The sequence below is a fragment of the Roseovarius sp. THAF8 genome (assembly GCF_009363735.1).
Classification (GTDB): Bacteria; Pseudomonadota; Alphaproteobacteria; order Rhodobacterales; family Rhodobacteraceae; genus Roseovarius.
Window position 1 is genome coordinate 113,159 of the sequence record NZ_CP045410.1, and the last position, 54,838, is coordinate 167,996.

General features: G+C 63.4%; 57 protein-coding genes and 2 tRNA genes (2 of these 59 cut by a window edge). 31 read left to right on the plus strand and 28 right to left on the minus strand.

What is annotated here, in order from left to right:
- On the minus strand, positions 1-310 hold the 5' portion of the coding sequence (locus tag FIU85_RS00575) for an iron-sulfur cluster assembly accessory protein (RefSeq protein ID WP_152492544.1). The gene continues 17 nt to the left of window position 1, outside the view; 310 of the gene's 327 nt are visible here — the first part of the coding sequence; it begins with the start codon at positions 308-310; the stop codon falls past the left edge of the window.
- A 77-nt stretch (positions 311-387) separates the two neighbouring features.
- On the opposite strand from FIU85_RS00575, the gene FIU85_RS00580 reads away from it, so the two are divergent.
- The 8 genes from FIU85_RS00580 to FIU85_RS00610 all read left to right on the plus strand — a co-directional run bounded on the left by FIU85_RS00580 (position 388) and on the right by FIU85_RS00610 (position 9,035).
- Positions 388-1,557: a deoxyguanosinetriphosphate triphosphohydrolase gene (locus tag FIU85_RS00580; RefSeq protein WP_152495474.1), complete on the plus strand. Its 1,170-nt coding sequence runs from the start codon at positions 388-390 to the stop codon at positions 1,555-1,557.
- 3 nt (positions 1,558-1,560) lie between these two features.
- On the plus strand, positions 1,561-3,393 hold the full coding sequence (locus tag FIU85_RS00585) for a sodium:proton antiporter (RefSeq protein ID WP_152495475.1): 1,833 nt from the start codon (positions 1,561-1,563) through the stop codon (positions 3,391-3,393).
- Between the two features lie 63 nt (positions 3,394-3,456).
- Entirely contained in the window at positions 3,457-5,202 is a 1,746-nt protein-coding gene (gene argS, locus FIU85_RS00590) for an arginine--tRNA ligase (protein ID WP_152495476.1), read from the plus strand.
- Between the two features lie 150 nt (positions 5,203-5,352).
- Positions 5,353-6,267 carry an SPOR domain-containing protein gene (locus tag FIU85_RS22235; protein WP_254702963.1) on the plus strand — a complete coding sequence of 305 codons (915 nt, stop codon included), beginning with the start codon at positions 5,353-5,355 and terminating at the stop codon, positions 6,265-6,267.
- Positions 6,268-6,293: 26 nt separating this feature from the next.
- Positions 6,294-7,271, plus strand: a complete 978-nt coding sequence (gene nagZ / locus FIU85_RS00595) for a beta-N-acetylhexosaminidase (RefSeq protein WP_254702964.1) — start codon at positions 6,294-6,296, stop codon at positions 7,269-7,271.
- The gene (locus FIU85_RS00600) at positions 7,264-8,052 is read left to right on the plus strand and encodes a ScpA family protein (RefSeq protein WP_152495478.1); all 789 of its coding nucleotides are present in this window, start codon (positions 7,264-7,266) and stop codon (positions 8,050-8,052) included. The genes nagZ and FIU85_RS00600 overlap by 8 nt, the downstream gene beginning before the upstream one ends.
- Before the next feature lie 3 nt (positions 8,053-8,055).
- Complete coding sequence (scpB, locus tag FIU85_RS00605) at positions 8,056-8,727, plus strand: SMC-Scp complex subunit ScpB (RefSeq protein WP_152492538.1); 672 nt, start codon at positions 8,056-8,058, stop codon at positions 8,725-8,727.
- Positions 8,728-8,810: 83 nt separating this feature from the next.
- Positions 8,811-9,035 carry a hypothetical protein gene (locus tag FIU85_RS00610; protein WP_152495479.1) on the plus strand — a complete coding sequence of 75 codons (225 nt, stop codon included), beginning with the start codon at positions 8,811-8,813 and terminating at the stop codon, positions 9,033-9,035.
- 45 nt (positions 9,036-9,080) lie between these two features.
- Here FIU85_RS00610 and FIU85_RS00615 read toward each other — a convergent pair whose 3' ends face one another.
- The 8 genes from FIU85_RS00615 to FIU85_RS00650 form a co-directional block, all read right to left on the minus strand.
- Entirely contained in the window at positions 9,081-10,157 is a 1,077-nt protein-coding gene (locus FIU85_RS00615; RefSeq protein ID WP_152492536.1) for a 2'-deoxycytidine 5'-triphosphate deaminase, read from the minus strand.
- Positions 10,158-10,239: 82 nt separating this feature from the next.
- Positions 10,240-10,316, minus strand: a tRNA-Pro gene (locus tag FIU85_RS00620).
- A gap of 62 nt (positions 10,317-10,378) precedes the next feature.
- Positions 10,379-11,428 (minus strand): MerR family transcriptional regulator, encoded by a 1,050-nt coding sequence (locus tag FIU85_RS22240; protein WP_254702965.1) that lies wholly within the window; start codon positions 11,426-11,428, stop codon positions 10,379-10,381.
- 10 nt (positions 11,429-11,438) lie between these two features.
- The gene (gene ihfA, locus FIU85_RS00630; RefSeq protein ID WP_152492535.1) at positions 11,439-11,741 is read right to left on the minus strand and encodes an integration host factor subunit alpha; all 303 of its coding nucleotides are present in this window, start codon (positions 11,739-11,741) and stop codon (positions 11,439-11,441) included.
- A 112-nt stretch (positions 11,742-11,853) separates the two neighbouring features.
- Entirely contained in the window at positions 11,854-12,828 is a 975-nt protein-coding gene (locus FIU85_RS00635) for a beta-ketoacyl-ACP synthase III (RefSeq protein WP_152495480.1), read from the minus strand.
- The gene (plsX, locus tag FIU85_RS00640; RefSeq protein WP_152492533.1) at positions 12,825-13,931 is read right to left on the minus strand and encodes a phosphate acyltransferase PlsX; all 1,107 of its coding nucleotides are present in this window, start codon (positions 13,929-13,931) and stop codon (positions 12,825-12,827) included. The genes FIU85_RS00635 and plsX overlap by 4 nt, the downstream gene beginning before the upstream one ends.
- A 23-nt stretch (positions 13,932-13,954) precedes the next feature.
- Positions 13,955-14,161 carry a 50S ribosomal protein L32 gene (gene rpmF, locus FIU85_RS00645; RefSeq protein WP_057789461.1) on the minus strand — a complete coding sequence of 69 codons (207 nt, stop codon included), beginning with the start codon at positions 14,159-14,161 and terminating at the stop codon, positions 13,955-13,957.
- A gap of 150 nt (positions 14,162-14,311) precedes the next feature.
- Complete coding sequence (locus FIU85_RS00650) at positions 14,312-14,866, minus strand: DUF177 domain-containing protein (protein WP_152495481.1); 555 nt, start codon at positions 14,864-14,866, stop codon at positions 14,312-14,314.
- 96 nt (positions 14,867-14,962) lie between these two features.
- Between FIU85_RS00650 and FIU85_RS00655 the strand changes: the two genes are divergently transcribed.
- The 3 genes from FIU85_RS00655 to FIU85_RS00665 all read left to right on the plus strand — a co-directional run bounded on the left by FIU85_RS00655 (position 14,963) and on the right by FIU85_RS00665 (position 18,103).
- Positions 14,963-15,409, plus strand: coding sequence for an outer membrane protein assembly factor BamE (locus FIU85_RS00655; RefSeq protein WP_152495482.1), 447 nt, complete (start codon positions 14,963-14,965; stop codon positions 15,407-15,409).
- Positions 15,410-15,497: 88 nt separating this feature from the next.
- A complete protein-coding gene (locus FIU85_RS00660; RefSeq protein ID WP_152494485.1) occupies positions 15,498-16,235 on the plus strand; it encodes a GNAT family N-acetyltransferase in 738 nt (245 codons plus the stop codon).
- 44 nt (positions 16,236-16,279) lie between these two features.
- Positions 16,280-18,103, plus strand: a complete 1,824-nt coding sequence (locus tag FIU85_RS00665; RefSeq protein ID WP_152492530.1) for an ABC-F family ATP-binding cassette domain-containing protein — start codon at positions 16,280-16,282, stop codon at positions 18,101-18,103.
- A gap of 12 nt (positions 18,104-18,115) precedes the next feature.
- Here FIU85_RS00665 and FIU85_RS00670 read toward each other — a convergent pair whose 3' ends face one another.
- The 3 genes from FIU85_RS00670 to FIU85_RS00680 all read right to left on the minus strand — a co-directional run bounded on the left by FIU85_RS00670 (position 18,116) and on the right by FIU85_RS00680 (position 21,501).
- The gene (locus tag FIU85_RS00670; RefSeq protein WP_152492529.1) at positions 18,116-19,996 is read right to left on the minus strand and encodes a nucleoside-diphosphate sugar epimerase/dehydratase; all 1,881 of its coding nucleotides are present in this window, start codon (positions 19,994-19,996) and stop codon (positions 18,116-18,118) included.
- A 192-nt stretch (positions 19,997-20,188) separates the two neighbouring features.
- A complete protein-coding gene (locus FIU85_RS00675) occupies positions 20,189-20,803 on the minus strand; it encodes a sugar transferase (RefSeq protein ID WP_152495483.1) in 615 nt (204 codons plus the stop codon).
- A complete protein-coding gene (locus FIU85_RS00680; protein ID WP_172978756.1) occupies positions 20,800-21,501 on the minus strand; it encodes an NAD(P)-dependent oxidoreductase in 702 nt (233 codons plus the stop codon). The genes FIU85_RS00675 and FIU85_RS00680 overlap by 4 nt, the downstream gene beginning before the upstream one ends.
- A 235-nt stretch (positions 21,502-21,736) precedes the next feature.
- Here FIU85_RS00680 and FIU85_RS00685 point away from each other — a divergent pair, with 235 nt between their 5' ends.
- Positions 21,737-22,855, plus strand: a complete 1,119-nt coding sequence (locus FIU85_RS00685; protein ID WP_368372972.1) for a polysaccharide biosynthesis/export family protein — start codon at positions 21,737-21,739, stop codon at positions 22,853-22,855.
- On the opposite strand, the gene FIU85_RS00690 is transcribed toward FIU85_RS00685, so the two are convergent.
- The 3 genes from FIU85_RS00690 to gyrA form a co-directional block, all read right to left on the minus strand.
- A complete protein-coding gene (locus tag FIU85_RS00690; RefSeq protein ID WP_152494483.1) occupies positions 22,856-23,206 on the minus strand; it encodes a DUF6614 family protein in 351 nt (116 codons plus the stop codon). It lies immediately after the preceding gene.
- 83 nt (positions 23,207-23,289) lie between these two features.
- A complete protein-coding gene (locus tag FIU85_RS00695) occupies positions 23,290-23,850 on the minus strand; it encodes a hypothetical protein (protein ID WP_152495485.1) in 561 nt (186 codons plus the stop codon).
- A gap of 189 nt (positions 23,851-24,039) precedes the next feature.
- Positions 24,040-26,802, minus strand: a complete 2,763-nt coding sequence (gene gyrA, locus FIU85_RS00700; protein WP_254702966.1) for a DNA gyrase subunit A — start codon at positions 26,800-26,802, stop codon at positions 24,040-24,042.
- Positions 26,803-26,993: 191 nt separating this feature from the next.
- Between gyrA and FIU85_RS00705 the strand changes: the two genes are divergently transcribed.
- Together FIU85_RS00705 and FIU85_RS00710 are read left to right on the plus strand one after the other, a co-directional pair.
- Entirely contained in the window at positions 26,994-27,275 is a 282-nt protein-coding gene (locus FIU85_RS00705) for an usg protein (protein WP_152492525.1), read from the plus strand.
- A gap of 170 nt (positions 27,276-27,445) precedes the next feature.
- Entirely contained in the window at positions 27,446-27,913 is a 468-nt protein-coding gene (locus tag FIU85_RS00710; protein ID WP_152492524.1) for a BrnA antitoxin family protein, read from the plus strand.
- Between the two features lie 21 nt (positions 27,914-27,934).
- Here the strand turns inward: FIU85_RS00710 and FIU85_RS00715 are convergent, their stop codons facing one another.
- From FIU85_RS00715 to hemB, 3 genes are all read right to left on the minus strand, one after another.
- Positions 27,935-28,390, minus strand: a complete 456-nt coding sequence (locus tag FIU85_RS00715) for a hypothetical protein (RefSeq protein WP_152495486.1) — start codon at positions 28,388-28,390, stop codon at positions 27,935-27,937.
- A gap of 96 nt (positions 28,391-28,486) precedes the next feature.
- Entirely contained in the window at positions 28,487-29,047 is a 561-nt protein-coding gene (locus tag FIU85_RS00720) for a YSC84-related protein (RefSeq protein WP_152492522.1), read from the minus strand.
- Positions 29,048-29,184: 137 nt separating this feature from the next.
- Positions 29,185-30,183 carry a porphobilinogen synthase gene (gene hemB / locus FIU85_RS00725; protein WP_152495487.1) on the minus strand — a complete coding sequence of 333 codons (999 nt, stop codon included), beginning with the start codon at positions 30,181-30,183 and terminating at the stop codon, positions 29,185-29,187.
- 140 nt (positions 30,184-30,323) lie between these two features.
- On the opposite strand from hemB, the gene FIU85_RS00730 reads away from it, so the two are divergent.
- Positions 30,324-30,851 carry a component of SufBCD complex gene (locus FIU85_RS00730; protein ID WP_152495488.1) on the plus strand — a complete coding sequence of 176 codons (528 nt, stop codon included), beginning with the start codon at positions 30,324-30,326 and terminating at the stop codon, positions 30,849-30,851.
- A 10-nt stretch (positions 30,852-30,861) separates the two neighbouring features.
- Positions 30,862-34,308, plus strand: a complete 3,447-nt coding sequence (mfd, locus tag FIU85_RS00735; protein ID WP_152495489.1) for a transcription-repair coupling factor — start codon at positions 30,862-30,864, stop codon at positions 34,306-34,308.
- 186 nt (positions 34,309-34,494) lie between these two features.
- Here the strand turns inward: mfd and FIU85_RS00740 are convergent, their stop codons facing one another.
- The 4 genes from FIU85_RS00740 to FIU85_RS00755 form a co-directional block, all read right to left on the minus strand.
- Entirely contained in the window at positions 34,495-35,670 is a 1,176-nt protein-coding gene (locus tag FIU85_RS00740; RefSeq protein WP_152495490.1) for a DUF2254 domain-containing protein, read from the minus strand.
- Positions 35,671-35,884: 214 nt separating this feature from the next.
- On the minus strand, positions 35,885-36,859 hold the full coding sequence (locus FIU85_RS00745) for a quinone oxidoreductase (protein WP_152495491.1): 975 nt from the start codon (positions 36,857-36,859) through the stop codon (positions 35,885-35,887).
- A 114-nt stretch (positions 36,860-36,973) separates the two neighbouring features.
- Complete coding sequence (locus tag FIU85_RS00750) at positions 36,974-37,237, minus strand: hypothetical protein (protein ID WP_152492516.1); 264 nt, start codon at positions 37,235-37,237, stop codon at positions 36,974-36,976.
- A gap of 6 nt (positions 37,238-37,243) precedes the next feature.
- Positions 37,244-37,897, minus strand: a complete 654-nt coding sequence (locus tag FIU85_RS00755; protein WP_057789434.1) for an alpha/beta hydrolase — start codon at positions 37,895-37,897, stop codon at positions 37,244-37,246.
- 181 nt (positions 37,898-38,078) lie between these two features.
- Between FIU85_RS00755 and FIU85_RS00760 the strand changes: the two genes are divergently transcribed.
- The 14 genes from FIU85_RS00760 (at position 38,079) to FIU85_RS00825 (ending at position 47,864) form a co-directional block, all read left to right on the plus strand.
- Positions 38,079-38,540: an Rrf2 family transcriptional regulator gene (locus FIU85_RS00760; RefSeq protein ID WP_057789432.1), complete on the plus strand. Its 462-nt coding sequence runs from the start codon at positions 38,079-38,081 to the stop codon at positions 38,538-38,540.
- A 130-nt stretch (positions 38,541-38,670) separates the two neighbouring features.
- Complete coding sequence (locus tag FIU85_RS00765; RefSeq protein WP_152495492.1) at positions 38,671-39,690, plus strand: cysteine desulfurase family protein; 1,020 nt, start codon at positions 38,671-38,673, stop codon at positions 39,688-39,690.
- A 25-nt stretch (positions 39,691-39,715) separates the two neighbouring features.
- Positions 39,716-41,236 (plus strand): Fe-S cluster assembly protein SufB, encoded by a 1,521-nt coding sequence (sufB, locus tag FIU85_RS00770; RefSeq protein WP_152495493.1) that lies wholly within the window; start codon positions 39,716-39,718, stop codon positions 41,234-41,236.
- Complete coding sequence (locus FIU85_RS00775) at positions 41,233-41,550, plus strand: hypothetical protein (protein ID WP_152495494.1); 318 nt, start codon at positions 41,233-41,235, stop codon at positions 41,548-41,550. Before sufB ends, FIU85_RS00775 begins: the two co-directional genes overlap by 4 nt.
- 102 nt (positions 41,551-41,652) lie before the next feature.
- Positions 41,653-42,003: a hypothetical protein gene (locus FIU85_RS00780; protein ID WP_152495495.1), complete on the plus strand. Its 351-nt coding sequence runs from the start codon at positions 41,653-41,655 to the stop codon at positions 42,001-42,003.
- A complete protein-coding gene (locus FIU85_RS00785; protein WP_152495496.1) occupies positions 42,000-42,314 on the plus strand; it encodes a heavy metal-binding domain-containing protein in 315 nt (104 codons plus the stop codon). The genes FIU85_RS00780 and FIU85_RS00785 overlap by 4 nt, the downstream gene beginning before the upstream one ends.
- A 1-nt stretch (position 42,315) precedes the next feature.
- The gene (locus tag FIU85_RS00790; protein ID WP_152495497.1) at positions 42,316-42,918 is read left to right on the plus strand and encodes a hypothetical protein; all 603 of its coding nucleotides are present in this window, start codon (positions 42,316-42,318) and stop codon (positions 42,916-42,918) included.
- A gap of 30 nt (positions 42,919-42,948) precedes the next feature.
- Positions 42,949-43,704 carry a Fe-S cluster assembly ATPase SufC gene (gene sufC / locus FIU85_RS00795; protein WP_152495498.1) on the plus strand — a complete coding sequence of 252 codons (756 nt, stop codon included), beginning with the start codon at positions 42,949-42,951 and terminating at the stop codon, positions 43,702-43,704.
- A complete protein-coding gene (gene sufD / locus FIU85_RS00800) occupies positions 43,704-44,990 on the plus strand; it encodes a Fe-S cluster assembly protein SufD (RefSeq protein WP_152495499.1) in 1,287 nt (428 codons plus the stop codon). Before sufC ends, sufD begins: the two co-directional genes overlap by 1 nt.
- On the plus strand, positions 44,990-45,475 hold the full coding sequence (locus FIU85_RS00805; RefSeq protein WP_152492506.1) for a YIP1 family protein: 486 nt from the start codon (positions 44,990-44,992) through the stop codon (positions 45,473-45,475). The genes sufD and FIU85_RS00805 overlap by 1 nt, the downstream gene beginning before the upstream one ends.
- Entirely contained in the window at positions 45,472-46,083 is a 612-nt protein-coding gene (locus tag FIU85_RS00810; RefSeq protein WP_172978757.1) for a Yip1 family protein, read from the plus strand. The genes FIU85_RS00805 and FIU85_RS00810 overlap by 4 nt, the downstream gene beginning before the upstream one ends.
- 1 nt (position 46,084) lies before the next feature.
- Complete coding sequence (locus tag FIU85_RS00815; RefSeq protein WP_152495501.1) at positions 46,085-47,305, plus strand: cysteine desulfurase; 1,221 nt, start codon at positions 46,085-46,087, stop codon at positions 47,303-47,305.
- A gap of 68 nt (positions 47,306-47,373) precedes the next feature.
- Positions 47,374-47,673: a hypothetical protein gene (locus FIU85_RS00820; RefSeq protein WP_152495502.1), complete on the plus strand. Its 300-nt coding sequence runs from the start codon at positions 47,374-47,376 to the stop codon at positions 47,671-47,673.
- Between the two features lie 114 nt (positions 47,674-47,787).
- Positions 47,788-47,864 (plus strand) — tRNA-Arg (locus FIU85_RS00825).
- A gap of 69 nt (positions 47,865-47,933) precedes the next feature.
- Here the strand turns inward: FIU85_RS00825 and FIU85_RS00830 are convergent.
- Positions 47,934-50,405 carry a TonB-dependent receptor gene (locus FIU85_RS00830; protein ID WP_152495503.1) on the minus strand — a complete coding sequence of 824 codons (2,472 nt, stop codon included), beginning with the start codon at positions 50,403-50,405 and terminating at the stop codon, positions 47,934-47,936.
- 142 nt (positions 50,406-50,547) lie between these two features.
- Complete coding sequence (locus FIU85_RS00835; protein ID WP_152495504.1) at positions 50,548-51,444, minus strand: ferric iron reductase; 897 nt, start codon at positions 51,442-51,444, stop codon at positions 50,548-50,550.
- Between the two features lie 152 nt (positions 51,445-51,596).
- On the opposite strand from FIU85_RS00835, the gene FIU85_RS21850 reads away from it, so the two are divergent.
- The gene (locus tag FIU85_RS21850; protein WP_172978758.1) at positions 51,597-51,743 is read left to right on the plus strand and encodes a hypothetical protein; all 147 of its coding nucleotides are present in this window, start codon (positions 51,597-51,599) and stop codon (positions 51,741-51,743) included.
- Between the two features lie 137 nt (positions 51,744-51,880).
- On the opposite strand, the gene FIU85_RS00845 is transcribed toward FIU85_RS21850, so the two are convergent.
- From FIU85_RS00845 to puuE, 4 genes are all read right to left on the minus strand, one after another.
- Positions 51,881-53,326 carry an NCS1 family nucleobase:cation symporter-1 gene (locus FIU85_RS00845; protein ID WP_152495505.1) on the minus strand — a complete coding sequence of 482 codons (1,446 nt, stop codon included), beginning with the start codon at positions 53,324-53,326 and terminating at the stop codon, positions 51,881-51,883.
- 84 nt (positions 53,327-53,410) lie between these two features.
- A complete protein-coding gene (locus FIU85_RS00850; protein ID WP_152495506.1) occupies positions 53,411-54,250 on the minus strand; it encodes a bifunctional allantoicase/(S)-ureidoglycine aminohydrolase in 840 nt (279 codons plus the stop codon).
- Complete coding sequence (locus tag FIU85_RS00855) at positions 54,247-54,747, minus strand: ureidoglycolate lyase (RefSeq protein ID WP_152495507.1); 501 nt, start codon at positions 54,745-54,747, stop codon at positions 54,247-54,249. The genes FIU85_RS00850 and FIU85_RS00855 overlap by 4 nt, the downstream gene beginning before the upstream one ends.
- Positions 54,744-54,838, minus strand: the end of a protein-coding gene (gene puuE, locus FIU85_RS00860) for an allantoinase PuuE (protein WP_152495508.1). The gene runs 1,156 nt beyond the window's last position; only the last 95 of its 1,251 coding nucleotides appear in the window; its start codon lies beyond the right edge, outside the window; it ends in the stop codon at positions 54,744-54,746. The genes FIU85_RS00855 and puuE overlap by 4 nt, the downstream gene beginning before the upstream one ends.

The window sequence follows — 54,838 nt, forward strand, 5'->3', positions numbered from 1 at the left end:
TGCCGCAGCCGCAGGCGCTCGTGACGTTCGGATTGTCGATCGTGAAGCGCGCACCGATCAGCTCTTCAGTGAAATCAATCGTCGCGCCCGCAAGGAAGGGTAGCGAGACGCTGTCCACGACCACCTTCTGACCTTCTGCGCCTTCCAGCACCAGGTCATCGCCCGTGGGCGCGTCCAGCTTGATGTCGTATTGAAAACCGGAGCAACCGCCGCCTTCGACGGCGACGCGCAAGGCCTGACCCTGCTCACCGGCACCGATTTCAGCAAGGCGTTCATAGGCGCGTTGCGTCACTTTGGGGGGCATCTGCATCTGGCGATCCTCGAGGTTTCTTTGCAGTTCATCATCGAATATACGAACGCTGGGACAGGACGACAAGGAAACAGGCGATGCATACCCCTTATGCCTCGGACCCGGCGTGCGCTCGGGCGCGGCTCTACCCAGAAGAAGAAAGCGCGTTTCGGTCGTGTTATCAGAGGGATAGGGATCGTATCATCCATTCCAGCGCCTTCCGCCGCCTCAAGCACAAAACTCAGGTTTTCGTCGAACATGAGGGCGATTATTTCCGCACGCGGCTGACACACTCGATCGAGGTTGCGCAGGTCGCGCGCACGATTGCGGGTGCGCTCGGGCTTAACGTGGAACTGACCGAAGCGGTGGCCTTGGCTCATGACCTGGGCCACACGCCATTCGGCCATACTGGCGAAGACGCGCTTGACAGGCTCATGTCGGATTATGGCGGCTTTGATCACAACGCGCAGGCGATCCGTATCGTCACGTCGCTGGAACGCCACTACGCCGAGTTCGATGGGCTCAATCTCACCTGGGATACGCTCGAGGGCATCGCCAAGCATAATGGTCCGGTGACGGGTGCGCTTCCATACGCGCTTGCGGACTATAACGCAAAGCACGACCTCGAACTGCACACCTATGCGAGCGCCGAGGCACAGGTGGCCGCACTGGCTGATGACGTGGCATACAACAATCATGACCTGCACGACGGCCTCCGTGCCAGGCTCTTCACCGAGCAGGAAATCGCCGAGCTGCCGGTTGTGGGCGCCTGTTACCGCGAGGTCGACACGAAATATCCCGGCCTTGATCCGTATCGCCGTCGCCACGAGGCGCTGCGGCGCGTCTTCGGTGTGATGGTGACAGACGTGATCGAGACCTCTCACGCCATCCTTCAACAGGCCGCGCCGCCAGACCCTCAGGCCGTCCGTGACCTCGGGCGTCCGGTCATCCGGTTTTCCGACCGGATGTGGGCCGACTTGCAGGTGATAAGGTCGTTCCTTTTCAGGCGGATGTACCGGGCTTCTAAAGTGGTGGAGATGCGCAGCCGTGTTACAAAAGTGGTCGAGGACCTCTTTGCGTTCTACATGTCGCATCCCGACTTTCTTCCGAAGCGCTGGCGCCAGGACGTGGCTGATGCCCCGGACCGGACGGCACTGGCGCGGCTGGTCAGTGACTACATCGCGGGAATGACGGACCGTTTCGCGCTCGAGGCTCATGCGCGGTTGTTGGGCGGAGACGCCGGTATGACTGAAAGAAAAGGAATATAGCGCATGGCGACAGGTGGCACGGAGGGCGCGCTCGATCCGGTCATGGCGGTGGCGATGGTCGGGGCGCTCGGCGTCGGAGCGCAATGGATCGCTTGGCGCTTGCGGATGCCCGCAATTGTCCTAATGCTGGCTGCGGGACTGCTGGCCGGTCCTGTGTTCGGCGTTTTCGACCCGTCGCGCGATATCGGCACGCTCATGGGCCCCATGATTTCCATCGCGGTGGCGATCATCCTGTTCGAAGGCGGCCTGACGCTTGATTTCCACTCGCTTCGCGGGGCAGAGCAGGGGGTCAAACGGCTAGTATTCCTCGGCGCTCCGGTAGGCTGGATCGGCAGCGCCCTGGCGCTGCATTACGTCGGGGGGCTCAGTTGGGAAAGTTCCGCTGTCTTCGGTGGCATCATGATCGTGACGGGACCGACGGTGATTGCGCCACTATTGCGTCAGGCGCGACTGAACCGCCGCCCGGCCCAATTGCTGCAGTGGGAAGCCATCGTGAACGACCCGATCGGCGCACTGGCGGCTGTACTGGCCTTCGAGGTGATCGTCGTGTCCGCAAGCGCAGGCAGTTTCGGCCTTGCCGCATGGCAGATCCTGCGCGGAATCGTGGTGGCGGGCGTTCTCGGATGGGCAGGCGGCTGGATCCTGAGCGAGGCGTTTCGGCGGGGTAAGGTGCCGGAATACATGAAGGTGCCGGTGCTCTTCAGCATCCTGTTGGGTATTTTCGCGCTGACCGACTACATCCTTCACGAAAGCGGGCTGCTGGCGGTGACGGTGATGGGCGTGGTGATCGCGAACGCAAACCTTCCAAGCTACACAGAGCTGCGCCGTTTCAAGGAACATGCGACGATCCTGCTGGTCTCGGGGGTGTTCGTTCTGCTCGCCGCCAACATGGATATGGAAACCCTGCGCCTCATCAACTGGAATGCCGTTGCGATGGTGGCAGTGGTCATCCTCCTGGTACGCCCGATGACGGTCTTGTTTTCTCTGGCCTTCACCAACATCCCTTTCCGGGAACGCCTTCTGGTGGGTCTGACCGGACCACGCGGGGTGGTTCTCGTGGCCGTTGCGGGCCTTTTCGGAGAGCGCCTGGTGGCGGAAGGCGTCGAGGATGCCGCGTTCCTCACGCCCTTCGCATTTGCGCTGGTGGCTGCCACGGTGGTTCTGCACGGGTTCACGCTCGCTCCGCTGGCGCGATGGCTGGGGCTTGCCGGAAAGGGCCAGCCCGGCGTTCTTTTGTCCGGGGGCTCTCAGTTCGCCACCTCCTTAGCGAAGACACTGCAAGAGCTCGAGGTGCCCATCCTGATCACCGACACCAACCGAGCGCGCCTGAGAAGTGCGCGCGAGGCCGGATTGCCGGTCTTTTTCGGCGACGTGTTGTCCGAAGCTGCCGAGCATAGTGCCGAGATCATGAAATACGGCGTCGTGCTCGCGATCAGTGACAACGATGCCTACAACACGCTCGTTGCCACCGACTTGGCACCCGAATTTGGTCGAGAAAACGTCTATCAACTGGGCCGTGCCAAGCAGGACAGCAAGCGGCACGAACTTCCCGCATCGCTGGGCGGCCGGATCGTTGCACAAGGTCGCGGCTATACCGAACTTGCAGGCAAGATGGTCCAGGGTTGGGAAGTCCGGGCGACCAACCTGACCGAGGACTACACCTTCGAAGACTGGCAGTCGCAGAATGACGGAGGCATTCCGCTGGCGACCCACAGCCAAACCGCCGGACTGCGCATTCTGTCGGAAACCTCCAAGGTCGAGAGCGAGGGCGAGTTCAAACTCATCTGGCTTGGCCCGGCGCGAGAGGAAAGGGCCGCCGCGTCGGCGTCTGCATAGACCCGCGCGGATTGACGTGGCCGGTTCTGGTGATAAACCGGCGCGGAAACGAAGGATTATCCGATGAACCTGTTTACCGAGATCCGCGCCAGCGTCCTTGCCGCCCTTGATACGATGCAGAGCAGGGGCGAATTGCCGGATGACCTGGACATGGCGAATGTGACCGTCGAGCCGCCTCGGGATGCCGCGCATGGCGACATGGCGACCAACGCGGCCATGGTTCTTGCCAAGCCGTCAGGTCAAAAACCGCGCGATATCGCTGAGAAACTCGCGACTTTGCTGGCGGCCGACGACCGTATTGAATCTGCCGAGGTCGCCGGTCCGGGATTTTTGAACCTGCGTCTGGCCAACTCGCTCTGGCAGGACGTTGTGCGCGCCGCGCTTCAGGGCGGAGAGGCCTACGGGCGCTCGGAACTGGGCAAGGGCAAGCGCGTCAACGTCGAGTACGTGTCGGCCAACCCCACAGGCCCCCTGCACGTTGGCCACACGCGTGGCGCCGTCTTTGGCGATGCCCTGGCCAGCCTGCTAGATTATGTCGGCTACGAGGTCACCCGCGAGTATTACATCAATGACGGTGGCGCCCAGGTGGATGTCCTCGCCCGCTCCGTTTACCTGCGCTACCTCGAAGCGCACGGGCAAGAGATCGCCTTCGAGGACGGCACTTATCCGGGTGACTACCTCGTGCCTGTGGGCGAGGCGCTGAAGGAAAAGGTCGGCGACGACTACGTGGGCCAGCCCGAGGACGTGTGGTTGGCCGACGTGCGCGATTTCGCCACTGACGCCATGATGGCGCTGATCCGCGAGGACCTAGACGCACTCGGCGTGCGCATGGATGTGTTCTACAGCGAAAAATCCCTCTACGGCACCGGCCGGATCGAGCAGGCGCTCGATGCTCTGCACTCCAAGGGCTTGATCTACGAAGGCGTGTTGGAGCCACCCAAGAGCAAGAAGCCCGAAGATTGGGAGCCGCGAGAACAGACGCTGTTCAAGTCCACCGCGCATGGCGATGACGTGGATCGCCCGGTCAAGAAGTCCGACGGGGACTGGACCTATTTTGCGCCGGACATTGCCTATCACTACGATAAGGTCGAACGCGGGTTCGATGCGCTGATCGACGTGTTCGGCGCCGATCACGGCGGTTATGTCAAGCGGATGAAAGCCGCGGTGAGCGCGCTGACGGACGGGCGGGTGCCGCTCGACATCAAGCTGACCCAGCTGGTCAAGCTCTACAAGGACGGCCAGCCGTTCAAGATGTCGAAACGGGCAGGGACCTTCGTGACCCTGCGCGATGTGGTCGATCAGGTAGGCGCGGATGTGACCCGCTTCGTGATGCTGACCCGCAAGAACGACGCCCCGCTCGACTTCGACTTCGACAAGGTTCTGGAGCAATCCAAGGAAAACCCGGTCTTCTATGTCCAGTACGCCTATGCCAGGATCTCATCGGTGATGCGCAAGGCGCGCGAGGCCGGTATCGAGGTCGACGACGCGACGCTCGCCGCGGCGGATCTTTCGGTGCTGCGCGACACGGCACAGCTTGCCGTGGCCAAGAAGCTGGCCGAGTGGCCGCGTCTTGTTGAAATCGCCGGACGCACGAACGAGCCGCACCGTGTGGCCTTTTATCTCTACGATCTTGCCAGCGACCTGCACAGCCTTTGGAACCGCGGCAACGACGTGCCAGAGCTGCGTTTCCTCGAAGAGGCCGATACAGCCGGGTCTCAGGCGAAAATCGCCCTGGCACGAGCCGTAACCGTTGTTATTTCCGCCGGTCTTGGTATCTTGGGTGTAACCCCGGTCGAAGAAATGCGGTAGAAAAACCGCGCCCGCACCGGGGATCAGGCAGTAATCCAAGCCGGCGGCCAAGTATCGCCGGAGGTAGCGAGGCGAGCAATGGCACAGATGCAGGGTACCCCCGGCGATATGGGGGGCAATCGGCGGATATCATTCCAGAAACTCACCAATATGGCAGGGGCTGCTATCTCTTTGGCTCTCGTGGTCGGTATCGGGGTCTGGGGCTACAAGATTCTTGTGCGCGATGTCAGCGGCGTACCTGTCGTTCGCGCCGCCGAAGGACCGATGCGCATTCAGCCCAAGGACCCGGGCGGTGCGACCGCCGAACATCAGGGCCTTGCGGTGAACGGCGTGGCCGCGGACGGCTCTGCTGCCAAACCGGCCGACCGTCTCGTGCTGGCACCCGAACCGCTGACGCTAAGCCTTGAAGACACGCCGCAATCGGAATTGAGGGTCTCCGCTGCCGCCGACGCGCCTGCTGACGCCGCCGACGAGGTGTCACCCCGGGCAGAGGCCCAGGATGCAGTCGAGTCCGACGAAGACGCGGCGACGCTGGCGGCTCTGAACACGCTGGCCGATGAATTGTCCGAAGGCGTGGAGCCGATGACGCCCCTGGCGTCGACCGAAAGCTCCGACAACGACGCCGAAGCGTCAGCCGAACAGGAAGCCGAGCCTGAATCCGAGCGCACCGCGGCTCTGTCCTCCGGGGGCCTTGGCCGCTCTCTTCGTCCCAAGGCACGCCCGGCCCAGATGGCAAGTGTCGAGGATGCCGTTGCTGCAAGTGTCGCGGCCCAAGCGGCAGCCGCACCGGAAGTGGATCCCGACAGCATTCCGGTCGGCACCCGCATGGCACAGCTTGGTGCGTTCGAAAGTGCCGCGGTCGCGGAACAGGAATGGGCCAAACTCTCCAAGCGGTTCTCGGAATACCTGGACGCCAAGCAGCGCGTGATTCAGAAAGCGCAAAGCGGAGGGCGGACTTTCTACCGCCTGCGGGCAATGGGCTTCACAGATCTCAGCGACGCACGGCGCTTTTGCTCGGCCTTGGTCGCGGAGAAGGCCGATTGCATCCCGGTGGTGACGCGTTGACTTCGCTTAGCGCCACGATCTTGGGCGTGGCCGGTACGGAACTGACAGCGGACGAGGCGGCGCTTTTCAAAGAGGCGCGGCCCTTCGGTTTCATTCTTTTTGCACGCAATATCGAGACCCCGGACCAAGTGCGCGCTCTGTGCGACAGCTTGCGCAAGGCGGCCGGCCACGAGGCCCCGATCCTGATTGACCAGGAAGGGGGACGCGTTCAGCGCCTGCGCGGTCCGGTCTGGCGCGAGTGGTTGCCACCGTTGGAACAGGTACAGCTTGCCGGTTCGCGTGCCGAGGACGCGATGTACGCTCGCTACCGGATCATCGCGCATGAACTGCTGGAATTGGGGGTAGACGCCAACTGTGCACCTCTTGTCGACATCGCGACACGGCAAACGCATCCATTCCTGAAAAACAGATGTTATGGACATAGTGCCGATACGGTGGCGAAGGTTGGCCGTGCGGTGGCGAATGGTCTTCTTGACGGTGGCGTATTGCCGATCGTCAAGCACATCCCCGGTCACGGCCGAGCCCAGGTTGACAGCCACCTTGACCTGCCTGTCGTCGAGACGGATTTCGAAACGCTTTCGGATACCGACTTTCGGCCGTTCGCAGCGTTGAATGACCTGCCCATGGGAATGACTGCACATCTTGTCTATACGGCCTGCGACACGCGTCCCGCCACGACCTCGCCCGAAATGATGCGCGTCATTCGCGACCGCATCGGCTTTGACGGGCTGATCATGACCGATGATATCTCGATGAAGGCGCTCAAGGGCGACCTGGCCGAACTTTCCCGACAGTCGCTCGCGGCCGGCTGTGACGTGGTCCTTCATTGCAACGGTGACTTTGATGAGATGACCGCTGTCGTCGGGGCCTCCGGGGCGCTTGAAGGCGACGCACGCCTTCGGGCCGATGCAGCGCTTGCCGCTCGAAAAGGCCCGGTCGAGGTTGACATTCCCGCGCTTGAGGCAAAGCTGACCGAACTGCTACACGGTCGGGGCAATGTCTGAAGACGCGTTCGAGGAAACAGATAGGATCGAGAGCGTAAGCGACCGCATGGCGGCCGAAGCGCTGATCGTGGACGTGGACGGCTACGAGGGGCCGCTTGACCTGCTGCTGACGCTCAGCCGCACGCAGAAGGTTGACCTGCGCAAGATATCCGTTCTGCAACTGGCCGAGCAATATTTGGCATTTGTCGAGCGCGCCAAGGCGCTGCGCCTGGAATTGGCCGCGGACTATCTGGTGATGGCGGCCTGGCTCGCGTTCCTCAAATCTCGGCTTCTTCTTCCACCCGATCCCGCTGAAGAAGGCCCGTCGGGCGAAGAGCTGGCCGCGCACCTGGCGTTCCAGCTGGAACGCCTGCAAGCTATGCGCGAGGCGTCAGCCAGGCTGATGGGGCGCGACCAGTTGGGACGCGACTTCTTTGCCCGTGGCCTGCCCGAGGACGTTACCCGCATTCGTCGCGTGCAATACACCGCCACGCTTCTCGACCTCATGCAAGGCTACGCGCGGATCCGCACCCGGGATGAGTTTCGGCCCTACGCGTTCGACCGCGAAGCGCTGTTCACCCTGGAACAGGCGCTTGACCGAATGCGGGGGCTGATCGGGTTCGCAGGCACATGGACCGATATCGCGTCCTACCTGCCGGAGGGTTTTACCTCCGATCCAGGACGCCGGCGCTCTGCCACGGCGTCGACCTTTGCCGCGGCCCTGGAGCTGACGAAGGAAGGCAAGGTAGAACTGCGCCAGTCCGAGGTTTTCGCTCCGCTGGAATTGCGGCGAAAGGGATAGCGCATGTCTGACGGGATCGAGAACGAAGCGCCGCAGAATGAAAGCCTTTTCGAGGCGCCGCCCATGGCGGAGCAGGAACGCATGTGCGAAGCGATCCTGTTTGCCACCGCCGAGCCGATTTCCGCAAAGGAGATCGAAGCCCGGATGCCCCACGGCTGCGATGCCGCCGAAGCCCTGGTGCACCTGCGCAAGCGCTACGAAGGGCGCGGCGTGCATCTGGTGAAGGTGGGCGATGCTTGGGCCATGCGTACCGCAGCCGACCTCGGCTTCCTGATGCAAAAGGAAACGGTCGAGACCCGGAAGCTCAGCCGCGCCGCGATCGAGACACTGGCCATCATCGCCTATCACCAACCTGTCACCCGCGCCGAGATCGAAGAAATCCGTGGTGTCAGCGTCAGTCGCGGCACGGTCGACCAGCTGCTGGAAATGGAGTGGATCCGGTTCGGGCGTCGCAAGATGACACCGGGCCGACCCGTGACCTTCGTCGTGACCCAGCATTTCCTTGATCACTTCGGCCTGGAAAACGCGCGCGACCTGCCCGGGCTGAAGGAACTGCGCGCCGCGGGCCTTCTGGAAAACCGGCCACCGCCCGGCGAGATGCCCCAAATGGGGGAAGGCGACGAGGACCTGTCGGAAGAGACTGAAGAAGGTCAAAGCGAACTTTTCGAGGACTGACCCGGCTAAATTTCCGGATTTGCCCTGAAAACTTCATTATCGCGTGTTATATCTCAATCAAGCAGGTACTTGAGGAGCGCGCAATGAACGCCAACCGCATCATCAACATGGTCATTCGGATGGTCATGAACCGCCTGATCCGCGGCGGGGTCAATGCCGGGATCAACAGATTTTCGCAGCGGAATGCCAAGAACGCTTCGTCCAAAGGGCAGGGCACGTCGAACGGCCAGCAGAAACAGCAGACGGCAGAGACGCAGAAGCGCATGAGACAGTCCATGCGCGTGGCCCGCAAGATCGGCCGTTTCTAAATCGTTTCGCCATTTACCTGAGCCATCAGCGAAGGGCGAAACGCTTTAGGCGGCGCGGAAGTGCTTTGACAGCTTGAGGCCCTGTCCCTGGTAGTTCGAGGCTATTCCAGCGCCATAAAGTTGCTGTGGCACTTCGTCCATCTGCTCGTAGACCAGCCGACCCACGATCTGCCCGTGCTCCAGCACGAAAGGGGCCTCGTGACAGCGTACTTCCAGAACGCCGCGTGAACCGGCACCTCCCGCCGCGTCATGTCCGAATCCGGGATCGAAAAAACCGGCGTAATGCACCCGGAATTCACCCACCATGGCAAGGTAGGGGGCCATTTCGGCGGCATAGGATGGCGGGATGTGCACCGCTTCACGGCTGACGAGTATGTAGAACGCACCGGGATCCAGGATGATCCGCCCCGTATTGCTGTGGACTTCTTCCCAATAGTCGGCGGGCGCGTAGCCGGCGATATTGTCAAGATCGATGACCCCGGTGTGGGGCTTGGCACGGTACCCGACCAGGGTGCCTTCCGCCGGCTTCAGGTCCACCGAAAAGCCCAGCCCGTCGCTGATCACCGGCGGACCGTCGACCAAGGGGCTTTGGGCATGAAGGGCACTCAGGGCCGCATCGTTCAGCACGGCCTGTCCCGCCCTGAACCGGATCTGGTTCAAGCGCATCCCCGGACGGACAAGCACCGAGAACGAGCGCGGACATATCTCGGCATAGAGCGGGCCGGAATAGCCGGCAGTGACCCGGTCGAATTCCTCGCCGCCATCGGTGATGGTCCGGGTCAGCAGGTCAAGTCGTCCGGTCGAAGACTTTGCATTCGCCACGGCGTGAATATCCGAGGGCAAATCCAGGCTTTCCATCAGGGGCACGACATAGACACAGCCTTTTTCGAGGACCGCGCCATCGGTCAGGTCGATCCGGTGCATTTCGAATTCCTGCAACCTGTCTGCGACCTTGGCGCCGGCGCCTGCCAGGAACGAGGCGCGCACCCGGTACGCGACCGATCCAAGGCGCAAATCCAGCGAGGCGGGCTGTATCTGATCGGACAGGACCGCGGGCTGCGCCGCAAGGCTCCCGTCCTGGATCATCGTTTCGAGTTGCTGGCTGGCCAGAACGCCGGTCATTCCTGCCTCCCTGCGTGCCGCACCACGATACGTTCCGTACCGACGCAAAGCGCGGAAAAAGGACCAGTGGTGCGCGAAGAATTGGTCGGGCTAGCAGGACTCGAACCTGCGACCTTCCGTCCCCCAGACGGACGCGCTACCAGGCTGCGCCATAGCCCGACGTCTGGCCGTTCATACTGGTTTTGGCGACAAGGACAAGGGGGAAATTCCAGATTCACGCGCTACTCTCTGGCAGCGGTGCCCGTCGTGGCCCGCAGTCGCGGAAGCAAGCCTTCAAGCCCGGCAATCGTGTCGGGTGAAAGAGGGCGCTCGATCCTCGAGAGCAAGGTCAGAACGCCTGCGTCTGCGGCAACCTCGTCTTCCGGATCGTCGGGCACATCCACGGCAAGCGAAGGCTTCGGTGTTTCAGGCGTATCGTCCGCCACTTGCGGATCCTGCGCTTGATCCTCGTTGCTCTGTGACGCCCCAGGAGGCGCCTCATCGCGTTGCAGAAAACTCGGCAATTGGGCGCCACCATCCGACACATCTTGCGTCTCGGCGGTCGGATCGGGCTCGACTTCGGGCATAGGCGCGGGCTCCGGCTTGTGCCGGCTGAACGTCAAAGCTGCGCTCTCGGTTTTTTCTTCCCGCTTCGGAGTGGGCGTGGGGGCACTATCTTTCGTCATCTCCGGGCGGGGGGGCAAATCGGATGCGACCGGAGGCGGCTCGGGAGCCGCACTCGGCGTTCGAGGTTCGGGGTCGGGCGTTGCCCCGGATGATGGCTGCTCCGGCGTCGTCCCGGCGTCTTCAGGTTCCACTTCAGCTGCAGAAGACACGTCAGAAGGCGCCGGAGTTTCGGCCTGGGGTGTCTGCGGAGGCATGGGCGTCCTCATCCCGGTATCCGATGGCTGCGGTTCGGATGCCGCAACGGCGGCACCGGCACCTGGAAGTTGCGACTCTGACGCTTCGGCAGGGGCCTCTTCGAGGTGATCTATGATCACGTCATCCGCGGCGTCGCCCAGGGGCTGAGAAAAATCCGATACGTGCCCGACACCCTGTTCGCGCAGCATCTTTTGCACGCCCTTGATCGTCATGCCGTCATCGTGGAGCAGTTTCTTGATACCGCCCAGCAGTTTCATGTCGGCGGGGCGATAGTACCGCCGTCCACCGGCGCGCTTCACCGGCTTTACCTGACTGAACTTGCTTTCCCAGAAACGCAGCACATGCGCCGGAGTCTCCAGCCAGTCGGCAACTTCGCTGATTGTACGAAAGGCGTCGGCGGATTTGGCCATGGCGTCTACCTCAGCCTTTGTTGCCCGCCGCGACCCGGTCCTTCATGAGGTGCGATGGGCGAAAGGTCAGAACCCGCCTGGGATTGATCGGAACCTCTTCGCCGGTTTTCGGATTCCGCCCCACGCGGGCCGACTTGTCGCGCACCGAAAACGTGCCGAAAGAAGAGATCTTGACCTGTTCACCGCGCACCAGTGCGTCCGACATATGCTCCAGAACACTTTCGACCAACTGGGCAGAGTCGTTGCGCGACAAGCCCACTTCGCGGAACACCGCCTCGCTCAGGTCCATCCTTGTCAGCGTGTTGTTTGTCATCACATCCCCTCTACCTTATGCAAAGGACTTTAGGGTCGAAGAATTTTCCGAGTCAATGTCAATGACTTGGCAGGCAGAGTTTAAGCGGAAAAATCGCGCTTTGTTCCGGCACTTACCAGCGCAGAACCACGGCGCCCCAGGCCAGGCCCCCGCCGATCGCTTCGGAAACGATCAGATCTCCGCGCTTGATCTTGCCTTCCGACACCCCGACCGACAAGGCCAGCGGAATGGACGCGGCCGAGGTGTTTCCGTGGTCCTGAACGGTGACAACCACCCGATCCATGGGAATGGCAAGTTTCTTGGCGGTGCCTTGAATGATGCGGATATTGGCCTGATGCGGCACGATCCAGTCAACGTCGTCATCCGTCAGTTGGGCCTTGCCCAAGGCCGCCTCGGCGGTCGTGGTCAGTTTTTCAACTGCCTGCCGGAACAACAGGTTGCCCTGCATCTTCAGCTTGCCCGAAGTGCCGGTCGAAGACACGCCGCCATCGACATAGAGCATATCCAGGTAGCGACCGTCCGAATTGAGGTCGGTAGACAGAATTCCGCGATCGGACGGAGCGCCCTCGGCCTCGGCCGCGCTCAGAACCACGGCGCCGGCACCATCCCCGAACAGAACGCAGGTCGACCGATCGGTCCAGTCCATGATCCTGCTGAAGGTCTCGGCCCCGATCACCAGCAGGCGCTTCGCCTGGCCCGACACGATCAGCGCATTGGCGTTGGCAAGCGCATAGACGAAACCCGCGCAGACGGCCTGCACATCAAAGCCGAAGCCGCGCGTCATCCCCAGTTCTTTCTGGATCATCGTGGCGACGGACGGAAAGGTAAGGTCGGGTGTCGATGTGGCGACAAGGATGCCGTCGATATCTTCCGGGCCCACGCCCGCGTTTTCCATTGCCGCGACAGCGGCGCGCGTGCCCAAGTCAGAGGTCGTCTGATCCTCGGCGGCGAAATGGCGCCGCTCAATCCCCGAGCGGGTTCTGATCCATTCGTCCGTTGTATCGAGAAAGGTCTCAAAATGTGAATTCGGCACCACTCGTTCAGGAAGGTAGTGACCGACACCGTCTACAACGGCGCGAATCGTCATGCCTGTTCACCGCTACTGTCGGGTTCGTTTTCGCCATCCTGTTCAAGCATGCTCGCAGATGCAACCCGTGCGGCCAGTTTTTCGGTAAAGCCGGTATCGGCCAGCTCGAAGGCCAGTTTCACTGCAGCGGAAATGCCCGTCGCGTCTGCCGAGCCGTGTGATTTCACCACCGTACCGTTGAGGCCGAGGAAGACACCGCCGTTGGCGCGGCTTGGATCGATCCGCTTGCCCATCCGGCGCAGCGATGTCAGCGCCAGGATAGATGCAAGACGCGACAGCGGCGTATGCGCAAAGGCCTCCTTGAGCAATTCTCGAATAAGCTTCGCCGTGCCTTCCCCGGTCTTGAGCGCCACATTGCCGGTAAATCCGTCCGTCACGATCACGTCGCACACCGTGCCGGGCAGGTCGCGTCCCTCGACAAACCCCACGAACTCGAAATCGCCGTTCCGCGCATTGCCCTCGATCAGGTCATAGGCCTCGCGCAGTTCGGAGCGGCCCTTGTGCTCTTCCGTGCCGACATTCAGCAGGCCCACACGGGGGCGGTCCAGCCCGAAACCGTTCCGCGCATAGGACGTTCCCATGAGCGCGTATTGCATGAGGTCCTTGGCGTCGGCGCGAATATCGGCGCCACCGTCCAGCATGATGTTGTGCCGCTGCGGGTTCTGCGAAGGCCACAACACCGCGATTGCGGGGCGGTAGATGCCGGGCAACTTGCGCAGCCGTATGACCGACATCAGCATCAGCGCGCCGGTGTTGCCGCAAGAGACGCAGACATTCGCCTCGCCGTTGCGCACGGATTCCAAGGCCGACCACATCGAGGTGCCCTTGCCTTGGCGCAACGCCTGGCTCGGCTTGTCCTCCATCTCCACCACGTCGCCGGCGTTCCGAATCTCGCATCGACCGGCCAGGTGCTTGCGCTTGGCAACGAGCGGCTTCAACACGTCCTCGGGGCCGTGAAGAATGAAACCGATCCGATTGTTCTTCTTCGCAGACGTGGAAATCCCGGCAACGACGGTTGCCGGGCCCAAATCGCCCCCCATGGCGTCTACAGAGATGAGGATGCGCCCGTCGGTCTTGCCGGTCTTGTCGGCCGATGCCGTCATTGGACGCGTCCCTTTGCTGCCGCTTAGGCTGCGTCTTCGTCCAGATCGACCTCGTCATCCAGCGCGATGACTTCGCGGTCCGCATAGTGACCGCAGGCGACACACACGTGATGCGGGCGCTTCAGTTCACCGCAGTTGGGGCACTCGTTCGGGTTGGCACCCTCAAGCGAGTCATGCGCCCGGCGATTGTTCCGGCGCGATTTCGATACTTTGTTCTGTTGGACAGCCATGTCACAACCTCAAATCTTGTGGGCCTCACGGCCCGGTTTCATACGCTGCCGCGGCTCCTATTCCTCGAGAGCCTGCCGTGCAACCCTAAATCCGGTGAGAGCGCGAAAATACAAGGAAATCGCTTGCTGTCCAGCGATTCTTTCGTGCCCTCAATCGCCGTCTTTCAACTGGCCTTTCAGTTTCGCGAGGGCGGCAAAAGGCTTGGCATCCGCGTCCGTCATCGGCGTGACGCCCGGGGGCGCATATTGGGCGTTCTCACTGGGTGTTTCCGTGCTGCGCGGGTAGGGCGGCAGCGCCAGCGCAATCGCCTCCTGCAGCACAGCCCGCAGGTCGATCTGGTCGCTCAGCGGGTCGATCGTCTCGTCCTCGGGCATCTCGATCTCTTCCATGTCGGTGTCGACGCCCGGCCAATCCTTGCGGAACTTGCGGACGATCTCTTCGTCGATGCGTGTCGTGACAGGGTCCAGCGTCACCACGCAGGACTGCACCACGGTCGCCCCGAGCCGTGCTTCGAGTTTCCAGTTTTCGCCGTCGTCAGGATGCATCGCGCCCTCGAGTCGCACTTTTTTCAGCGCGAGAATCCCGAGGTCTTCCGCCATGCGCGCCATGTCCGGAGCATCCGGCTCGATCTGAAATGGATGCGATCGGTTCATCGACATCTGTGCCAGATGCAGCACGGTCGGATTTTCTGTCTTTTCGCTCATAGACGTATCACCTATCCTTTCTTGAACCTGACCGCTACCTTGTTGTATCGGGTACTTGGGTGTTTGGGACCCGTTCAAGAGGCGAAGAGGGGTGGCATGAAAAATCGGTTTGCCAGGATTGGTGCCATTGTGTGCCTTGTGGGGGCGCTTGCCGCCTGTACCCCGACCTATCGCAATCACGGATACATGCCGCTTCAGGAGGATCTTCAGAACCTTGTCGTGGGTGTGGACACGCGCGACACTGTCAACGACGTGATAGGACCGCCGTCTTCGGCCGGCATGTTGGACCGCGGCGACTATTACTACGTGCGCAGCCGCGTCAAGGAAGTGGGCATGTACCGTCCAGAGGTGATCGAGCGGCAGGTGCTGGCCATCAGTTTCGCGCCGAACGATACCATCGCCAATATCGAGACCTTCTCCCTGGCCGACGGCAACATCGTCCCACTGACCCGCCGCGTGACCGACTCTTCGGTGGTGGGCAACGGCTTCCTGCGTCAGATCCTGGGCAACTTCGGCAACATCGATCCCGGCACTTTCTTCTAGCCGCGGGCGTCATTCGCCTGTCACATGCTTCATGTTAAGCGGTTCGCACATATATAAAGCGTAAGCGACCGCTATGGATGAGGCCGAGATGTTGAGCAAGGGACGCTACCGCACGCGCATCGCCGATGGCGACGCCGACATAGAGGCGGCGCAGCGCCTTCGGCAACTGGCCTTCAGGGGCGGCGATTCCCAGGATGACCTCGACCGGGATCAGTTCGACGGCATCTGTACGCATATCCTTGTCGAGGACGCCCAGGACAAGCGCCTGATCTGCTGCTTCAGAATGCTGCCACTTGATGGCGGCGACGAGATCGAGCGCAGCTATTCCGCGCAGTTCTACGAATTGTCCGCGCTGCGGGCATTTTCCGGCCGGATGGTCGAGATGGGCCGCTTCTGCATCCATCCCGAGGCGCGTGACCCCGACATCTTGCGCGTGGCGTGGGCAGAGATGACGCGCTACGTCGATGACAACGACGTGGAACTGCTGTTCGGATGCTCGTCTTTCAAGGGAACCGACGCCGACGACTACCTCGACGCCTTCGCGATGTTGAAGGAACGCCACCTTGCGCCGCGGCGATGGTTGCCGCGCGTCAAGGCGCCTTCGGTGTTTCGCTTCGCGCAAAAGCTGCGCCTGCGGCAACCCGATGCCAAGTTGGCCATGCTGCGAATGCCGCCACTGCTGCGCACATACCTGGTGATGGGCGGCTGGGTCAGCGATCACGCGGTGGTGGACCTGCAGATGAACACGCTTCACGTTTTCACCGGGCTCGAGATCAACGCGATCCCGCCAGCCCGCAAGCGCCTGCTTCGCGCCGTTGTGCAATAACGCGACCGCTTGACGCTCCCCCCGGCGCGGGATAGCGCTGCGCCATGGCGCGTGCACCCCTCATCCAGCTGTCGGACATTTCCCTTACCTTTGGCGGCGAACCTGTCTTCGACGATCTGTCGCTGGTGGTTCAGACAGGCGACCGCGTCGCGCTGGTCGGGCGCAACGGCTCTGGCAAATCCACCCTCATGAAGGTCATCGCCGGTCTGGTGGAACCCGATCGCGGCACCCGCGCCCTGCAGCCCGACGCTTCGGTCGGCTACATGGAACAGGAGCCTGACATGACCGGCTTCGACACGCTGGGTGCGTTCGCGGCCGACGGTCTGGACGAGGCAGAGCATTACCGTGTGGAAATGGCCGCCGAAGGGTTGAAGTTCGAACCTGGCCGGCCCGTCGCCACCGCGTCGGGCGGAGAGCGCCGCAGGGCCGCGCTGGCGAAACTGATGGCGCAGGCGCCGGATCTGATGCTGCTGGACGAACCCACGAACCACCTTGATATCGAGGCGATCGGCTGGCTGGAACAGCAGCTGAAGGAGACGCGGGCGGGCTACATCATCATATCGCACGACCGCGCCTTTCTGCGCGAGTTGACCCGTGCCACGCTCTGGATCGACCGCGGCATGACGAGGCGGCAGGAAAAGGGCTTCGAGCACTTCGAGGCATGGCGCGACAAGGTCTGGGAAGAAGAGGACCAGGCGCGTCACAAGCTCAACCGCAAGATCGCCGAAGAGGCCCGGTGGGCGGTCGAGGGCATCAGCGCCCGGCGCAAGCGCAACCAGGGGCGGGTTCGTGCGCTTCAGGATCTCCGCGCCGAACGGGCGTCCCAGATCAAACGGCAGGGCACCGCAGCCATGGCGCTGGCCAGCGGCCCGCAATCCGGCCGCAAGGTGATCGAGGCGTCACACATCTCCAAGAGTTTCGGGGAGGCCCCCGTTGTGCTCGATCTTTCCCTGACGATCCAGCGCAAGGACCGGGTCGCCTTCATCGGCCCGAACGGGGTGGGCAAGACAACGCTTCTGAAGCTGCTGATGAAATCGCTCGAACCCGACGAGGGAGAAGTGCGGCACGGTACGAATCTTGTGCCGGCCGTGTTCGATCAGGCGCGGGCAAAGCTGGCCCCCGACATGACGCTCTGGGACAGTCTGACCGGCGATCCGGACATGCGCGTCTCGGGGCAGGCCGATCAGGTCATGGTGCGCGGCGTGCCGCGTCACGTTGTCGGATACCTCAAGGATTTTCTGTTCGACGAGCGGCAGGTGCGCGCCCCCGTCCGGTCGCTCTCGGGCGGGGAAAAGGCGCGCCTGTTGCTGGCCAGGCTGATGGCGCGGGAAAGCAACCTGCTTGTGCTCGACGAACCGACCAACGATCTGGATATCGAAACGCTCGATCTGCTGCAGGAACTGCTGGACGACTATGACGGCACGGTTCTGCTGGTCAGCCACGACCGGGATTTCCTGGATCGGGTGGCGACCACCACCGTCGCAATGGAGGGGCGCGGCAGGCATACCGTCTATGCGGGGGGCTGGACCGATTATCAGGCGCAGCGTGTGGCGCCCGAGGTTACGCCTGAAAAAAAGCCGCAAAAGCCTACGCCGGCCGCGGGACAGCAGCGGTTAGCGGGCAACGCGAGCAAACAGAAACTCAGTTTCAAGGACAAGCACCGGCTTGACACTCTGCCCGATCAGATCGCCCGGCTGGAAGCCGAGATCGCGAAGCTGGAGGAATTGCTTGCCGACCCGGGGCTTTATACCCGGGACCCTTCGAAGTTCGCCAAGGCGACCGAAGGTTTGAACCAACGGCAGGCGGCACTGGGCGAGGCCGAAGAGGAATGGCTTCTTCTGGCGGAGAAGGCCGAGAACACCGGCTAGCCTTGGCCGGCGCTACTCGTTCACCGATTTGCCGCCTTTCCCCATTTCGCTCTTCTCGATCCACTGATGCAGCGTCGCTTCCATCTGTTCCGCATTCCGCGTGTCGATCGCTTGCCGCAAGGATTGCAGGGCGTTGGCCATTTCGATTTCTGAAAGGTGCTTTTCCTGTGCCCGCAGGATTTTCGGATGCGGCGTCGTCAGCATATCGGAGCCGATCAGCAGTTCCTCGTGCAATTTCTCGCCGGGGCGCAGGCCGGTGATTTTGATCTCGACGTCGCCGCCCGGGTTTTCAGCGTCGCGCACGGTGTGTCCGGCATTCTCGATCATTCTGCGTGCCAGCTCGTAGATCGGTACGGGTTTGCCCATGTCGAGCACGAACACGTCGCCGCCGCGGGCGAAGGAGCCGGTCAGCAGGACCAGCCGCACTGCTTCCGGGATGGTCATGAAATACCGGGTGACATCGGTATGGGTCAGCGTCACCGGACCGCCCCGAGAAATCTGTTCCTGGAATAGCGGGATGACCGACCCCGACGAGCCAAGAACGTTGCCGAACCGCACCATCGAAAACCGAGTGCCATTCGACCGCGTCGCCAGATCCTGCACCGTCAGTTCGGCAAACCGTTTCGAGGCGCCCATGATCGAGGACGGGCGCACCGCCTTGTCGGTGGAAATGAGGATGAAGCGTTCCACGCCCGTACGCATCGCCGCGCTGGCGACGGTCCTTGTTCCGAACACGTTGTTTCGGATTCCTTCCAGCGCATTGTGCTCGACCATGGGCACGTGCTTGTAGGCCGCGGCGTGCAGGACGATCTCGATCTGGTGTGTGCGCATGACGTCGGCAACCAGCGGCTCTTCGGTGACACTGCCCAGGACGGGGATGACCGTCGCCTCGGGCAGGATCGCATTCAGTTCGCGGTGGATCTCGAACAAGGCCAGCTCGCTGTGGTCCAGCAAGACGAGTTTGCCCGGTTCGCAGGACAGAATCTGGCGAGACAGTTCCGCGCCTATCGACCCGCCTGCGCCGGTCACCAGGATATTGCGGTTCCGGTACGTTTCGAAGACACCGGGCAGATCGTCGTCAAAGCCGGCACGGCCGAGCAGTGTATTGACGTCGACGGGCTTGGTTTCGGACAGGCTCGCGGACGATGTTGCAACCAGATCCGCGAAGGACGGCATCGAATGGACTTCGCAGGATGTGCTGGCCAGACGTTTGATGATACTGGACTGAACCGCCCGATTGGCGCTTGGCATGGCCAGGACGACGCGCTTGACCTGGTACCTCTGGATCAGGTCTTCGAGGTCGCCAGGCGAATAGGTGCGCAGCCCTCCAATGGTGATGCCCTGCAACCGCAAGTCATCATCCACGAAAGCGACGGGCTCTACCGCGTCGTCGACAGACAGCGCGGTCGCCAGTTGCTGCCCGGTCTGTCCCGCGCCGTAGATGATGATCGGCAATCTTGCATTGCCGCGCCGGTAGACGGACAGAAGTACTTGCCGCATCAGCAGCCGTGACGACACCGAGAGGATGAGAAAAAGCATTCCCATGACCACGAAAAGCGGCGCTGGAAAGGTCATCCCGAAGAACACCGCCGACATCAGCGCGCCGGTACCGATCATCACGGCCGCAACAAAGGCGGATTCGACCACGCCTTGCATCTGATAGGCGTTCAGCTTGATCCGGTGCAGTCCCAGCACGAAGATCAGAGCCAGGCCGACTCCTGTCACGCAGGTCACGCTCATCAGGAACGCATCGGCATGCGCCGTGACACCGTCCATGCCCAGCAACAGGAACCCGGCTACGATATGAGATACCGCGATCAGGACACCGTCGACTGCAAGCAGGATTTTCCGCTTTTGATGACGCGAAAGGGAAACCGCCAACTTGTAAAGCATCAAGCCCCGCCTCGTACGACCATGAGTTGAACCTTTATTGGCAAATACAACTTAAACAAATCACATCATCCCAACGAAACGCAACACGGTACATAGAATGGAAAATCTCCGCGTCACAAGTGAATTCTGCTGCGTATGCAATGCATGTGCGGATTCCAGTCTTAGCATGTATCTGTTATAGCTTCGTATAGGTTAGCCGCCTGAGGCGAAAACCCGCCTAACCGTCCTGACGATCAGTGCGGCGTCGAAACAGAGCGTCCTGTTTCTGGCCCAGATAAGGTCGATTTTCGCCTTGGCCGGCACACAACGACGCAGATAGACATCATCGGTTTCGGCCTGTGAATGGCATCTCGACAAGAGCTGTTCCTCCCGACGATGAAACACCAGCGTCGCCAGCCCCGTGACACCGGGGCGGTTTTCCAGAACCTCGGCATATACCAGAGGGCACAGACGGACGAAGCGGGGCAGGGGCGGTCGCGGGCCGACAAAGCTCATGTCGCCTTTCAGGATATTCCACAGCTGCGGCAGCTCATCCAGGCGTTTGCGACGCAGGAATCTTCCGGTCTTGGTGATGCGGCGCTGCTTGTACGCCCCGGACACGGACGCATCCCGGCCCGAATTCGTCATCGTTCGGAACTTCCACAGGATAAAGCTCTGTCCCGGCGCCTTCATGCGTTTCGACGGATAAAGGATCGGCCGGCCGTCGAGGACAAGAATGGCCGCGGCCACCAGCAGCGTCGGGATCAACAACACCACGACCAGCAACAGGGCCAATGCGATGTCCATGACCCGCTTGCCGGGACTCATCGGCGTACCTCCAGTCGGTTCAAATCTGCGATCATCTCGCCTGCGTCGGAGGTGAATCGATAGTCGGGCAGCAGGGCCTGCAGGCGCCCGACGTCCAGCGACACTTCCCTGATTGCGCTGTCGGGGGCAGGGCGCCACAGAACGTGCCGGCCCGCAGCCACCACCAAGTCTTCCATCGCCACCGGCCCGGGCGCGGCAATATTGAGCACGCGTGGCATCGGTTTTGTCTCCGTGTCGGAAAGGCGTTTCAACACCGCAAGCAGGTCGGTCGCCCCGATATAGCTGCGAATGGGGCCGCGTCCATCCGCAAACTGGTCCAGCGTGACCCCGCCACCCTTTGCCAGCGCTGGTGCCAGGCTGTCAGCGCCGACCACGTTGGTCAGGCGCAACACATGCTCTGACACGGCGCTGTCGCCTGAGGTCACCGTGCGCTCCATGTTCAGTTTCGCCTCCCCGTATGGGCCGATCGGGCGCAATGGTGCGTCCTCGGTCAGTTTTGCGCCGGGGCCGTAAACGGCGGCCGTGGAAATATGGAACAGCCGCCGCGCACCGCAATGCCGCGCTACGCGGCGCGACAGGCCCACAAGCGCGGTGTTCATCGCAAGGTCATCGCTCGTGCCGGCGGTCTTGCCCCACAGCGCAATCATCATGTCGCAGGCCGGCAGCCGGTCCAACGAGTCATCGGGTGTCCAACGCACGTCCCGGTCCGGTCCGCCGGACTGAAATATGAACTCGGCGTCACAACAGACGCCCGTAGTCCTTGCGGCATGCAGCAATCGACCAAGCCGTCCACCAGAGCCCGCTACAAGTATCCGCATCCCGACGTCCAGCCCGGGCAATCTCGCCGGATTGCCCTCTTTTTCCATTACCCCATTGTCTATCATCACGTGCATGGGATAGGAAACCAATGCATGCCCGCGGGGGGACACGACATTGTTGAAGACGATCCGGTTTCTATTTTTGGCCGTCGGCGTTGTTGCGCTTACAGGATGCGCGTTGCCGCGTGGCGCTGCCGTGCAGTCCGAAATATTGAAGGAACAACGCTCTGAGAAGCCGTCGTTTCAGTTGGTCGAGGTGACGCGCGAGCTGACGCCGCTGATCGCGAAATGGCCGCACAGCGGCGCGAGCGCCAAATTCCACTGGTTCGGGGCCGATCAAGGGCCTGATTCCTCGGCTATCCAGACCGGCGATACGGTCAATATCGTGGTCTGGGACAGCGAAGACAACTCTCTTCTGACCGGACTGAACGGAACCGCAGCCGAAATCCCCCCACAGGAGGTTTCCGCGGCAGGCCGCATCTTCCTGCCCTATGTCGGCGAGGTGTCGGTGCGGGGCCTAACCCCATCCTCGGCAAGAGCCCGGCTGCAATCGCAGTTCGAACAGATCCAGCCTTCGGCGCAGGTGCAACTGTCCGTGACGCCCGGACGCAACAATTCTGTCGACGTTGTCGGCGGGGTCGCGGCGCCGGGTCGCTATCCGCTCGACAGCCGGAACACCAAGATACTGGGCGTGGTGGCCCAGAGCGGCGGAGTGAATCCCGCCCTGCGCAACCCGATGATTCGCCTTCAACGCGGGGGCCGAACCTACGAGGCCCGCGTCTCGTCGCTGTTGGAAAACGCCAATCGCAACGTGCGTGTCGTCGGCGGTGACCAGATCGTGGTGGTCGAGGACGAACGCAGTTTCACGTCTCTCGGCGCGACCGGCGCACAGAAGGTGATCTATTTCGAGAAGGAGCGCATGACGGTGGTGGAAGCGCTCTCGTCCACAAGCGGTCTGAATGCGGGGACAGCCAACCCCAAGGGCGTACTCGTCTTGCGTGATTACCAGCCCAGGGACCTGAAGCCGGGACTGGCGGGTCCGAACAAACAGCAGGTCGTGTTCAGCTTCGATCTGACTTCGGCCGACGGCCTGTTCGCGGCGCGACAGTTCTTCATCCAGCCCGACGATACACTTTATGCCACCGAATCCCCCATCAATTCGGCGCGCACGGTTATCGGTCTGTTTGGAACGATCATCGGTGTGACCAGCTCGGTGAACAACGTCAGCAACTGATTAGATTATGGCCAGCCGCTCTGCGCGCTCGGGGTCGGGAAATGGGCGGTACAGCGCATAGTCGGCGGTGTCGATCATGTCGTGCATCCGTGTGTAGAGCGTCTCCGCCTCGTCACCCTGTTGTCCGACCCATCGAAAGGCCTGATCAAGCTGCGCGAGGTCGGCCACCTCGATCCTCAAAAGGAAATCGCGAAAGCTGTCGGATGCAAGGTTGAGCTTGCGCCGGACGAGCGACCATTGGCCGACAACACCGGCCGCCTGCAGATGGGACATCCAGTTGTCGAGCGCGGCTGCGAACAACATCGCTTGCGCGTCTTTTTTCAGGTCTATCTGGCAGGTGTAGATGTTCATGTCGCGCAACGCCCCTGGTCGAACGCAGGCAGACTGACAGCAAACCGTTGCGAAATCGTTGCCGGGTGCGAGCGTCGCAATCGTCACAGGGCGGCGAAGATGTTCTCGACCTCGTCACTGTCGCCATGCGTCGCCGAGACCAGCCTGGGTTTCGGGCGTTCCAGTGCAGGCTGGGGCGATACGGCTTGTGTCCTGGTCAATGGCTGCATCGCGGATGTCGTCCGCGCCCGCTGTTGTGCCCGGTCCGCGGCGGTTGCCCCCGCTGTCACGCGGCGCGGCACCACCACCACCTGATCGTTGCGCAGCCGCGGCGTGCTGCGGCGCCATACAAATGCGGCCCGGCTGATTTCGGTCCGTTTCAGGCCGGTGTAGCTCAGAAGGACGGCACCGACGAGCGCCAGATCGCGCCAGAACGGCTCGACCAGCGGCGTATCGGCCAGCATCAGGTTCTGCGCCACGCTGGTGGCGAACACGAAGATCGCCAGCATCAACGATGTCAGCCGCAACCAAAGCCCAAGCAGGAACGCGGCGGTGATGGAAAACAGCAGAACGGTGCCAATCAGGTCAGCCGTCTGCGGGTCGGTAAACGACAGGAACAACGCGGGCGTCGCCACACCGGATATCAGGCCAAGCGCGGTTGCCATGAAATACGATCCGATGACGATTCGGATCAAATTCAGGCCCGTGTAATCGACCCAGCGTTGCCGTCTTTGCACCAAGGCGAAACCCTACCCCGGGGGCAGCATAAGTCCGGAGCTTCCTTGACCTTTTTTGCCGAAAAATTGGGGCAGAATTCGTTCGAAACAACGCGAATTGCGCGGCAGGTCATCGGCTCAAGTGGTTTCCTGGCTTTCCGCGGGGGCGCCTTCATCGAGGTCGTCTTCGCCGGTCTCGGCAATCCAGGCGACGCTGACGACCTTCTCTCCCTTTCCGGTGTTGAAGACCTTCACACCGCCCGCGCTGCGGGACCGGAACGAGATTCCGTCAACCGGAACGCGGATCGACTGGCCTCGTGATGTTGCCAGCATGATCTGGTCCTCGATCTGAACCGGGAAGGAGGCCACCAAGGCCCCGCCACGCATGGCCTTGTCCATGGCCTGGACGCCCATGCCGCCGCGTCCGCGGACCGGGTAATCATGGCTGGAACTCAATTTGCCGGCACCCTGTTCGGTGATGGTGAGAATCAGATTCTCGGCCGCCTTCATCTCTTCAAACCGTTCGGTCGGCAGCGGCGTTTCTGCGTTGCCGTCTTCCTCGCCCGTCTCGTCGTCATCGGCCCCAGCCATCTGTCTGCGCATCTTCAGGTACGCGGCGCGTTCGTCCGGCGTGGCCTCGAAATGGCTGATGATCGACATCGACACCACCCGGTCGCCATTGCTCAGACGGATGCCGCGTACGCCCGTCGAGGCGCGCGAGTTAAAGACCCGCACATCGGTCGCCGGGAAACGGATGGCCCGACCGGAATTCGTGACCAGCATCACGTCATCGTCGTTCGAGGCGATGCGTGCATTGATCAAGGACCAGCCTTCGCTTTCGCCTTCGAACTTCATAGCGATCTTGCCGTTGCGCATGACGTTGGTGAAATCGCTCAGTTTGTTGCGGCGGACGGTTCCGTGGTCGGTGGCAAAGACCACTTGCAGGTCGTCCCATTCGCTCTCGTCACGGTCCACCGGCATGATCGCCGCGATGCTGACCCCGGAGGGGATCGGCAGGATGTTCACGATCGCCTTTCCCTTCGACGTTCGCCCACCCAGAGGCAGCCGCCAAGTCTTCAGCTTGTAGACCATCCCGTCGGTGGTGAAGAACAGAAGCTGGGTATGCGTGTTGGCCACGAACAGCGTGGTCACCACGTCCTCTTCCTTGGTCTGCATGCCCGACAGGCCTTTGCCGCCACGTTTCTGCGCGCGGAAATCGGCCAGTGCGGTGCGCTTGATATAGCCGCCCGAGGTCACGGTCACGACCATGTCCTCGCGCTCGATCAGGTCCTCGTCCTCCATGTCGCCGGACCAGTCGACGATCTCGGTGCGGCGGGGAACGGCGAATTGCTCTTTCACCTCGGTCAGCTCGTCCGAGATGATCTGCATGATTCGCTCGCGGCTGGCGAGGATCGCGAGGTATTCCTTGATCTTGCCCGCCAGTTCCTGCAGCTCGTCGGTGACCTCTTTCACGCCAAGCTGAGTCAGGCGTTGCAGGCGCAGTTCCAGGATGGCGCGGGCCTGCGTTTCGCTGAGGTTGTAGGTGCCGTCGTCGTTCGCCTTGTGCGTCGGGTCGTCGATCAGCGCGATGTATTCAAGGATATCGCCCGCGGGCCAGCGGCGGGTCATCAGCTTTTCACGGGCCTCGGCGGCATCGGCGGAGGCGCGGATCGTGGCGACCACCTCGTCGACATTGCTGACCGCCACGGCCAGGCCGCACAGCACGTGGCTGCGTTCGCGGGCCTTGCGCAGGTCATAGGCGGTGCGCCGGGCCACCACGTCCTCGCGGAAGGAGATGAAGGCGCTGAGGAACCCGTAAAGCGTCAGCTGTTCGGGCCGTCCGCCGTTCAGCGCCAGCATGTTGCACCCGAAATGCGTCTGCATCGGGGTGAAGCGGAAAAGCTGGTTCAGTACCACCTCGGCGGTGGCGTCGCGCTTCAGCTCGACCACCACGCGCACGCCGTGACGGTCGGATTCGTCCTGCACATGGGTGATGCCCTCGATGCGTTTCTCGCGCACGGTCTCGGCGATCTTCTCGATCATCGCGGACTTGTTAACCTGATAGGGAATCTCTTCGATAACAATCGCGTAGCGGTCTTTCCTGATCTCCTCGATCCGGGTCTTGGCGCGCACGATCACGCTGCCGCGCCCCTCGATATACGCCTTCCGCGCACCGGAGCGGCCGAGCATGATGCCGCCGGTGGGAAAGTCCGGGCCGGGGATGTATTCGATCAGCTGTTCGGAACTCAGGTCGGGGTTCTCGATCAGGGCCAGCGTGGCGTCGATGACCTCGCCCAGGTTGTGCGGCGGGATGTTGGTGGCCATGCCGACGGCGATGCCGCCGGCGCCGTTGACCAGCATGTTTGGGAAACGCGCGGGCAGGACCGTGGGCTCGCGGTCCTTGCCGTCGTAGTTGTCCTGGAAATCGACGGTTTCCTTCTCGATATCCGCCAAGAGCGCGCCCGCGGGCTTGTCCATGCGGACCTCGGTGTAACGCATGGCAGCGGGGTTATCGCCGTCCATGGAGCCGAAGTTGCCTTGACCGTCAAGTAACGGTAAAGACATGGAAAAATCCTGCGCCATGCGCACCAGCGCGTCGTAGATCGCAGAGTCGCCGTGGGGGTGGTATTTACCCATGACGTCGCCCACGGGGCGGGCGGATTTGCGGTAGGCCTTGTCGTGGGTATTGCCGGTTTCGTGCATGGCATAAAGGATGCGCCGGTGCACCGGTTTCAGGCCGTCGCGCAGGTCGGGAATGGCCCGGCTGACGATCACCGACATGGCGTAGTCCAGGTAGGACGTCTTCATCTCTTCGATGATCGACACCGACGGCCCGTCATGCACGGGGCGTTCGGGCGGCATTTCGTCTTCGTTTTCAGGGGTTTCCGGCGTGTCGTTCACGTGCTGTCCCGTCCTGTCGCATTTGTCTATATCTTGTTAACGAAACTATACCAGAGGCAGGATATGGGGTGCAATGGCCCGTGTCCCCGACCTTTGGCAGCCAGCCGGGCAGGGTGATAACATGCTGTTTTTATTGAAAACTAATTATTTCGTGCCACACTCTGATTCATAACAATAAGAGTGGTGCCAACATGGATAACACGACGGAGCTTTCGGAAACCGAACTGATGCTGAAAGGCTATGGCCTGACGACTGCGGAATTTTATTACCACATGCCGGATTATGCGCATGTTATCAATACCTTCGTCTGGCAGGACTATGATCTTGCCCCGGACCATCCCAAGCTGTTCAAGTTCATCGAATTCTGGCAGGACGAAATCGACGGACCGCTGCATTCGGTGCAGTTCATCCATCGCAAGATGATCAGCCCCGGCGAATGGCGGCAGGTGACCGGCGAGTTTTACATGAACTGAGCACGGTCGGTTAACCGATCCGCGCAACGGGCCGAAAACACGGGGGTGACAGGCGTGCACCCCGCGTACACCCTCCGTGCACCGGGCGGTGCCGCCAAGCGGCGTTAACGTCTCGGCGGCAGGATGACGGGCGTTCACCCCCCGTGTCCTCCCGTTGAAAGGAACCCCCGATGCGCCGCACGCCGCCGCCGCAGAACAACCGCGCCGCGTTGATGGACGAACTGCGGCAATTGCAGGAATCGCTGACCGAGCACTGGCTGGACCGATCCCTGCCCGAGGAGTGGCAGGGGCTGGAAAGCCGCGAACCGATCGCGCGCCCGAAAACGCGGGTCACCATCCGGCTGGACAGCGACATGGTGAAATGGTTCCGCCGCCTTGGCCCCGGCTATGGCGCGCGCATCAACCGGGTGCTGCGGCTGTATTGGCTGGCCCTGATCGAGGGACGGGTCTATGCGCATTGGGACGAGAACGGCGCGGGACCGCAATTTGCCGAATACCTGAACCGGCAGATGGAGATGCTGAAAGAGCAGCGCGCCCGGCGGCGGAACGGGGACGAGGCGGATGTAGGCGCGACGGAGGAGGGCGACGACACCCCGCTGCCAGGGATCACGATAGATTTCGGCGATGGCGCGGAATGAGGCGCGCCGCCCGCGCCCCGATCAGTAGGTCGGGCAGTTCGCGGGCGGCGGGGGAATGTCGGGCAGGGCGCAGCCGCAATGGGATTTCATCAGGGTGAAGCGTTTGCTGCGCAAGCCCATCCGCTGAAGCTGGCGATGCACCTGGCCCAGCCGGGGGCGCGCGCCGGCCGAGACTTCGCGATCCATCACCATGCGGCCATCGAAATGGGTCTGGCTTGCGGAGTCATCGGCCCCTTCCGGCACGTGCCCCAAGGCCACGGCCTGCCGCTTGGAGCAATCGACCAGAACATAGGTCGGCCGGTATCCCGTGGCGTCGGGATCAAGCTGCGAAAAGAGGACGGTGCTGCCGCTGGCGTGTTCGAGCGTGGCGCGCTGGCCGTTCGGGACCTCGCAGACCGGCGGCGGCAGGGCGCAGGCGGCGGCATGGGCCGCGGTGCAGAGGGTGACAAGGGCGGCAAGTGCTGCGGTACGGGGCATGGGGCAACCTCTTTCGTGACAAAGAGCGCGCGAGGTGTTCACGCGCCCTTCATGGGTCGGTCGCCGTCCCGGGGCGGTTCAATCCCGGCGACGCCGTCAGGGAATGATGCGGGTGTACTTGATGCCTTCCAGCGACGCGCCGATCAGCGCACCGGCCTGGCCGAAGATCACCGCAAGCACCGGCGAGCTGGCGGTGGTGGTGTCGGCGCGCAGGTTCTCGCCCTGGTCCGAGAACACGTATTCGATATCGGCGCCCGCGACCCAGCCGGAGGCGCGGCGGAAGTTGGCCAGCGAATCCTCGGTCATGAAGAACAGGACATGGGCGAATTGCTGTGCCCCGATCTGCAGCCCGACACTGCCCTTGGTGGCGGAATAGTAATCGACGCTGACGCCGCCGACGCGCAGGGCGCCCCGGCCATAGCCGCCGCCGACGATGAAGCCGCCCTCGGTGATCAGCGGCATGACCAGCTGGCCCACCGACTTGTTCGAGATGTCGCGGGTCTGGGGATAGCGTTGGTAAAGGTAATTGAGCGTCGAGTTGACGCGGGCGTCGATCTTTTGCGAGCCGACGCTGCCGACCCCGTTGCCGCAAGCGGCCAGAAGGGGGGACGCGGCCAATGCGCCGAGCGTGAAGCTTCGCCGGGAAAGGTTTTTCATGATACTGCCTGTTCGTTGCCTGATCGTTGGCCGGTCTTTTGAAAATTGCCGGTCTGGGACTGAGTATAGGGGCTATCGCCGGCGGTGTCACCACAGATTGTGGTGCACTTGGGCATAAGCGAGAACCCGCGCTTGTGTCAGTCGTTCAGCATCCGTGCCACGGCGGGGGCGAAATAGGTGAGAATCCCGTCGCAGCCGGCGCGTTTGAAGGCCATCAGGCTTTCGACCATGGCGCGGTCGTGGTCGATCCAGCCGTTCTGCGCGGCGGCCTGGATCATCGCGTACTCGCCCGACACCTGGTAGGCGTAGGTGGGCGCGCCGAAGGCGTCCTTCACCCGGCGGCAGATGTCCAGATAGGGCAGGCCGGGCTTGACCATGACCATGTCGGCGCCCTCGGAAAGGTCGCGGGCGACGCAGCGCAGCGCCTCGTCGGAATTGGCGGGATCCATCTGGTAGGTCTTCTTGTCGCCCTTGAGCGCGCCCGATGCGCCGACCGCGTCGCGGAACGGGCCGTAGAAGGCGGAGGCGTATTTGGCGGCGTAGCTGAGCAGCAGGGTATTCTTGTGGCCTTCGGATTCCAGTGCTGCACGCAGGGCGCCGATGCGGCCGTCCATCATGTCCGAGGGGCCGATGATATCGACGCCCGCCGCGGCCTGGCTGAGGGCCTGTTTCACGAGCGCCTCGATGGTTTCGTCGTTGAGGATCTCGCCGTCCACGACAAAGCCGTCATGGCCGGTGTCGGAATAGGGGTCGAGCGCCACGTCGGTCATGATGGCGATGTCGGGCACCGCATCCTTGATCGCCCGCGTCGCGCGGTTGGAAAGGTTATCGGGATTCCACGCCTCGGCGCAATCCGAGGTGCGGTTCCGGGCCGAGGTGTAGGGGAAGAGGCAGATGGCGGGGATGCCAAGGCCGTGCGCCTCGCGGGCGGCCTCGACCACGCGGTCGACGCTGCGGCGCAGGACGCCGGGCATGGAGGGCACGGGTTCCTCGACGCCGTCGCCGTCGCGCACGAACACGGGCCAGATCAGGTCGGCCGGGGTCAGCGTGTTCTGCGCCACCAGCGCGCGGATCGCCGGGGTGGCGCGGGTGCGCCGCAGGCGCGTGACGGGAAAGGGCCCTTGGGTGGGACGCATGGATGCCATCCTTTTTCTGATGCGCCTTCTGAGTGGCATGGAAATTCCGCCATCTCAAGGGTAGGAATTGGCGCCAAGCGGCGCTAAGAGGTGCCCGGATAGAGCGCGGCACAGCGCAACGACGCAACGAGGCACCGGCATTGGACCTGATCGAGACGATTTTCGAGCTGATCGACATGCGCAGCTTCAGCAACCTGTGGTTCTGGATCGTGCTGGCGGTGCTGTGGTCGTCGACCAGCCACTGGGTGCTGGGCGTGCCGTGGGACATGGTGCAGCGGGCCAGGGGCGGCGACGAGCAGGGCGTCGTGGACCTGCACGACATGGTGCGCATCAACTGCAACCGCATCCTTTACATCGCGCGTGAGACCGGGCTGCTGATGGCGGGGTTCGTGTGTTTCGTGCTGACCTCGGCGGCGCTGCTGGGCTTCGTTTACGGCAACGAATTCAGCCAGGCGCTGTTCCTGCTGGGGTTTCCGATGACGCTGGTGGCACTGATGGCCGTCTTCACGGCGCACCGCATCACCCGGGACGAACTGGTGGGCGCGGCGCTTTACAAGCGGATGCACTACCACCGCATCATGACGCAGATGGTCGGCGTGCTGTCGATCCTGGTGACCGCGATGTGGGGTATGCTGGTCAACATGTCGACCGGCGTGCTGGGCGGCTGAGGGGCCGGGCATGGCAGGCAGCACCCGTATCGCCGTTGGCGGCGCGCCCGAAGGCTTCGACGCCAAGTTGATCCTCGACGAGGCCGCCCGTGCGGAGGGCCCCGTGATCCATGTCTCACGCGACGACAAGCGGATGGCGGCGATGGAGGAGGCGCTGCGCTTTTTCGCGCCCGAGATGCCGGTGATCCGCTTTCCCGGCTGGGATTGCCTGCCTTACGACCGGGTGTCGCCCAATGCCGATATCGCCGCCACGCGGATGGCGACGCTGGCGGGGCTGGTGCATGGCGGGCCGTCGCGGTTCATCCTGCTGACGACGCTGAATGCCGCGACGCAACGCGTGCCCGCGCGCGAGGTGCTGCGCGAGGCGGCGTTCTCGGCGCAGGTGGATTACCAGATCGACGAGGACGCGCTGAAATCCTTCCTCGTGCGGATGGGCTTTACCCAGGCGCCCACGGTGATGGAGCCGGGCGATTATGCCGTGCGCGGCGGGATCATCGACATCTATCCGCCGGGTGAAAGCGGCCCGGTGCGGCTGGACCTCTTTGGCGACGTGCTGGACGGCGTGCGGCGGTTCGACCCGGCGACGCAGCGCACCACCGAAAAGCTGGACCGGATCGAGCTGGCTCCGGTCAGCGAGGTCATTCTGGACGAGGCCGCGATCACGCGGTTCCGGCAGAACTACCGGATCGAATTCGGCGCGGCGGGCAGTGACGACCCGCTTTACGAGGCGGTCAGCGCCGGGCGCAAGCAGGCCGGGATGGAGCATTGGCTGCCGCTCTTTCACGAGCGGCTGGAGACGCTGTTCGACTACATCCCCGGCGCGCCGGTCAGCCTGGATGACCAGGTCGAGGCGGCGCGGGAGGCGCGGTGGGTGTCGATCGCCGATCAGTATGATGCCCGCAAACATGCCATGAGCCAGAAGGGCCGCGAGGACAGCGTTTACAAGCCCATTGCGCCTGACCTGCTGTATCTTGACGACGACGCTTGGACCGCCGCATTGGGCGCGCGCCGCGTGCTTGCCCTGTCACCGTTGCCACAGGCACCCGGGCCGGGCGTGATCGACGCGGGCGGGCGGATCGGACGCAATTTTGCCCCCGAACGCCAGCAGGAAAAGATAAATCTTTTCAGCGTCCTGAAGGACCATATTGATGCGCGCATGGCCGAGGGGCCGGTGCTGGTCGCGTCCTATTCGGACGGGGCGCGGGAGCGGCTTGAAGGGCTGTTGGAAGACGAGGGCCTGTTGGGCGCGGTCACGGTCAAGAACGCCGGGGCCATCGGCAAACGCGGGCTGCATCTGGCGGTCTGGGGGCTGGAGCATGGCTTTACCGCGCCGGGACTGACGGTGATCGCCGAGCAGGATATTCTGGGCGACCGCCTGATCCGGTCGCCCAAGAAACGGCGGCGGGCCGAGAACTTCCTGACCGAGGCACAAAGCCTGTCGCCCGGCGACCTGGTGGTGCATGTCGACCACGGGATCGGGCGCTACAAGGGACTGGAGGTGGTCACGGCGGCGGGCGCGGCGCATGAATGCCTGCTGCTGGAATATGCCGAATCCTCAAAGCTTTACCTGCCGGTCGAGAATATCGAACTGCTAAGCCGGTATGGTCACGAAGAGGGCCTGCTGGACCGGCTGGGCGGCGGCGCGTGGCAGGCCAAGAAGGCCAAGCTGAAGGAGCGCATCCGCGAGATGGCGGACCGCCTGATCCGGATCGCCGCCGAACGCGCGCTGCGCAAGGCCCCGGTGCTGGAGCCCGAGCATCACGCGTGGGAGGCATTCTCGGCCCGGTTCCCGTACCAGGAGACGGATGACCAGCTGCGCGCCATCGAGGACGTTGTGGCCGATCTCGACAGCGGCACGCCGATGGACCGGCTGATTTGCGGCGACGTCGGCTTTGGCAAGACCGAGGTGGCGATGCGCGCGGCCTTCATCGCGGCCATGTCGGGAATGCAGGTGGCGGTGATCGCGCCCACCACGCTGCTGGCGCGGCAGCACTACCAGAGCTTTGCCGAGCGGTTCCGGGGGTTTCCGGTGACGGTGGCGCCATTGTCGCGCTTCGTGTCCTCAAGCCAGGCCACGAAGACACGCGCGGGGCTGGCCGATGGCACGGTGGATATCGTGGTGGGCACGCACGCGCTTCTGGCCAAGAACATCCGGTTCAAGAACCTTGGCCTGCTGGTGATCGACGAAGAGCAGCGGTTCGGCGTGACCCACAAGGAGCGGCTGAAATCGCTGCGCTCGGAAGTGCATGTGCTGACCCTGACGGCGACGCCGATCCCGCGGACCTTGCAGTTGAGCCTGAGTGGCGTGCGGGACCTGAGCATCATCGGCACGCCGCCCATCGACCGGCTGTCGATCCGCACTTACGTGAGCGAGTTCGACACCGTCACGATCCGCGAGGCGCTGTTGCGCGAGCATTACCGGGGCGGACAGAGTTTCTACGTGGTGCCGCGCATCAGCGACATCCCCGAGATCGAGGCGTTCCTGCGCGACCAAGTGCCTGAGGTCAGTTTCGTCGTGGCGCATGGGCAGATGGCGGCCAAGGAGCTGGATGAGCGGATGAACGCGTTCTACGACGGCAAGTACGACGTGCTGCTGGCCACGACAATCGTGGAATCGGGGCTGGATATTCCCACCGCCAACACCATGGTGGTGCACCGCGCCGACATGTTCGGCCTGTCGCAACTCTACCAGATCCGGGGCCGAGTGGGGCGGGCCAAGACGCGGGCCTATGCGTATCTGACGACGAAGCCCCGGATGCGGCTGACGCCCTCGGCCGAAAAGCGGTTGCGCGTTCTTGGAAGCCTCGACCAACTCGGCGCGGGGTTCACGCTGGCCAGCCAGGATTTGGACATTCGCGGCGCAGGCAACCTTCTGGGCGAGGAACAGTCGGGCCAGATGCGCGACGTGGGGTACGAGTTGTACCAGTCGATGCTGGAAGAGGCGATTGCCAAGATCAAGTCGGGGCAGCTGGAGGGGCTGAGCGAGGCGGACGAGCAATGGGCGCCGCAGATCAATCTCGGCGTGCCGGTGCTGATCCCCGAGGAGTACGTGCCGGACTTGGACGTGCGCTTGGGATTGTACCGCCGTCTCAGTGGCTTGGCGACCAAAGTTGAACTGGAAGGCTTCGCCGCCGAGCTGATCGACCGCTTCGGCAAGCTGCCGCGCGAGGTGAACACGCTGATGCTGGTGGTGCGGATCAAGGCCATGTGCAAACGCGCCGGGATCGCCAAGCTGGATGGGGGGCCGCGGGGCGCGACGATCCAGTTCCACAACGACAAGTTTTCCAACCCGCAGGGGCTGGTCGATTTCATCAAGGACCAGAAGGGGCTGGCCAAGGTCAAGGACAACAAGATCGTGGTCAAACGCAGCTGGAAATCCGACGCCGACAAGATCAAGGGCGCGTTCGCCATCGCGCGGGATTTGGCGGAGAAGGTGAAGGAAGGCAAGAAGGGGTGAGGCGCCGCCTTCGCGCGGAATCAAGGCGCGGCACCGCCGCGCCGCCGCGCGATCGCCAGACCGCCCCCCGGGCTGGCGATTGGGGCACGTTAGCGCATCGATCTGAGGCTTTACGGATGTGGCTGTGATAAAGTGCGCTGAGCAACCGACGGGTAGCCATCCCGCGGTCTGGCAATCGCGCGGCACTCAGGTCGACCGTTTCAGCTCCGCCACCAGCTTGTGGTAATGCGCCTTGGTCAGCTCGTCGGTGTCGGTATAGGGCTTCGAGGCCAGAAAGCTGCGCTCGAACAGGGTGTCATAGGTCAAGCGCGGTCCCAGCGCGTGCTTGCCGGCGCCGGCCTCGCCCAGCCCCTCGCCATGGTGCCGCGCCACCGACAGCGCGTTCTGCATCCAGTTGAGGCAGTTGATCGCGGTGAAAGGATCGTTGACGCCGGGCGAGAGCGCGCGGGCCAGCACCTCGACTAGTTCGTCGACGAGAAAGAGCACGTTCTGATGCTCGGTCTTGCTGGTGCCGAGCGCGTAGCAGTCGCGCAGCTCCGCGATATCGTCGTCCGACAGCGCCTCGTGTGACCAGACCGACATCACCGGCGTGAAGGAGCTGACGAAATCGCCCGGCTGCTGTTCGATCCGCAGGAGCCAGTCGTCGCGGTCGGTCAGTTTTTCGACCTGCTGGTAGTTCAGCGTGCGGATGTAGCCGGCGGCGTTCAGGGTGATCCGGTGGTCCGGGTCGCGGTCGGGATAGGTGACCTCGCGGCGCTTGTCGCGGGCGTCCTCGGCGTCGATGATGGCCTTGATCTCGGACTCCAGCCGCTGGCCCAGGCCGGCGGTGATGTTGCCCACGTTGATCGTCTCGGGCACGTGGTGGACGAAATAGATCATGGTGAAGACCGCGATGATGCAGCCCAGCATCGCCAGCAGCATGGAGTATTGCGGCACGAAGGCCTCGATTTGGGCCGTTTCGGAGGGGTCCTGCACGGCGCGCAGGATCAAGAGGGCATAGACGAAGGTGGCGATCAGGATGCCGAGGCTGATCTGGTTGCCCCGGTTGCGCATGAAATTCCCAATCAGGCGCGGGCCGTAATTGCCGGCGGCGAAGGACACCGCGACGATGGTCATGGAAAACATCACGCCGGTGACGCCGATCACCGACGTGGCGATGGTCGAGAGCGTGCTGCGCGCGCCCTCGACCTGGGTATCTATAAGGGATTCGGGGAATTGGAACGGAAGGATCTCGGCATTGTGGTCGAGCCATTCCGACCCGTAGGCCAAAACGATCGCGAACAACACCATGTTGGCCGGAATGAACCAGTAGCTGGCGCGCATGTCCTGCGCCAGTTTGAGCAAAAGCGCCCGTTTGTTCATTCAGTTCTTCCCTGGAGGTCGGACCCCGGGACCTCGTTCACCCGATGCCGATGAAAGAAAGGATGGCAACGACGATGACGATAAGGCCGACGATATAGATGATGTTGTTCATGGGTCTTCTTCTCCGATTTGCCGGGCGGGCACAATTGGCGTGCCCGCTTTGGCGTGCAGTCGCTCAACTGCACCACGCCAAGGAAAGTTCCCGCGATCGTGATCAAAGCGTGAGGATGGTCGAGCCGGTGGTTTCGCGCGCCTCGAGTGCGCGATGCGCCTCGGCGATATCCTCCAGTTTCCAGGTCTGGCCGATATTCACCTTCACGTCGCCGGACTGCACCTTCGAGAAGAGGTGCTTGGCCATTTCCTGGCAGCGTTCGTGGTCCGCAAGAAACGTGAACAGCGTCGTGCGCGTGAGCTTCAGCGAGCCTTTCTGCGCCAGGGTCAGCAGGCTCACGGGCTCGACCGGGCCGGAGGCGTTGCCGAAGGACATCATCATGCCCAAGGGTTTCAGGCAGTCGAGCGAACGGTCGAACGTGTCCTTGCCGACCCCGTCCATCACCACGTCGACGCCCTTGTCGTCGGTCAGTTTCGCGACCTCTTCGACGAAATCCTCGGTCCGGTAGTTGATGCAGGCCGATGCGCCGTTATCGACCGCCATCTTGCATTTCTCGTCCGTGCCGGCGGTGCCGATCAGACGGATCCCCTCGGAGCGCGCCCATTGGCAGGCCAGAAGGCCCACGCCACCGGCGGCGGCGTGAAAGAGCACGGTGTCGCCCTTTTTCAGGGGCCAGACCCGGTGAAAGAGGTATTCCACCGTCATGCCCTGAAGCATGATCGAGGCGGCGTCCTCGAACGGGATGTCGTCGGGCAGGGGGCAGACCTGCGCGGCGGGCATGACGCGCGCCTCGGAATAGGCGCCGGGCGGGGTGGCGGCATAGGCGGCCTTCTGGCCCGGTTGCAGATGGGTGACACCGTCGCCCACCGCCTCGACGATGCCCGCGGCCTCCATCCCCAGGGCATGGGGCAGCTCTAACGGGTACAGCCCGGTGCGCTGGTAGACGTCGATGTAGTTCAGCCCGCAGGCGACGTGGGCGATGCGCACCTCGCCGGGGCCGGGTTCGCCGACCTCGCGGTCAACGAGCTTGAGGTTCTCCGGTCCGCCGAACTCTTCGATGATGATGGTGCGTGCCATGATGGTGTCTCCCTGCTTGGTTGTCGTGCGCGGGGCGAGAGCCCGGCGCCGCACGTGTCTGGACGGGCACCTAGCCCGCTTGGCACGGATCGCCCGTGCGAAGTGCGATCGCCGTCAGGTTTCGGGCGCGTCCTTGGCCGCGCCGCCCTCCGTGCCCTGCTGTTCCTGGAACTTCCTGACCCGGTTCAGCAGATGCGCGCGCGCCGCCATGTTGGCGCGGCGCACCCGCATCGAGGTCAGGAACGCCTCTTCGGCGGATTGCGAGGTGGCGCCGAGGATGCCGACGATTTCCGAGATCACGCCGTCGTCGCCGGAGGCATCGACATACTTGATGACCTTGAGCGCCAGTTCGTCGGCCAGATCCTCGGTCACGCCCATGGGCCGTTACCTCGTGGTCTCGGTAAGGCGGCGTTTGACGTAATCGCTGACGGTGCCGATCATCGTCTCCATGTGCGGCTCCTCGAAGAAGTGCCCCGAGCCCTCGATCTGTTCGTGGGTGATGGTGATGCCCTGCTGCTCGTGCAGCTTGCCCACGAGGGCCTGCGTGTCGGCAGGCGGCGCCACGCGGTCGGCGCTGCCGTTGATGATCAGGCCCGAGGACGGGCAGGGCGCCAGGAACGAGAAGTCGTACATGTTGGCCGGCGGCGACACCGAGACGAAGCCGGTGATCTCGGGGCGGCGCATCAAGAGCTGCATCCCGATCCAGGCACCGAAGGAAAAGCCCGCGACCCAGCAATGTTTCGAGTTGGCGTTCATCGACTGCAGGTAGTCGAGCGCCGAGGCGGCATCGGAAAGCTCGCCCACGCCCTGGTCGTACTCGCCCTGGCTGCGGCCCACGCCCCGGAAGTTGAAGCGCAGGACGGTGAAGCCCAGCTTGTGGAACGCGTAGTGCAGGTTGTAGACCACCTTGTTGTTCATCGTGCCCCCGAACTGCGGGTGCGGGTGCAGGATGATGGCGATGGGCGCGTCGCGCTCTCGTTGCGGGTGGTAGCGGCCTTCCAGGCGGCCCTCGGGGCCGGGAAAGATGACCTCGGGCATGCGTGTCCCCTTGCATTTCGGGCGCCGGTCAATTCTTGACGGAATTGATCAAGCACCTTAGAACTATTCTAAACAACCGAATGGATTCTGCGGCTTCACGCGAGATAGGGGGTTGATGGGGCAAGGTCAATCATTTCCCCGCCCGCCAAGCCACTGACTCGCCGGGTATTTGGGGGAGACGATGAAACTCAGCACCAAGGGGCGTTACGCGATGGTCGCGCTGGTCGATATCGCGTTGCAGCAGAAGGACGGGCTGGTGACGCTGAGCGACATCTCGGCCCGTCAGAGCATCTCGCTGCCCTATCTGGAACAGCTCTTCGTCAAGTTGCGGCGGGCCGAACTGGTGAGTTCGGTGCGCGGGCCGGGCGGCGGCTACAAGCTGGCGCGGCCCGCGTCCGAGATCCGCGCGGTGGATATCCTGGCCGCGGTGGACGAGACCATTGATGCGATGCACAAGGGCGCGGGGGCCTCGGGCGCCACCAGCGGGTCGCGGGCGCAGAGCATGACCAACCGGCTGTGGGAAGGTCTGAGCGCGCAGGTCTATGTGTTCCTGCACCAGACCCGGCTGAGTGACATCGTGGGCAATTCGCTGGCGCCGTGCCCCGCCGTGCCGTCGCTCTTTGCCGTGGTGGACGAAGAATGAGGACGCCTGCGGCGACAGGTTTTGCGCCGCCTTCGGCGTCGCGGCGGGCGGGGGCTCTGCCCCCAACGGCGAAACTGCGGTTTCGCCGCTCCCCCCGGGATATTTTTGGCCAGAGGAAGGGGTGGGCGGTTTGAGCCGGGTCTACCTCGACTACAACGCAACCGCGCCGTTGCGGGCCGAGGCGCGGGAGGCGATGGTCGCGGCGATGGATGTGGTCGGCAACCCGTCCTCGGTGCATGGCGAGGGGCGCAGCGCCAAGGCGCTGGTGGAGCGGGCGCGGGGGCAGGTGGCCGCCGCGGTGGGCTGCAAACCGCAGGAGGTGGTGTTCACCTCGGGCGCGACCGAGGCGGCGCGGGTCCTGGCGGGCTTCGACAGCGTGGAGGTGCAGGCGACCGCGCATGACGCGCTTTGGGCGCATCACGCGCCGGGTCAGGCTGAGCCAGTGGTGCGCGCGATGGGGCTGGCCAATTCCGAGACCGGGGTTGTGACGCAGCCCGAGACCGGCGAGACCCTGCTGCTTCTGGATATCACGCAGGCGGTGGGCCGCCTGCCGTTTTCGTTTGCCTGGTCCGGTGCGGACCTGGCCGTGATGTCGGCGCACAAGCTGGGCGGGCCCAAGGGTGTCGGCGCGCTGATCGTCCGGCAGGGCGTGGACATTCCGGCGCTCAGCGCTGGCGGCGGGCAGGAGATGGGTCGCCGGTCGGGCACGGAGAACATCATCGGCATCGCGGGCTTCGGCGCCGCGGTCGGCGCGGCGCAGCGCGATCTGGAGGCGGGCGCGTGGGAGCGGGTGAAAAAACTTAGAAGGATTCTAGAAAATGCTATTGAGGAATCCGCCCCAGCGACTATTTTTGTCGGGAAATCCGAAGAAAGGCTGCCGAACACGTCCTGCTTCATCACGCCCGGCTGGAAGGGCGAGACGCAGGTGATGGCGATGGACTTGGCAGGCTTCGCCATATCGGCCGGTTCGGCCTGTTCCAGCGGCAAGGTCAAGGCCAGCCGGGTGCTGGCAGCGATGGGGTTCGACGAGGTGGAGGCGCAGAGCGCCGTTCGGGTCTCGATGGGTCCCGCGACAACGGAAGACGAGGTGCTGGCCTTTGCCCGAGCCTGGGCGAAACAGCATGAAAAGTTCCGCGCCCGCGCGGCGTGAGAGATAAAACCGAGGAGGTGGCCCAATGGCGGCACTGGACGAAACTCAAGTCAAGGAAGGCGTCGACAAGGAAACGGTCGATGCGGTGCGCGACATCAGCACGTACAAGTACGGCTGGGAAACCGACATCGAGATGGAATACGCGCCCAAGGGCCTCACGCCGGAGATCGTCAAGCTGATCTCGGAAAAGAACGGCGAGCCGGAGTGGATGACCGAGTGGCGCTTGCAGGCCTATGAGCGCTGGCTGCAGAAGGAAGAGCCGGATTGGGCGATGGTTGATTATCCCGAGATCGACTTTCAAAACCAGTATTACTATGCCCGTCCCAAGAGCATGGAGCAGAAGCCCAAGTCGCTGGACGAAGTCGACCCGAAGCTGCTGGAGACCTATGAAAAGCTGGGTATTCCGCTGAAGGAACAGATGATCCTGGCCGGCGTCGAGGGCGCCGAGGAGGCGCCTGCGGAGGGCCGCAAGGTGGCCGTGGACGCGGTGTTTGACTCTGTGTCCGTCGGCACGACCTTCCAGAAGGAGCTGGAGAAGGCCGGCGTGATCTTCTGCTCGATCTCGGAAGCCATCCGCGAGCATCCCGAACTGGTGAAGAAATACCTCGGCTCGGTCGTGCCGGTGAGCGACAACTTCTATGCGACGCTCAATTCGGCGGTCTTTTCGGACGGGTCCTTCGTCTACGTCCCGCCGGGCGTGCGCTGCCCGATGGAGCTGAGCACCTATTTCCGCATCAATGCCGAGAACACCGGCCAGTTCGAGCGGACGCTGATCATTGCCGACAAGGGCTCTTACGTCAGCTATCTGGAAGGCTGCACCGCGCCGCAGCGTGATACCAGCCAGCTTCACGCGGCGGTCGTCGAGATCGTCGTCGAGGAAGATGCCGAGGTGAAATATTCCACGGTGCAGAACTGGTTCCCCGGCGACGAGGAAGGCAAGGGCGGCATCTACAACTTCGTCACCAAGCGCGCCGATTGCCGGGGCGACCGGGCCAAGGTGATGTGGACGCAGGTGGAAACCGGCTCTGCCGTGACGTGGAAATATCCCAGCTGCATCCTGCGCGGCAATGAAAGCCAGGGCGAGTTCTATTCCATCGCCATCACCAACAATTGGCAGCAGGCCGACACCGGCACGAAGATGATCCATCTGGGCAAGAACACCAAGAGCCGGATCGTGTCCAAGGGCATCAGCGCGGGGCATGCGCAGAACACCTATCGCGGCCTTGTCTCGATGCATCCCAAGGCCAAGGACAGCCGCAACTACACCCAGTGCGACAGCCTGCTCATTGGCTCGGAATGCGGGGCGCACACGGTGCCTTATATCGAGGTCAAGAACAACTCGTCCCGGGTGGAGCACGAGGCGACCACGTCGAAGGTGGATGACGACCAGCTGTTCTATTGCCGCCAGCGCGGCATGGACGAGGAAGAGGCCGTGGCGCTGGTGGTGAACGGCTTCTGCAAGGATGTGCTTCAGGCCCTGCCGATGGAGTTCGCCATGGAGGCGCAGCAACTGGTGGCGATTTCGCTGGAAGGCAGCGTGGGATGACCGACGGGTGCCGGACACCCGAGGCGCCCCGGAGCCGGCTGCCGAGGCTTGGCCATTCCGGGCGCCTGCGGTCCGGCACCCGGACCTTTACCATGCTGCTGCTTGGCCATTTCCTGGTGTTCGTTCTGGCGATGAGCCATGACGAGATCGCGCTGCAGGCGGTCGAAAGCGGCTGGATCCGGCCCGGTCAGGCAGAACTGGCCGAACTTGGCATGGGGCTGGTCCTGTTCATGATCTGGGGGTGGCTGAGCGTGCGCGTGGCAGGACTTTTGCAGGAGGCGCGCGCGGCCTCGGACGGCAAGGCGAAACGATAGGATGATCGACACGACCACGCACAGCATCGAAGGGCGCAAGATCGTCGCCGGCAGCGGCGCCATGCCGGGCGGCGCGATCATGGTCGGAAGGACGGTGGGCTGATGTTCAGCGGGATCGATCGGGACGACGCTATGCGGCGTGACATTCACCATCCCGGGCACACGGGCGGGGGGCGCGAAGGCTTCGCGACGTTCGCAGCCCTGTGCCTGGCCGGGATGGTCACGTTCTCCGCTGTCGAGATCGCCTGGCTGCCGCTTTACTGGAAGATCTTCGTGACGCTTTTCGTGGCGGCTGTCGGCGGGATCGCGGTTGGCGCCTGGATACGAGGCCTGCAAACCTCGGCGAAGCGGAAGGCGCAGAACGCGTATCGCGCCATGCGCGAAGCGGAAACGCAAAAGGGGATCGACCAGATGCTTCGGGCACAGTCGAAAATTCCAAGGGTAAGAAAATGATCATCACGACGACGAACACCATCGAAGGGCGCAAGATCATCGACTACCGCGGTATCGTGGTGGGCGAGGCGATCATGGGGGCCAATGTCTTTCGCGATTTCTTCGCCCAGGTGACGGATATCGTCGGTGGGCGCTCGGGCGCCTACGAGACCAAGTTGCAGGATGCCCGCGACACCGCCATGCGCGAGCTGGAGGAGCGGGCCAAGGCGGCGGGCGCGAATGCCGTGGTGGGTGTCGACCTGGACTACGAGGTTGTGGCGGATTCCATGCTGATGGTCTCGGCCAGCGGGACGGCGGTGGTGCTGGACTGACATGACCCCGACCGCCACCATATCGCGGCCCGAGCTGACCCTGCCGGAGGCCGAGGCGGAGGTGCTGCGCGCGGCCTACGCGGGTGCAGACGTGATCCTGGAATACGGGTCGGGCGGGTCGACCGTGATGGCGGGCGAAATGCCGGGCAAGCGGGTCTTCTCGGTGGAGAGCGACAAGGACTGGGCTCTGATGATGCGCGGCTGGTTCGAGGAGAACGCGCCGGCGAACGGCACCGAGGTGGACGTGATCTGGTCGGACATAGGGCCGACGAAGGAATGGGGCTATCCGACCGGCGCGGAGCAGTACATGCGTTATCCGCGCTATCCGCTGGAGGTCTGGGACCTGCCCGAGTTCCGCCAGCCCGACGTGGTGCTGGTGGATGGGCGGTTCCGCACCGGCTGCGTGCTGGCCACGGCGCTGCGCACCGAGCGGCCCGTGCAGCTGTTCGTCGACGACTACAAGCGGCGCAGGCAGTACCACGTGGTCGAAAAATTCATTGGCGCCCCGCAGATGACGGGACGCATGGCGGGGTTCGCGGTGGAACCGCTGGCCCTGCCGCAGAACGAGCTGTTGAACGTGATCGAGATGATGCTGCGCCCCTGAGGCGTCAGCGACAGGAAAAAGGAGAGAAAGATGTTGGAGATCAAGGGCCTGAAGGTCGATCTTGAAGACGAGGACAAGACCATCCTGAAAGGCGTCGACCTGACCGTCGAGGCGGGCAAGGTGCACGCGATCATGGGGCCGAACGGCTCTGGCAAGTCGACGCTGAGCTATGTTCTGTCGGGCCGTGACGGCTATGAGGTCACGGGCGGGACGGCCACGCTGGAAGGCGAGGACATCCTGGACATGGAACCCGAAGAGCGCGCCGCGGCGGGGCTTTTCCTGGCGTTTCAGTACCCCGTCGAGATTCCCGGCGTGGGCAATATGACCTTCATGCGCACCGCGCTGAACGCGCAACGCAAGGCGCGGGGCAAAGACGAGATGAGCGCGGCGGATTTCCTGAAGCTGGTCCGTGAAAAGGCGGCCACGCTGGAGATGAGCAACGACATGCTGAAGCGGCCCGTGAACGTGGGCTTCTCGGGCGGCGAGAAGAAGCGCAACGAGATCCTGCAAATGGCTGTTCTGGAACCGAAAATGTGCATCCTGGACGAGACGGATTCCGGCCTCGACGTGGACGCGATGAAGCTGGTGTCGCAGGGCGTGAACGCGCTGCGCGACGCGGGCCGCGGGTTCCTGGTGATCACCCACTACCAGCGCCTGCTGGACCACATCAAACCCGACGTTGTGCACATCATGTCCGATGGCCGCATCGTGAAAACCGGCGGGCCGGAGCTGGCGCTCGAGGTCGAGAAGAACGGGTATGCCGACATCAAGGCGGAGGTGGCGTAATGGCCTTGCCTCAAGCGAAACAGGACGCCACCGAGGCGCGCCTTGCCGCGCTGAGCCTGCCCGAGGCGTCGGGCTGGACGAGAGCGCCGCGCGAGGATGCGCTGGCGCGGCTGCGGGCCGCGGGCCTGCCGCACGCGCGGGATGAATACTGGAAGTTCACACGCCCCGACACGCTGGTCGACGCCGAGGCGCCGAAGGCCGCCGTATTCGAGAGTGACGAGACCGAGGTGTTCGAGGACGTCGAGCGTCTGAAGATCGTGTTCCGCGACGGTGTGTTCGATGCCGACGCCAGCGACGACCTGAGCCTGGAAGGCGTGAAAATCGACCGACTGGCCGAGGCCGGGCAGGCCGACATTCACTGGGCCAAGGACCTTTACGGCGCGCTGGAAACGAATGGCCAGACGCCGGTGGCGCGGCCCCTCGCGACGCTCAACACGGCGGCCGCCACTGACGGCGTGCTGATCCACGTGACCGGCAAGGCATCGAAGCCGATAAACCTGATTTATCACCATGAATCAGAGACGTCAGACGCGAATCTGCACCATGTCATCAAGCTGGATGCAGGCGCGGAACTGACCGTGCTGGAAAACGGCCCCGCCGCCGCGCGGTTCAACAAGGTGATGGAGGTCGACGTGGCCGACACCGCCGCGTTCAACCACGTGCGCACCCAAGGGCGCGACCACGAGCGCCGCGCCGTCACGCATATCTTTGCGCGGCTGGGGCAGGAAAGCGCCTTCAAATCCTTCACCATGACCGCCAATGGCGTGCTCACGCGCAACGAATGCGTGATCGAGCTGACCGGCGACGATGCCATTGCACACGTTGCGGGCGCCTGCGTGGGCGACGGTGATTTCCACCATGACGACACCGTCTTCATCACCCATGACGCCGAGAATTGCGAAAGCCGGCAGGTGTTCAAGAAGGTCCTGCGCAACGGTGCCACCGGCGTCTTCCAGGGTAAGATCCTGGTGAAGGAGGGCGCGCAGAAGACCGACGGCTACCAGATCAGCCAGTCGCTGCTGCTGGATGGCGACAGCGAGTTCCTGGCCAAGCCGGAGCTGGAGATCTACGCCGACGATGTGGCCTGCTCGCATGGCTCGACCTCGGGCGCGATCGACGAGGAGGCGCTCTTTTACCTGCGCGCGCGCGGCGTGCCCAGGCCCATCGCCACCGACCTTCTGACGCTGGCCTTCCTGGCCGAGGCGGTGGAAGAGATCGAGGACGAGGGCCTGCGCGACGGGATCGTCGAGCGCCTCGAAGGCTGGCTGGTGCGGCGGCGCGGCTGATGCCGGTCACCACCGATATCGTGGCCGCCTATCGCGGCCCGCGAACGGTGTTCCGTCGCCTGCTGGCGATGGGCGCGAATGAAGGGCGTGCGCTGGCCATCCTGATGGCCGGCTGCGCGATCTTCTTCGTGTCCGAGTGGCCGCGCCTGGCGCGCGAGGCGCACCTGACCGGGCAGGAGCTGAACCCGATGCTGGGCGGCGCTCTGCTGGGCTGGATCTTCATCGCGCCGCTGATCTTCTACGCCATCGGGACGATCACCCAGCTTGTGCTGCGCCTGATGGGCGGGCGCGCCTCGACCTATGCCACGCGGCTGGCGCTGTTCTGGGCGTGGCTGGTGGCCAGCCCGATCAAGCTGCTGCATGGCCTCGTGGCGGGGTTCATCGGCCCCGGCCCGGGCTTGACGGCGGTGGGCGCGATATGGCTTGTGGCGTTTCTGTGGGTCTGGCTGTCCGACCTGCGCGAAGCCGGATGGGGGCAGACATGAACACGGCGGTGCTGAAACCCCTTTTCGCAACCACCATCCGCGACCCGCGCATGGGCGCCGAGCAAATGATCGCCCTGAGGTGGCCGGTTCAGGCGCTGTGGATCGCGCTGTCGCTGATTTCGGTCGTGACCTCTGCGCTGGTCGCCGCGCTGGTGCAGGCCGCGCCGCTGCCCGAGGGCGACCTTGGGCGTATGCTGGAAGCGTCGCCGGTCTACAGCTCGCCGTTGATCTTCGCTGGCATGCAATGGGCGCGGGCGGTCTTTTCGGTCTTCATGCTGTTCTGGATCGGCCGCGCGCTTGGCGGCCGGGGCACGGTGCCCGAGGTGCTGGCCGTGGTCACCTTGTTGCAGGCGGTCAGCTTCGTACTGGTGGCCGGGTTTACCATTCTGGGCCTTTTCATCCCCTTCGTATCGTCGCTGGGACTGCTGGTCTTCCTCGTGTGGTGGATGTGGGCGGTGTCCAACATGCTGGACGTGGCGCACGCCTTCGACAGCCCGCTGAAGGCCTTCGGCGTGATGATCGTCGCCATATTCGGCGTGCTGATCGGCCTTTCGATCATCATGGGCGTCATCGGCGGCATCGCGGGCGGATTTACAGGAGCTATCTGAGATGTACGATATCGAGGCGATCCGCCGCGACTTTCCGATCCTGTCGCGAGAGGTGAACGGCAAGCCGCTGGTCTATCTCGACAATGGCGCCAGCGCGCAGAAACCGCAGGTGGTGATCGACGCGATCACGCGGGCCTATTCGGAAGAATACGCCAATGTCCACCGCGGGCTGCATTACCTTTCGAACCTGGCGACCGAGAAATACGAGGGCGTGCGCGGCATCATCGCGCGCTTCCTGGGCGTGGCGGACGAGGACCAGATCGTGCTGAATTCCGGGACCACCGAGGGGATCAACATGGTCGCCTATGGCTGGGCCATGCCCCGGATGGAGGCGGGCGACGAGATCGTCCTGTCGGTGATGGAGCATCACGCCAACATCGTGCCCTGGCATTTCCTGCGCGAACGTCAGGGCGTGGCGCTGAAATGGGTGGATACCGACAGCACCGGCGTGCTGGACCCGCAAAAGGTGATCGACGCCATCGGGCCGAAAACGAAACTGGTTGCGATCACGCATCTGTCGAACGTTCTGGGCACCAAGGTGGATATCAAGGCGATCACCGACGCCGCCCATGAAAAGGGCGTGCCGGTGCTAGTCGACGGCAGCCAGGCGGCGGTGCATATGCCGGTGAACCTCGACGAGCTGGGTGTGGATTTCTACGCCATCACCGGGCACAAGCTTTACGGCCCCTCCGGCTCGGGCGCGATTTTCGTGCACAAGGACCGGCTGGCCGAGATGCGCCCTTTCATGGGCGGTGGCGACATGATCCGCGAGGTTTCCAAGGACGAGGTGACCTATGCCGACCCGCCGATGAAATTCGAGGCCGGCACGCCCGGCATCGTGCAGACCATCGGGCTGGGCGTTGCGCTGGAGTACATGATGGGGCTGGGGATGGAGAATATCGCCGCCCACGAGGACCGCTTGCGCGATTATGCGGTGGGGCGCCTGGGGGGCCTCAACTGGTTGCAGGTGCAGGGGCAGACGCCGGACAAGGCGGCGATTTTCTCCTTCACGCTGGACGGCGCGGCGCATGCGCATGACATCTCGACCATCCTCGACAAGAAGGGCGTCGCGGTTCGCGCGGGCCATCACTGTGCCGGGCCGCTGATGGATCACATCGGGCTGACGGCGACCTGCCGGGCGTCCTTCGGCCTTTACAATACCGAGGCCGAGGTCGACGCGCTCATCGACGCGCTGGAACTGGCGCACGAGCTTTTCGCCTGACGGCCGGAAAAGTTTGAACGGACCCTCCTGGCGGGCCGACCCATGGTCGGACCACCAAGGAGAGCATCATGTTCAAACTTCACACAACCGCCTTCGTCGCCCTGATGGGCGCCAGCCTGTCGGCCTGCACCGAGCCCCCCACGACCCCGAGCCGGGCCGCGATCACGCCCGACCCGATCATGACCAAGTATGACAGCGACGGGGGCGGCGGCGGCTGTCCGGGCGGCGGCCAGCAAGGCACTGCCGGCGGCGGCGAGGAATGCCTGCCGGACGACTATCCGCAAACCCCGCGCAACCCCACGGGCCAGCCTCAGTCGAGCGGCGGGGGCAACCAGGGCGGCGGCACCCAGGGCGGCGCGCGTCCCTGACCCGTGCGGCCCGGGCGCGTCCGCCCGTGCCACGACACCTCCCGCGGCCTGCACCACATCGCGGGCGTTTTCGCCGTTGCGGCACTGGACCGAACGAGTTATAGCGTCGCCCAGGCACCTGTAGCTCAGCTGGATAGAGCGCTGCCCTCCGAAGGCAGAGGCCAAAGGTTCGAATCCTTTCAGGTGCGCCATTTTCTTGACTATATCATCACGTGACGCTGTGGCGCCTCTGGCGCGCGTGTCAGGTCAGGGTCCTGGGCCTAGTCAAGCCTCATGACAATAATCGGTCCGATTTGAAGTGTCCTGGCATCAAGCGCCTGCTCGATGAAGGACAGAGCAGCAACCGGATCGGTGATGTCGATGGTCCCGCTCAGTCGTCTTTTGTCGAGGGAGGCCCCTGTCACGAAAATTCTCCCGGACATTCGTTTGTCGATTTCAGTGATGATTTCGTCGATCGGGGTGTCGTCGAGAACCAGCTTGCCGTCTCGCCATGCCAGGGCGCGGTGATGATCGGAGTCTTCCACGGTAAGCTGTGCGCCGGCGATCTGGTATCGCCCCTGTTGCCCCTCGTTCAGTTGCGTTGTCCTGTCTTCGCCTAGGTCAAGGAGAACGCTATGCTCGGTCACCGTGACCGCGATATCGGCTTGGCCGAGCCGAACATCGAATGCGGTGCCGAGAGCGACGACAGTGGTCGTGCCAGCGGTTACGGAGAAAGGTCGATCGCGATCGGGCGCGACCTCGAAATAGGCCTGGCCGCGCATCAGATGAACGCTGCGCTGTCCCGGGTCGAGATCGACCGCAATCGCGGACCCCGCGTTCAGTTGCACCACCGAGCCATCCCCGAGCGTTACCCGCGGCATCTCGTCAATCCCGGCGATCAGATCGGCCCGCAGCCGCATGGGGCCGTCGGCCCAGAAAAAGCTGCCGATGCCAATGGCAAGTGCCACGGCGATGACCGCAACCTTAGGGCCTGCCGGCCTGGCTGGCTTCGCCTCGAAGGCGCGGAGGTCCGGGTCGGATTCGATTGCCTGTCCCGCTGCGCCAAAGAGCTGCCGGGCCGACTCGTAACTCCGCCGGTTGTCCGACGCGGTGCGAACCGTGGTGACTCCCCCCAGGGGTTCGGTCCTTTCAAGGTATTGGCGGATATCCTGCCGGGTGTAGTCGAGGCGTCCGCCAAGTGTGACATTCACCGTCGGGATCACTTCGTAGGTCGCCTCACCGAAAATCGCGTAGTTTTCGCTGGAGCTTTCGTTGCGTTGGACCTGGTTCCGATAGTCATAGATGGTCCGGTCGTAAAAGTTGTCCTCGTGCTCGTAGGCGGCGTAGAGCCCCGCGACCCAGGTCAGCCTGTCGTCTTCGTAATTGAGGCGAAACTCCTGGGACGCCAACAGGTTTCTATAGTGCCCGTGGTAGGTGTTGATCTCACCCGGTGTCCGGTAATTCGGCGATTGCCGTTGGGTGTCCGAGTAGCTGAAGGCCGTCATCGAGGTGAACCGCAGCGCGTTTGTCAGATCGTGGGTGACCTCAAGGCCGAGATTGTGCACGTCGGTCGGGCGATGTTCGACATAGGCGGGGATCGTGAAGTCCCCGCGCTCGTCATCAAAGTCGAAGCCAAGGCCCGGCCCTCCGATATCGCGGACGTAGGGATCGTCGTGCGAGAACGAGTAGCTCAGCAGGGCGCGCGTGGATGGGGAAGCCTTCGGTTCAAACAGCAGTTTGGCCCGAATCTGGTAGTTCGTGTCGGTGGTGAAATCGTCCAGGTGGGTGAAGGACGAGAACGTCGGATACTCGATATCGTTCTCGCTTCTTTCGAAGACCCCGGAGAAGCGAAGCGCCACCTGGTTGTTCTTGAGCGGCGTGTTCAGCATGAATGCGGTGCCGCGAAGGCCGTTCGAACCGATGGTTCCGGAGATCTCTCCTTCCTTCTCGAAGACAGGGTCCTTCGTCTTGATATAGAGTGCCCCGGCCATTGCAGCCCGGCCCGAAAGCGTTGACTGGGGGCCACGGTAGACTTCGACCTGTTCGACATCCCACAGGGAGCGGGCGCCGCGCCGTGTGCCTTGGCTCGTCTGCTGGACACCATCGACATAGAGCGAGGCCAGAGGTGCTCCGCCCGGCACCAATCCCTCGGAGTTTACGCCGCGGATGATGAACCCGTTATCCGTCCAGTCGCCATCGATGACTTTGCCCAGTCGACGGAAGGAGTCCCGGAAGGACCGGATCTGACCGTCGCGGATCTGGTCCGAGCCGACGATGCCGACACTTGCATCGGTGCTTCCGAGCGTGGTCGCGCTCCTGTTGCCATAGATGGTGATCGTGCCCAGGTTGACGGCACCATCCTGCATTGTCGCGGCACTCTCGTCGGGTTTCCGTTCCAGCACGACCTGGTTGGCGCCGGCAAAGCGCGGCTCGAGTCCCGTGCCCGAAAGCAGCTGGTCCAGAGCGGCGTGGGGAGACATGGTGCCGCTGACCCCGGGCGTGGACGTTCGGGAGGCAAGCGCGGGATCGAAGAGGATCTGCAGGCCGGTCTGCCGCGCCAGGTCATTGAGACCCTGTGTCAGGCTTCCCGCTGCGACCGATATCTTCTGTGCGTCCGCCGTTGCGGGAAAGCTTTGGGCCGGAGCGTCTGTCGCCAGACAAATGCTTGCCAGTATTGCTGCGGCCATTGTCGGCTTCACGGACGTTTTTCGCACGCGTGATGCGTTGCGCCAAGCCTCGGTATTCTGTGTCATTCTGCCCTCCGCGTCATCGTGATCTGTCTTGGGTTGTCGCGGATGCGTGGCGGCGGCTGTGATCCGTTCCCTTATCTGACGTTTGGGCCATTGCGCTTGGGACCATTCTCGTAAAAAATATTCGCAATGGTCCTTTCCGCGCCTAATCGATCAATCCGAAGCGCCGGCGAAGAGCGATCCGAAGATCGCGGTTGCGTGGGGCAGGGGCCTTCAGAACGCAGGTGGTACAGAACCTGCCCGCCTCGACCGTATAGTACCGGCAGCATCCTCCACGTGCGCGCAGGCAAACGCGGTTGGACGGTTCGCCCGCGACGGCCAGATCGAGGTCGAAGAAATGCAGCTGTGCATTGTTCAGCGGAGAGCCTTCCGTTTTCACGATCCTCAACGCCAGGGCCTTGGCAGGCGCTTTCTCGCCTGTGTTTTTGCCGACCGTCAGACATTCCGCCGCGATACCATCCGCCACGAGGCGCCAGAATGCGGCAGGCGCCAGCCCGGAAAGGGCGCTCAGACGAGAGATCAGTGGCGCGAAATGGCGTTCGGTTTCCGTTCTGAGTGCCTCGGCCAGGTCCGGCTTCGTGGCACCCTCCCGGGTGGGGATGGTCGACAGGTCCGGCGCTGCCGCGAGATCGGAAGACAAAAAGACGACACGCATCGTCCTTGGCTGTGGTTGGGACGGATCCGCCGGCTGGTCGGTGGCCTGGTGAAAGCTCAGCCCAACATTCCGGGGGGCGAGGCTTGGCACGATCCGGTGATGCATGATGAGCGGGATCAGCACTTTCATCAATACCGCGATATAGTCGGACAACATGAAGGTCGCGGAGGCTTTGGTGTCCGCGTCGGGGCAAAAGCTGCGCTGATACTCGAACGCCTTCAGAAGGGCTGCGTCGTCGGCAAAGAACTCGCTGCACGGCAGGACGTTGCCCGGGATGCGTGAAACGTCGCGCCCGGCGTGCTCCCCGTCGGACTGGCCACCGACCTTACCAGCCAATTCGAGCGGGTTTGGATGGGTGCCGAACCCGCGGTCGCTGCCATCGCACATCGCGTTACCTCGTCATAAAGCTCTCTGTTATGACGTTTGGCCGTGCCCGGTCGGGACTTCGGCTTTCGATTTTCGACCCGCCAGGGGAGGTCCTGAGGGCCCCGCCTTGCGCAAATCTCTCACCGTGGCTCGCTCTATGGCAAGGATTGCCGATGCGGCGCATGACCAGGACCAACAGCTGTCAGCAGAAGATGCGGACGGAGCTGCCGCACGAGTTCGAAACAGGTGGCGACGGTGGCCGCATCCTCGACCGGAACGATCTTGCTCATCAGGCCGCCGCCGGGGAGTTTGGAATGTGAAGGCGTCTTTCGGGGAAGCGGCCGCTCTCGTGCGGCGCATGTGCGCCTTGTCCGGGGATGGACCGGGCCAAAAGGGCCGCACGTTGTCTGACAGGCCGGCGGCATGATCCTGCCGCCGGCCGTCATGCGTGCAAGGGTCAGGTCGTGGCGGACGTCCTGGCCATCGCGTAGTACAACGCGCCGCCAAGGCAGGCTCCGATCACCCAGTTGTACCCGGACAGGAACCCGAACCACGGCACCCAGACCGTCGCGACCGAGAAGATCGCGGCGATGGCGAAAACCTTGACTGCGGTCAGGTTCCAGCCGTTGCTGTAGTGATAGCGCCCCCCGGACATGTCGTAGAGGTCATCCAGGTCCAGGCTTTGCCCGCGATGCAGGTAGTAGTCCACGATCATGATCCCGAAGACCGGGGCCAGCGTCGCCCCCAGCGTGTTGACGAAGCCGCTGATGCCGACCTCGCTGATGAAGCTGGTCCAGAACCCGCCGATGATCAGCGCCAGGAACGAGGTGATCAGCCCCGCCTTGCGAAAGCTGATCTTTTCCGGTGCGAGGTTCGCGATGCCGTTCACCGCCGGGATGAAATTGGCGACAAGGTTGATCCCGACCGTGGCCGCAAAGAAGGTCAGCGCGGCGATGACCCCCAGCAGCACGCTGTTGGTGCGCTCGACGATAAGGCTGGGGTTGGTGATTTCCTCGCCAAAGACGACAGCCGCGCCCGCGGTGGTCAGCAAGGCCAGCGCCGAGAACAGGATCATGTTGAACGGCAGCCCCACCAGGTTGCCCATCACCATCGAACGCTTGTCGCGGGAATAACGCGAGAAATCGCTGAAGTTGATCATCACGGCGGCGAAATAGGCCACCATCGTGCCGACGATCGCGACGAAGCCGTTGAACTCGGTGAGGAAGGTCGCATCCGGGTTGGCAAAGATCGTGGCCGTCGCCTCGAGCAGCTGGCCGTCGGCCTTTTGCCACAGCACGATCAGCAGGCCGATCATCACCAGGTAGACAAGCGGACCGGCGATATTCAGGAATGTCTCGACCCAGTTCATCCCGCGCCAGAAGATCACGATATGAAAGGCCCAGACGATGAAGAACGACAGCCAGTCGATCCCGGTCAGGCCCAGAACCTCGGCGCCCCCGGCCTCGATCCCGGTCAGGGACCGGATCAGCAGCGCAACCGCCGTGGAGGCAAAGTAGACCTGCACACCATACCAGAACACCGCGACCGTCGCCCGCAAAACCGCGGGCAGGCGCGCGCCGCTGGTGCCCAGGCTGGCGCGGGCCAGAACCGGGTAGGGGATGCCGTATTTTTCGCCCGGCGCGCCGGACAGGTTGACCATCCACATGGTGAAGAGGCCCGCGGCGATCAGCGCCGCAAAGGCGGTCCAGCCGCTGACCCCGTAGGATATGAACAGCGACGCCACCAGCGAATAGCCGAACAGCGACTGAACGTCGTTGGCCCAGACGTTGAAGATGGCGAACCATCCCCAAGTCTTTTCGCTGGCCTTGACCGGCTGCAGCGTGTTGCCCTCCGGGTCCAGCGTGGACCCGGCATGGCCGTGGTTAGTTTCGATTGCAGTCATTGTGTCCTCTCTGTCCGTCGACTTGATTATTGTTTTTTGAATTGGCCCGGCGGCGTGTCGACTACCGCCGCCGGGATGCGCCGCTCAACGCGGCAAGGCACCCGACGCGAGCGGCATGTGCCGGTTCACGTCCTTGTAGAGAAGATAGCGGAACGGCTCTGGCCCGCCGGCATAGCAGGCCTGCGGGCAGAACGCGCGCAGCCACATGAAATCGCCGGCCTCGACCTCGACCCAGTCCTGGTTCAGCCGGTAGACCGCCTTGCCCTGCAACACGTAAAGCCCGTGTTCCATGACATGGGTTTCGGCAAACGGGATCACCGCGCCCGGCTGCAGGGTAACGATGGTCACATGCATGTCGTGGCGCAGGTCGTCGGGATCGACGAAGCGGGTGGTCGCCCATCTGCCGTCGGTGTCGGGCATCGCGGTCGGTGCGACGTCTGCCTCGTTGGTAACGAGGGCCGGGGGCGCGTCGATGCCGTCAACCGCCTGATACGCCTTGCGGATCCAGTGGAACCGGGCCGGCGCCGGGCCCGGGACCCTCAGCTGCCAGTCCGTGCCGGGCGGGATATAGGCGTATCCGCCCGCGCCCATCTCATGCGCCACGCCATCCAGCGTCAGCCGCAGCGTCCCGTCGACCACGAACAGCACCGCCTCGACCCCTGTTTCGGTTTCGGGCCGGTCGCTGCCGCCGCCCGGCTGCACCTCGGCGATATATTGCGAGAATGTCTCGGCAAACCCCGACAGGGGCCGCGCCAATACCCAGAACCGGGCCTTGTCCCAGAACGGCAGCTTGCTGGTCACGATATCGCTCATCGTGCCGTGCGGGATCACCGCGTAGGCCTCGGTGAACACCGCGCGTCCGGTCAGCAGCTGGCTCTGGGGCGGCAACCCGCCCTCGGGATAGGCATAGGTGCGGTCGCTCATAACAGGTCTCCCTGGACTGTGAAGGGGTGCTCGAACCAGTGTTCCTCAAGATTGGTGCCCGCCCCGATCCGGTCGATGACCAGGAACCGGCCCGGCCCGCCGATCGGGTTCAGGACGCCGTGCCAGACGCCGCGCAGCAGGTTCACGGCCTGTCCGGGCTGACTGAGAAAGGCGCGCGGTTCACCGGGGCGGCCCGACGCGTCCGGGGCCACACAGATCAGCATCGCCACGGGATCCATCGGCACGAAGGCCTGGCTGCCCAGCGGGTGACGCTCCATCATCCCGAGGCTGAGGGGCAGGGTCTCGGCCTCGGCGTTGAACAGGCTCAGCCCGGCGCGGCCCTCCTCCCCGAAATCAAGCCGCGCGCGGTCGTGAAACCGGCCACAGCGCCCTTGATTTATCATGATATCGGGCGCGCCCCTTGCCTCGATAACGTCGCCGAACGGGGCAAAGGACTCTGCCGTCAAGGGCGCGGCCAGAATACGCGCGCCGCTCATGGCAGCAACTCTCGCAGGCGCGGCAGAATCGCGGTTTCATAGGCTGTGCAGGCACGGTCGACGGCGCGCGCGTCTGTCACCAACGCGGGAT

What these genes read in the sequence shown, in the direction of transcription:
- FIU85_RS21850 (WP_172978758.1), top strand. Translation starts at nt 51,597, where the DNA reads ATGCGGCGCATGACCAGGACCAACAGCTGTCAGCAGAAGATGCGGACG.
- FIU85_RS00810 (WP_172978757.1), top strand. Translation starts at nt 45,472, where the DNA reads ATGAACACGGCGGTGCTGAAACCCCTTTTCGCAACCACCATCCGCGAC.
- FIU85_RS00690 (WP_152494483.1), bottom strand. Translation starts at nt 23,206, where the DNA reads ATGAACATCTACACCTGCCAGATAGACCTGAAAAAAGACGCGCAAGCG.
- FIU85_RS00820 (WP_152495502.1), top strand. Translation starts at nt 47,374, where the DNA reads ATGTTCAAACTTCACACAACCGCCTTCGTCGCCCTGATGGGCGCCAGC.
- FIU85_RS00780 (WP_152495495.1), top strand. Translation starts at nt 41,653, where the DNA reads ATGTTCAGCGGGATCGATCGGGACGACGCTATGCGGCGTGACATTCAC.
- sufC (WP_152495498.1), top strand. Translation starts at nt 42,949, where the DNA reads ATGTTGGAGATCAAGGGCCTGAAGGTCGATCTTGAAGACGAGGACAAG.
- FIU85_RS00805 (WP_152492506.1), top strand. Translation starts at nt 44,990, where the DNA reads ATGCCGGTCACCACCGATATCGTGGCCGCCTATCGCGGCCCGCGAACG.
- FIU85_RS00670 (WP_152492529.1), bottom strand. Translation starts at nt 19,996, where the DNA reads ATGCTTTACAAGTTGGCGGTTTCCCTTTCGCGTCATCAAAAGCGGAAA.
- FIU85_RS00650 (WP_152495481.1), bottom strand. Translation starts at nt 14,866, where the DNA reads ATGAGCGAAAAGACAGAAAATCCGACCGTGCTGCATCTGGCACAGATG.
- FIU85_RS00750 (WP_152492516.1), bottom strand. Translation starts at nt 37,237, where the DNA reads ATGGGCGTGACCGAGGATCTGGCCGACGAACTGGCGCTCAAGGTCATC.
- FIU85_RS00635 (WP_152495480.1), bottom strand. Translation starts at nt 12,828, where the DNA reads ATGACGATTCGCGCCGTTGTAGACGGTGTCGGTCACTACCTTCCTGAA.
- FIU85_RS00855 (WP_152495507.1), bottom strand. Translation starts at nt 54,747, where the DNA reads ATGAGCGGCGCGCGTATTCTGGCCGCGCCCTTGACGGCAGAGTCCTTT.
- FIU85_RS00785 (WP_152495496.1), top strand. Translation starts at nt 42,000, where the DNA reads ATGATCATCACGACGACGAACACCATCGAAGGGCGCAAGATCATCGAC.
- FIU85_RS00675 (WP_152495483.1), bottom strand. Translation starts at nt 20,803, where the DNA reads ATGAGTCCCGGCAAGCGGGTCATGGACATCGCATTGGCCCTGTTGCTG.
- argS (WP_152495476.1), top strand. Translation starts at nt 3,457, where the DNA reads ATGAACCTGTTTACCGAGATCCGCGCCAGCGTCCTTGCCGCCCTTGAT.
- sufB (WP_152495493.1), top strand. Translation starts at nt 39,716, where the DNA reads ATGGCGGCACTGGACGAAACTCAAGTCAAGGAAGGCGTCGACAAGGAA.
- hemB (WP_152495487.1), bottom strand. Translation starts at nt 30,183, where the DNA reads ATGCGTCCCACCCAAGGGCCCTTTCCCGTCACGCGCCTGCGGCGCACC.
- FIU85_RS00815 (WP_152495501.1), top strand. Translation starts at nt 46,085, where the DNA reads ATGTACGATATCGAGGCGATCCGCCGCGACTTTCCGATCCTGTCGCGA.
- FIU85_RS00775 (WP_152495494.1), top strand. Translation starts at nt 41,233, where the DNA reads ATGACCGACGGGTGCCGGACACCCGAGGCGCCCCGGAGCCGGCTGCCG.
- sufD (WP_152495499.1), top strand. Translation starts at nt 43,704, where the DNA reads ATGGCCTTGCCTCAAGCGAAACAGGACGCCACCGAGGCGCGCCTTGCC.
- scpB (WP_152492538.1), top strand. Translation starts at nt 8,056, where the DNA reads ATGTCTGACGGGATCGAGAACGAAGCGCCGCAGAATGAAAGCCTTTTC.
- rpmF (WP_057789461.1), bottom strand. Translation starts at nt 14,161, where the DNA reads ATGGCTGTCCAACAGAACAAAGTATCGAAATCGCGCCGGAACAATCGC.
- FIU85_RS00850 (WP_152495506.1), bottom strand. Translation starts at nt 54,250, where the DNA reads ATGAGCGACCGCACCTATGCCTATCCCGAGGGCGGGTTGCCGCCCCAG.
- FIU85_RS00740 (WP_152495490.1), bottom strand. Translation starts at nt 35,670, where the DNA reads ATGAACAAACGGGCGCTTTTGCTCAAACTGGCGCAGGACATGCGCGCC.
- plsX (WP_152492533.1), bottom strand. Translation starts at nt 13,931, where the DNA reads ATGACGGCATCGGCCGACAAGACCGGCAAGACCGACGGGCGCATCCTC.
- FIU85_RS00755 (WP_057789434.1), bottom strand. Translation starts at nt 37,897, where the DNA reads ATGCCCGAGGTCATCTTTCCCGGCCCCGAGGGCCGCCTGGAAGGCCGC.
- FIU85_RS22235 (WP_254702963.1), top strand. Translation starts at nt 5,353, where the DNA reads ATGGCAGGGGCTGCTATCTCTTTGGCTCTCGTGGTCGGTATCGGGGTC.
- FIU85_RS00745 (WP_152495491.1), bottom strand. Translation starts at nt 36,859, where the DNA reads ATGGCACGCACCATCATCATCGAAGAGTTCGGCGGACCGGAGAACCTC.
- FIU85_RS00615 (WP_152492536.1), bottom strand. Translation starts at nt 10,157, where the DNA reads ATGACCGGCGTTCTGGCCAGCCAGCAACTCGAAACGATGATCCAGGAC.
- FIU85_RS00710 (WP_152492524.1), top strand. Translation starts at nt 27,446, where the DNA reads ATGCGCCGCACGCCGCCGCCGCAGAACAACCGCGCCGCGTTGATGGAC.
- FIU85_RS00610 (WP_152495479.1), top strand. Translation starts at nt 8,811, where the DNA reads ATGAACGCCAACCGCATCATCAACATGGTCATTCGGATGGTCATGAAC.
- FIU85_RS00720 (WP_152492522.1), bottom strand. Translation starts at nt 29,047, where the DNA reads ATGAAAAACCTTTCCCGGCGAAGCTTCACGCTCGGCGCATTGGCCGCG.
- FIU85_RS00830 (WP_152495503.1), bottom strand. Translation starts at nt 50,405, where the DNA reads ATGACACAGAATACCGAGGCTTGGCGCAACGCATCACGCGTGCGAAAA.
- FIU85_RS00585 (WP_152495475.1), top strand. Translation starts at nt 1,561, where the DNA reads ATGGCGACAGGTGGCACGGAGGGCGCGCTCGATCCGGTCATGGCGGTG.
- FIU85_RS00790 (WP_152495497.1), top strand. Translation starts at nt 42,316, where the DNA reads ATGACCCCGACCGCCACCATATCGCGGCCCGAGCTGACCCTGCCGGAG.
- FIU85_RS00655 (WP_152495482.1), top strand. Translation starts at nt 14,963, where the DNA reads ATGAAAAATCGGTTTGCCAGGATTGGTGCCATTGTGTGCCTTGTGGGG.
- FIU85_RS00760 (WP_057789432.1), top strand. Translation starts at nt 38,079, where the DNA reads ATGAAACTCAGCACCAAGGGGCGTTACGCGATGGTCGCGCTGGTCGAT.
- mfd (WP_152495489.1), top strand. Translation starts at nt 30,862, where the DNA reads ATGGCAGGCAGCACCCGTATCGCCGTTGGCGGCGCGCCCGAAGGCTTC.
- FIU85_RS00835 (WP_152495504.1), bottom strand. Translation starts at nt 51,444, where the DNA reads ATGTGCGATGGCAGCGACCGCGGGTTCGGCACCCATCCAAACCCGCTC.
- FIU85_RS00665 (WP_152492530.1), top strand. Translation starts at nt 16,280, where the DNA reads ATGGCGCGTGCACCCCTCATCCAGCTGTCGGACATTTCCCTTACCTTT.
- ihfA (WP_152492535.1), bottom strand. Translation starts at nt 11,741, where the DNA reads ATGACAAACAACACGCTGACAAGGATGGACCTGAGCGAGGCGGTGTTC.
- FIU85_RS00695 (WP_152495485.1), bottom strand. Translation starts at nt 23,850, where the DNA reads ATGGCAACCGCGCTTGGCCTGATATCCGGTGTGGCGACGCCCGCGTTG.
- FIU85_RS00845 (WP_152495505.1), bottom strand. Translation starts at nt 53,326, where the DNA reads ATGACTGCAATCGAAACTAACCACGGCCATGCCGGGTCCACGCTGGAC.
- FIU85_RS00580 (WP_152495474.1), top strand. Translation starts at nt 388, where the DNA reads ATGCATACCCCTTATGCCTCGGACCCGGCGTGCGCTCGGGCGCGGCTC.
- FIU85_RS22240 (WP_254702965.1), bottom strand. Translation starts at nt 11,428, where the DNA reads ATGGCCAAATCCGCCGACGCCTTTCGTACAATCAGCGAAGTTGCCGAC.
- FIU85_RS00660 (WP_152494485.1), top strand. Translation starts at nt 15,498, where the DNA reads ATGTTGAGCAAGGGACGCTACCGCACGCGCATCGCCGATGGCGACGCC.
- FIU85_RS00705 (WP_152492525.1), top strand. Translation starts at nt 26,994, where the DNA reads ATGGATAACACGACGGAGCTTTCGGAAACCGAACTGATGCTGAAAGGC.
- FIU85_RS00715 (WP_152495486.1), bottom strand. Translation starts at nt 28,390, where the DNA reads ATGCCCCGTACCGCAGCACTTGCCGCCCTTGTCACCCTCTGCACCGCG.
- FIU85_RS00600 (WP_152495478.1), top strand. Translation starts at nt 7,264, where the DNA reads ATGTCTGAAGACGCGTTCGAGGAAACAGATAGGATCGAGAGCGTAAGC.